This window comes from Klebsiella sp. HMSC16A12, assembly GCF_001808265.1.
Classification (GTDB): domain Bacteria; phylum Pseudomonadota; class Gammaproteobacteria; order Enterobacterales; family Enterobacteriaceae; genus Klebsiella; species Klebsiella pneumoniae.
In genome coordinates this window covers 91,938-143,561 of record NZ_KV792628.1, presented here as the reverse complement: position 1 = coordinate 143,561, position 51,624 = coordinate 91,938, and the positions used below count along the sequence as shown (strand labels likewise).

Sequence of the window (51,624 nt, the reverse complement as noted above, 5' to 3'; positions counted from 1 at the left end):
AAACAGGAAGGCCGGTTAGCATCGCTAACCGGCCTTCTTTATCCGCTTCTGCACCGCGCGTCAGTCGTGGCGCGGATACTCCGGCGTGTTGATCCAGGCGTGGTCATCTTCCCAGGTGAACAGCCATTTCCGGTCCGGCCCGGCCATCACGTTCAGATAGTAGCTGTCGTAACCGGCAATTGCTGCCACCGGATGGTAACCGCGCGGCACCATCACCACATCGTGGTTGTAGGGCGCCATACAGGCGTCCAGGCTGCGGTCGTCGGTGTAGACCCGCTGGAAGGCAAAGCCCTGCGGCGGATCGAAGCGGTGATAGTAGGTTTCTTCCAGCTGCGTCTCTTTGCCCGGCTGGGCGGTATCATGCTTATGCGACGGCCACGAGCTGGTGGCCCCCTCGTCGGTGTAGACTTCCACCACCAGCAGGCAGTCCGCCTCGGCGCTGTCCGGCAGAATATTATGCACCCGACGCTGGTTGCGCCCTTTCCCACGGTACTCTACGCCGACGTCTTCCGGCCGAATGAGGCGTGCCGGGAAGCGGCCTTTGCCCGGCGCGCTGCATACCGCCAGCTCCAGATCGGAATCGGCAGTCACCTCGACTTTATCCTGCGGCGGGACGTAGACCGACCACGGCGGGGTGCGTTCAAACGGCGACATCCGTTTACCGAGATTCGGGAAATCGGCATGTTGCGTTTTCACCGACGCCAGCCCGGCGACCAGCACCAGGCACAGCTCGCGATCGCCGCTCTCCAGCGTCACGGTCTGCCCTTTTTTCAACATCCAGACATCAAAGCCGATATAGCGCCAACCGGCGCTTTGCGGCGTAATATGCTGGATCTGTCCCTCTTTTCGCGATTTAGCCAGTAACGACATGGCGCTCTCCTTCGCCGATTAACCTAACGTCGGCATGCTGAATTCAGATACGGTCTGCTGCCCTGCCGGCCAGCGTACGGTGGCGGTCTTCATACGCGTGTAGAAGCGCACGCCGTCCGGCCCGTGGACGTTCAACGCGCCAAACACCGAGCGCTTCCAGCCGCCGAAGCTGTGGAACGCCATCGGCACCGGGACCGGCACGTTCACCCCGACCATCCCCGCCTGCACGTCGTGGACGAATTCACGCGCGGTGTGGCCGTTGCTGGTGAAAACGGCGCTGCCGTTGCCAAACTCGTGGCTGTTGACCAGCTCAAGGGCGCTGTCATAGTCCGCCGCGCGCACAATCCCCAGCACCGGGCCAAAGATCTCTTCGCGCCAGATGGTCATCTCCGGGGTGACGTGATCGAACAGGGTGCCGCCGACATAGTAGCCCGCGTCGTAACCCGGCACGCGCAGTTTGCGGCCATCGACCACCAGTTTTGCCCCTTCGCTTTCGCCTTTATCAATATAGCCGAGCACTTTTTTCTGATGGGTATCAGACACCACCGGTCCCATCTCGTTCTCTTCCTGGCCACGCATGCAGCCCGGGCCTACTTTCAGCGCTTCCACCAGCGGCTTCAGGCGGGCGATCAGTTTGTCGGCGGTTTCATCTCCCACCGCCACCACCACCGGCAGCGCCATGCAGCGCTCGCCTGCGGAGCCAAAAGCGCCGCCCATAATGGCGTTAACGGTAGCGTCGAGATCGGCATCCGGCATCACAATCGCGTGGTTTTTGGCGGCGCCGAAGGCCTGCACGCGCTTGCCGTGGGCGCTGGCGGTCTTATAGATATACTCCGCCACGCCGGAGGAGCCGACGAAGCTCACCGCCGCAATACGCGGGTCAGTGTACAGCTGCTCGGCATCTTCATTGCTGCAGTGCACGACGTTAAACACGCCGTCCGGCAGACCGGCCTCTTTCAGCAGCTCTGCCAGACGCACAGCGGCCGTCGGCGCCAGCGCGGGCGGCTTGAGGACGAAACTGTTGCCGCAGGCCAGCGCCAGCGGGAACATCCACATCGGCACCATCGCCGGGAAGTTGAACGGGGTGATCCCTGCCACCACGCCCAGGGGCTGCATCAACGAGTAGCTGTCGACGCCGGTGCCGACGTCAGAGGAGTATTCGCCTTTAATCAGGTGCGGGATCCCGCAGGCGAATTCGACCACTTCCATACCGCGGGTCAGCTCGCCCAGCGCATCCGACCACACCTTACCGTGCTCGCTGACGATGATCCCCGCCAGCTCTTCCACGTGCTGCTCCAGCAACATTTTGAAGTTGAACAGCACGCGGGCGCGGCGCAGCGGCGTGGTACGGGACCAGCTGTCAAACGCATCGCGAGCAACCTGAATCGCCTCGGAGACTTCCTGCGCGGTTGACACCGTGACTTCGCGCACCGCTTTGCCCGTCGCCGGGTCGTACACCGGCATCGTTTCGTTGCTGCTGCTAATAACGGTTTTCCCGCCAATAAAGTTTCCTGTGATCGTCATGTTCTCGCCTCATAGTGAAGGGGGCCAGCGCACACCGGCCCGTCGCTGATTCTGCTGTGCTATAACCGTAGTAAAATGAAATTTATATTTCAACATTGTTGTGAAATGAAATTTCATTTTGGTGATAACAGTCGCATTTTGCGCTAACCGGTCGCCTGTGCGCTTCCCGCATCGGCCTCGTTGCCCTCGACGCCAGGCTTCCCGCCGCTGTCGCGCCGGTAGTCGGTGCCGGTGATATTTTGCGAGACAGCTCAAACATTCATCATTTCCATTCTTGCTAATTTTGGAATAAACGTTTTGACTGTTAGCCAATTGAACGAACCTACCCCCTCTTCCGTCAGGAGTGTCCTATGGCCATCGCAATGCAACGTTTTTGTATTAACCGCAAAATCGCGCCAGCGCTCAGCATTGAAGCGTTTTTCCGTCTGGTGAACCGTCTGGGCCTGAATAAGGTCGAGCTGCGCAACGATTTACCCAGTGGAAAAGTGACCGACGATCTGAGCCATCAGCAGGTGCGCGAGCTGGCGGCGCGCTACCACATCGAGATCCTGACGATTAACGCGGTCTACCCCTTTAACCGTCGTAGCGAAGAGGTGCGGCAGTTGACCGAATCGCTGCTGAAAGAGGCCCAGGCCATCGGCGCCAAATCGCTGGTGCTCTGTCCGCTCAACGACGGCAGCGAGGTGCCGGCCAGCGAAACCCTGGGCGCCCTGCGCGACCTGGCGCCGCTGTTCGCCTTCTATGGCATCCACGGCCTGGTGGAGCCGCTGGGCTTCCCGCAAAGCTCGCTGCGTTCTGCGCACCAGGCGCAGACGCTGATCCACGACGCCCGCGTGCCGTTTAAGCTGCTGATCGATACCTTCCATCACCATCTTTACCCGCAGGCGGCGGACGAGTTCAGCCAGGTAGAGGTGGCGGATATCGGGCTGGTGCACCTTTCAGGAGTGGACGATAGCCGTCCGCGCGAGCAGCTCACCGATGCCGAGCGCATCATGCTAACCCCGAAGGATCGTCTCGGTACCTGCGAGCAGGTTAAAGCGCTGGAAGCCCGCGGCTATCAGGGGGTGTACGCTTTTGAGCCCTTCGCCCCCGAGCTGGCGCAATGGAGCGAAGCGGATATCGAGCGCGAAATTGAGCAGAGCATCGCGCTCATCCAGCGCCACTGCGCCTGAGACCCTCACGGTACAGCGTGCGCGGCGCGTGACGATTTTCCCAACGCCGGACGACGAGGTTGCCTATAATCGTCGCAGGATAAATGGAGGAATCGACCATGAGCTCACCCCTGTTGATTGCGCGCACGCTGGATAACGCGCTCTATTTACTGCCCGCGATGGCCAACCGCCATGGGCTTATCACCGGTGCGACCGGCACCGGTAAAACCGTCACCCTGCAGAAGCTGGCTGAGTCGTTCTCGGAGATTGGCGTGCCGGTATTTATGGCCGACGTCAAGGGCGACCTGACCGGCATTGCCGCCGCGGGGCAGAGCTCAGAGAAACTGCAGGCGCGGCTGGAGAAGATCGGCGTCAGCGACTGGGAGCCGCACGCCAACCCGGTGGTGCTCTGGGATATCTTTGGCGAGAAAGGCCACCCGGTGCGGGCGACGGTCTCCGATCTCGGCCCCCTGCTGCTGGCGCGCCTGCTCAATCTCAACGAGGTGCAGAGCGGCGTACTGAACATTATTTTCCGCATCGCGGACGACCGCGGCCTGCTGCTGCTCGACTTCAAAGACCTCCGCGCAATCACCCAGTTTATCGGCGATAACGCCAAGTCTTTCCAGAACCAGTACGGCAATATTAACAGCGCCTCGATCGGCGCCATCCAGCGCGGGCTGTTGACCCTGGAGCAACAGGGCGCCGAGCACTTCTTCGGCGAGCCGATGCTGGATATTGCCGACTGGATGCGCGTCGATGCCAGCGGTAAAGGGGTGATCAATATCCTTAGCGCCGAAAAGCTCTACCAGATGCCGAAGCTGTACGCCGCCAGCCTGCTGTGGATGCTCTCCGAGCTCTACGAGCGCCTGCCGGAAGCCGGCGACCTCGATAAACCGAAGCTGGTGTTCTTCTTCGATGAGGCGCATCTGCTGTTCAACGACGCGCCGCAGGTGCTGCTGGATAAAATTGAACAGGTGATCCGCCTTATCCGCTCCAAGGGCGTCGGCGTCTACTTTGTCTCGCAGAACCCGGCGGATATTCCCGACGCCGTGCTCGGCCAGCTGGGCAACCGCGTGCAGCATGCCCTGCGCGCCTTTACGCCGAAGGACCAGAAGGCGGTGAAAACCGCCGCCCAGACCATGCGCGCCAACCCGGCCTTCAGTACCGAGCAGGCGATCCAGGAGCTGGGCACCGGCGAGGCGCTGATCTCCTTCCTCGATGAGAAAGGCAGCCCGTCGGTGGTCGAGCGGGCGATGGTTATCGCCCCCTGCTCGCGAATGGGGCCGGTCAGCGATGACGAGCGCAATAGTCTGCTGAACCACTCGCCGCTGTACGGTAAGTATGAGGAGGAGGTGGACCGCGAGTCGGCTTTCGAAATGCTGCAGCAAGGGGTGCAGGTCGCCACCGGGCAGCAGTCGGCTCCGCCGGCGAAGGGCCAGCAGAACGGCGATGACGACGGGCTGCTTGGCGGCCTGAAAGATATCCTGTTCGGCAGCACCGGCCCGCGAGGCGGTAAACGCGACGGTATCGTGCAGACCGCAGCGAAAAGCGCGGTTCGCCAGGTCACCAATCAGATCGTCCGCGGCATGCTGGGCAGCCTGCTGGGCGGACGCAAGCGCTAAAAAAAAGCCCCCTCATCGCTGAGGGGGCTTACGTTTCAGGCTTACCCGCTAGGCCTTGCGCATCATCAGCCAGAGGCTTATCAGGAAGAAGCTGGCGCTCGGCAACAGCGCGCCGATGATCGGCGGTATGCCGTAGACCAGGGTCAGCGGGCCGAAAATCTGGTCGAGGACATAGAAGATAAAGCCGAAGCTAATCCCCGTCACCACCCGCACGCCCATCGGCACGCTACGCAGCGGGCCAAAGATAAACGACAGCGCCATCAGCATCATCACCGCCACCGAAAGCGGCTGGAAGATTTTGCTCCACATATTGAGCTGGTAGCGTCCCGGATCCTGGCCGCTGGACTTCAGGTATTTCACATAGTTGTGCAGCCCGCTGATCGACAGCGCATCCGGATCCAGGGCAACCACGCCCAGTTTGTCCGGCGTCAGGTTGGTTTTCCAGGTGCCGCTCACCATCTGCGACCCGGTCACCTGCTTTGGATCGGTCAGGTCGGATTCATCCACCTGCGACAGACGCCACACTTTATTTTCGCTATCGAATTTTGCCGAAGCGGCATAGCGCACCGACTGTAAACGACGCTCCGGGTTGAAGGCATAGATGCTGACGCCCCCCAGCTCATCGTTGCCTTTTACGCGTTCGATATAGACAAAGTTGTGGCCATCTTTCGCCCACAGCCCCTGCTGGGTTGAGAGCAGCGAGCCGCCGTACATCTGCTGGGCACGGTAGTTGCGCGCCATCTGTTCGCCCTGCGGCGCCACCCACTCGCCGATGGCCATGGTCAGCAGCACCAGCGGGATCGCGGTTTTCATTACCGCCAGCGCTACCTGCAGCCGGGTGAAACCGGATGCCTGCATCACCACCAGTTCGCTGCGCTGGGCCAGCATCCCCAGCCCCAGCAGCGCGCCAAGCAGCGCCGCCATTGGGAAGAAGATCTGGATGTCCTTCGGCACGCTGAGGATGGTGTAGAGACCAGCGCCCAGCGCATCGTAGCTGCCCTGCCCGGACTTTTTCAGCTGATCGACAAACTTGATAATGCCGGAGAGCGACACCAGCATGAACAGGGTCATCATGATGGTGTTGAAAATCGTCTTACCGATATAACGGTCAAGTACGCCAAACGCCTGCATCAGGCCGCTCCTTTATTAAAACGGGCGCGGAAGCGGCGCATCGGCACCGTGTCCCACAGGTTTAACAGCACCGCCAGCGCAAAATAGAGCAGGTTAATCGCCCACATCCAGATAGCCGGGTCCATTTTGCCTTTGCCGCCGTTCGATTTAATCGACGTTTGCAGCAGGAAGAACACCAGGTAAAGCAGCATCGCCGGCAGCATCGACAGCACGCGGCCCTGACGCGGGTTCACCACGCTGAGCGGCACCACCATCAGCGCCATAATGAAGACGGTCGCCACCAGCGTGAAGCGCCAGTGCAGTTCGGCGCGCGCGCGGTCGGTGTGGGTTTTCCACAAGGTGCGCATATCCATCTGTTCGGTGTCGTCCGGATCGGCGCTCACCGCCTGGTGGCCGATAATAGCCTGATAGTTATTGAAGTCGGTAATGCGGAAGTCGCGCAGCATCGCGGTGCCTTCAAAGCGGGTGCCTTTGTTGAGGGTCACCACCTGCGAGCCGTCTTTCTGCTGCGACAGCTCGCCGGAATCCGCCACCACCACCGAGGGGCGCGCATTGCCTTTCGGACGCAGCTGGGCAAGGAAGACGTCATGGAAGCGGTTGCCGTTGACGCTTTCGATAAACATCACCGCGTTACCATCGCTGGCCTGCTGGAACTGGCCCTGGGCCAGCGCCGCCATGCCGGGGTTGGCTTTAGCTTCGGCCAGCACTTCGTCCTGATGGCGCGACGACCACGGCCCCGCCCACATAACGTTGACCGCCGCCACCGCGCCGGTGAACAGCGCGAGGATCATCGCCGCCTTGATCAGCACGGCTTTGCTCAGGCCGCAGGCGTGCATCACCGTAATTTCACTTTCGGTGTACAGCTTGCCGAGGGTCATCAGCAGGCCAAGGAACAGACTTAACGGCAGGATAAGCTGCGCCATCTCCGGGATGCCGAGCCCCAACAGCGAGAGCACCAGATTGGTTGGGATATCGCCATCCACCGCGGCGCCGAGGATCCTGACTAATTTCTGACAAAAGAAAATCAGTAACAGGATGAATAGGATCGCCAACTGGCTTTTCAGCGTCTCACGAACCAGATATCTTATGATTATCACTATAAATACGCCCGTAAAAACCCGTTTTAGTGCAGGAAAATTGCTTGTTTCATGGCTTAAACGTCATTTATTCTCTTTGGTCGTCGAAAACGTCGCTAAGATTAAATGACTCATCGGTTCTGCATGTCAGGATCTTTTCTGACGAACCCAGGCCTTAATAACGTTAAGATTAACACGAAGTCACCGCAACAGCGGATATGAGTTACGAAAGCTTGCAATTATATACTCAATGGATTTCGAGTTGTAAGAAGGCAGCAGGGCTGTGGCCCCTGGCGCGCACAATGTGCCACGTCAGGGTAAGCAGGCGCAGCCGGCGCATCTGCAACTTGAAAGGCGACGAGTATAGCCGTAGCCACCACTGTTGTCTTTAAGATTCAGGAGCATAGTGCATGGAGTTCAGTGTAAAAAGCGGTAGCCCGGAGAAGCAGCGGAGCGCCTGTATCGTGGTCGGCGTCTTTGAACCACGTCGCCTCTCCCCCATCGCCGAACAACTCGATAAAATCAGCGACGGCTACATCAGCGCCCTGCTGCGTCGCGGCGAGCTGGAAGGCAAACCTGGCCAGACGTTATTGCTGCACCATGTGCCAAACATTCTGTCTGAGCGCATTCTGCTGATTGGCTGCGGCAAAGAGCGCGAGCTGGATGAGCGTCAGTATAAGCAGGTCATCCAGAAAACCATCAATACCCTGAATGATACCGGCTCAATGGAAGCCGTCTGCTTCCTGACCGAGCTGCACGTCAAAGGCCGTAACAACTACTGGAAAGTTCGCCAGGCGGTTGAAACCGCCAAAGAGACGCTGTACAGCTTCGACCAGTTGAAGACCAACAAAAGCGAGCCGCGTCGCCCGCTGCGTAAAATGGTCTTTAACGTGCCGACCCGTCGCGAGCTGACCAGCGGCGAACGCGCCATTCAGCATGGCTTGGCGATTGCCGCCGGCATCAAAGCGGCAAAAGATCTTGGCAATATGCCGCCGAACATCTGTAACGCCGCCTATCTGGCCTCTCAGGCGCGTCAGCTGGCCGATACCTACAGCAAAAACGTCATCACCCGGGTGATCGGCGAACAGCAGATGCGCGAGCTGGGGATGAACGCCTACCTCGCCGTCGGCAATGGGTCGCAGAACGAGTCGCTGATGTCGGTCATCGAATATAAAGGTAACCCGGCTGAGGACGCGCGCCCTATCGTGCTGGTCGGTAAAGGCCTGACCTTCGACTCTGGCGGTATCTCCATCAAGCCTGCCGAAGGCATGGACGAGATGAAGTACGACATGTGCGGCGCGGCGGCGGTGTACGGCGTGATGCGGATGGTTGCCGAACTGCAGCTGCCGCTGAACGTCATCGGCGTGCTGGCGGGCTGTGAAAACATGCCTGGCGGCCGCGCCTATCGTCCGGGTGACGTCCTGACCACTATGTCCGGCCAGACGGTGGAAGTGCTGAACACCGACGCCGAAGGCCGTCTGGTGCTGTGCGACGTCCTGACCTACGTTGAGCGCTTCGAGCCGGAAGCGGTTATCGACGTGGCGACGCTGACCGGGGCCTGCGTGATTGCCCTCGGCCATCACATCACCGGCCTGATGTCGAACCATAACCCGCTGGCCCATGAGCTGATCGGCGCCTCCGAACTGGCGGGCGACCGCGCATGGCGTTTGCCGCTGGCCGACGAGTTCCAGGATCAGCTGGAGTCCAATTTTGCCGATATGGCGAACATTGGCGGCCGTCCTGGCGGCGCGATCACCGCCGGCTGTTTCCTGTCGCGCTTCACCCGCAAGTACAACTGGGCGCACCTCGACATCGCCGGTACTGCCTGGCGTTCCGGTAAGGCCAAAGGCGCGACCGGTCGTCCGGTGGCACTGCTGTCGCAGTTCCTGCTCAATCGTGCGGGTTTTAACGGCGAAGAGTGATGTGACATGCCGGGTGGCGGCGATGCCTTACCCGGCCTACAAACGGCAGCACACTGTAGGCCGGGTAAGCGTAGCGCCGCCCGGCTTTGCATTTAAATCCACAACAAGAAGCCCCATATATGAAAAACGCAACGTTCTATCTTCTGGACAATGACGCCACCGTCGACGGCCTGAGCGCCGTCGAGCAGTTGGTGTGTGACATTGCCGCAGAACGTTGGCGCAACGGCAAGCGCGTCCTGATCGCCTGCGAAGATGAACAGCAGGCGATTCGCCTCGACGAGGCGCTGTGGTCGCGGCCGCCGGAAAGCTTTGTGCCGCATAATCTGGCGGGCGAAGGCCCGAGAGGCGGCGCGCCGGTAGAGATTGCCTGGCCGCAAAAGCGCAACAGCAGCCCGCGGGATATTCTTATCAGCCTGCGGCTAAACTTTGCAGATTTTGCCACCGCTTTCACAGAAGTGATAGACTTTGTCCCTTACGAAGACAATCTGAAACAACTGGCGCGCGAACGCTATAAGGCGTACCGCATGGCTGGTTTCAACCTGAACACGGCAACCTGGAAATAATGGAAAAGACATACAACCCACAAGATATCGAACAGCCGCTTTACGAGCACTGGGAAAAGCAGGGCTATTTCAAACCGAATGGTGATGAAAGCCAGGAGAGCTTCTGCATCATGATCCCGCCGCCGAACGTCACCGGCAGTTTGCATATGGGTCATGCCTTCCAGCAAACCATCATGGATACCATGATTCGCTACCAGCGCATGCAGGGCAAAAACACCCTGTGGCAGGCCGGTACCGACCACGCAGGTATCGCTACCCAGATGGTGGTTGAGCGTAAGATTGCCGCTGAAGAAGGGAAAACCCGCCACGACTACGGCCGCGATGCCTTTATCGACAAAATCTGGCAGTGGAAAGCGGAATCCGGCGGCACCATTACCCGTCAGATGCGCCGTCTCGGCAACTCCGTGGACTGGGAGCGCGAGCGCTTCACCATGGACGAGGGGCTTTCCAATGCCGTGAAAGAAGTCTTTGTTCGCCTGTACAAAGAAGACCTGATCTACCGCGGCAAACGCCTGGTTAACTGGGACCCGAAACTGCGCACCGCCATTTCCGACCTCGAAGTGGAAAACCGCGAATCGAAAGGTTCCATGTGGCACATCCGCTACCCGCTGGCCGATGGCGCGAAAACCGCTGACGGTAAAGATTACCTGGTGGTCGCCACCACCCGTCCGGAAACCCTGCTGGGCGATACCGGCGTGGCCGTTAACCCGGAAGATCCGCGCTACAAAGATCTGATTGGCAAATTCGTGGTGCTGCCGCTGGTTAACCGCCGCATCCCGATCGTGGGCGACGAGCACGCCGACATGGAAAAAGGCACCGGCTGCGTGAAGATCACCCCGGCGCACGACTTTAACGACTACGAAGTGGGTCGTCGTCACCAGCTGCCGATGATCAACATCCTCACCTTTGACGGCGACATCCGCGAAAGCGCGGAAGTCTACGACACCAAAGGCAATGAATCCGACGTCTACTCCAGCGAGATCCCGGCGGAGTTCCAGAAACTGGAACGCTTCGCGGCGCGTAAAGCCGTTGTTGCGGCAGTTGACGCCCTCGGCCTGCTGGAAGAGATCAAACCGCACGACCTGACCGTCCCTTACGGCGATCGCGGCGGCGTGGTGATCGAGCCGATGCTGACCGACAAGTGGTACGTGCGCGCGGACGTGTTGGCCAAGCCAGCAGTCGAAGCCGTTGAAAACGGCGACATTCAGTTCGTGCCGAAGCAGTACGAAAACATGTACTTCTCCTGGATGCGCGATATTCAGGACTGGTGTATCTCCCGTCAGCTGTGGTGGGGTCACCGCATCCCGGCATGGTATGACAACGACGGCAACGTCTACGTAGGCCGTAGCGAAGACGAAGTGCGTCAGGAAAACAACCTGAGCGCCGACGTTGCCCTGCGTCAGGATGAAGACGTTCTCGATACCTGGTTCTCCTCCGCGCTGTGGACCTTCTCCACCCTCGGCTGGCCGGAAAACACCGACGCCCTGCGTCAGTTCCACCCGACCAGCGTGATGGTGTCCGGCTTCGACATTATCTTCTTCTGGATCGCCCGCATGATCATGATGACCATGCACTTCATCAAAGATGAAAACGGTAAACCGCAGGTACCGTTTAAGACCGTCTACATGACCGGTCTGATCCGCGATGACGAAGGCCAGAAGATGTCCAAGTCCAAGGGTAACGTCATTGACCCGCTGGATATGGTTGACGGTATCACCCTGCCGGAACTGCTGGAAAAACGTACCGGCAACATGATGCAGCCGCAGCTGGCGGATAAAATCCGCAAGCGTACCGAGAAACAGTTCCCGAACGGCATCGAGCCGCACGGCACCGACGCCCTGCGCTTCACCCTGGCGGCGCTGGCCTCTACCGGCCGCGACATCAACTGGGATATGAAGCGTCTGGAAGGTTACCGTAACTTCTGTAATAAGCTGTGGAACGCCAGCCGCTTCGTGCTGATGAACACCGAAGATCAGGATTGCGGTTTCAACGGCGGCGAAATGGTGCTCTCCCTCGCCGACCGCTGGATCATCGCGGAATTCAACCACACCGTGAAAGCGTATCGCGAAGCGCTGGATAACTTCCGCTTCGATATCGCCGCCGGCATCCTGTATGAGTTCACCTGGAACCAGTTCTGCGACTGGTACCTGGAGCTGACCAAGCCGGTTATGAACGGTGGCAACGAAGCGGAGCTGCGCGGGACTCGCCATACTCTGGTCACCGTGCTGGAAGGTCTGCTGCGCCTGGCGCATCCGATCATTCCGTTCATTACCGAAACCATCTGGCAGCGCGTGAAAGCGATCTGCGGGATCACCGCCGACACCATCATGCTGCAACCGTTCCCGCAGTACGATGCTTCTCAGGTGGATGACGCGGCGCTGGCCGACACCGAATGGCTGAAGCAGGCGATCGTCGCCGTGCGTAACATCCGTGCGGAAATGAACATCGCTCCGGGCAAACCGCTGGAACTGCTGCTGCGCGGCTGCAGCAAAGAGGCCGAGCGTCGTGTGAACGACAACCGCAGCTTCCTGTTGAACCTGGCGCGTCTGGAAAGCATTACCGTGCTGCCTGCCGATGATAAAGGTCCGGTCTCGGTGACCAAGATTGTCGACGGCGCCGAGCTGCTGATCCCGATGGCGGGCCTCATCAATAAAGAAGATGAGCTGGCGCGTCTGGCGAAAGAAGTGGCCAAAATCGAAGGTGAAATTGGCCGCATCGAGAGCAAGCTGGCCAACGAAGGCTTTGTCGCCCGCGCGCCGGAAGCGGTGATCGCTAAAGAGCGCGAGAAGCTGGAAGGCTACGCGGAAGCGAAAGCGAAGCTGATTGAACAGCAGGCGGTGATCGCCGCGCTGTGATCCTCCCGCCCCTTGCCACCCGGCAAGGGGCGTTTTTTATGAAACATCCTCGCTTGCGCTTTCCCCTGTCGCGATGTTATTAACATCATCATTCGTCTTTTTTGGGTAATGAGTCATTGTATGAATACGAGCGTCCCCGCGGCGACGTTGCTGCGTCGCATTACGGCGGCAGACAATGCCGCCATCGCCAGGGTCATCCGCCAGGTCTCGGCTGAATATGGCCTGACCGCCGATAAAGGCTATACGGTCGCCGACCCGAATCTCGATGAGCTGTATGAGCTGTACAGCCAGCCGGGCTCCGCCTACTGGGTGGTGGAGCAAGAGGGGGAAGTGGTTGGCGGCGGCGGCGTCGCGCCGCTCGCCTGCAGCGAGCCGGATATCTGCGAGCTGCAGAAAATGTATTTTATGACCAGCGCCCGCGGCCAGGGGCTGGCGAAGAAGCTAGCGCTGCTGGCGCTGGACTACGCCCGCGAACAAGGGTTTAAGCGCTGCTATCTGGAAACCACCGCCTTCCTGACGGAGGCGATCGGCTTATATGAACATCTCGGCTTCGAGCACATTGACGGGCCGCTGGGCTGCACCGGCCACGTGGACTGCGAAGTACGGATGCTGAAAACGCTGTAGCGCCTCGATATCGCAGGCGTCCCGGGTAGCGCTACGCTTACCGGGGCTACAGTTCGGTAGCCCGGTTAAGCGTAGCGCGAGCCGGGTATGTCCCGAATGGCACCTTACCCGTGCTCGCGGTGCCGTTTTTTTGTCGGGTGGCGGCTAACCTTACCCGACCTACGGCCCGTACCATTGCGAGCTGAAGCTCTCAACGCTATCTCTTTCCCCATGGCTACTGAAACTGCCGGTGTTAGTGACTACCGGGCCCGAATATCGTGGGTTACGCCGCTACCGGCACACCGCTGTGAAAGCGGAACTCGGCCTCGGGACGGAGGATCAGCGCCGCTTCCGCCTCGCCGAGCTGGCGCACCCGCTCGCTGATATCTTCTCCGGCAATCTTCTGCGCCAGATCCAGATAGTCCTGATAGTGACGCACCTCGGAGCGCAGCAGCGACAGGTAGAACTTTTGCAGATCGTCGTCCAGCCACGGCGCCAGGGCGGCAAAGCGTTCGCAGGAGCGGGCCTCGATATAGGCGCCGCAGATCAGCTTATCGATCAGCATCACCGGCTCATGCGAGCGCACTTCGCGCCGCAGGCCGCGGGCATAGTTGCTGGCGGTGATTTTGACGTAGGGGATATCGCGCGCCAGCATCATCTCCCGCACCTGCCAGAAGTGATGCAGTTCCTCTTTAATCAACAAAATCATGCTGTCCAGCAGCTGGCGGCCCCACGGGTCGTCGGTCTGCGGCATGGCGCTTTTGTTGATCCGTTTATGCAGGGCGACAAAATCCGGCTCCGGCCCCCGGCGATAGGTGAAGTCTTCGTACGGCTTCAGGCAGGCCAACAGTTCGTCGGCGTCAGCTTTATCCGCGACGTAGCGACGCACCAGCAGCATGGCGTTCTGCGCCGCTTTCAGCTCGCACACCATATGGTCGGTCAGCAGCAGCGGCAGGTTTTCCGGCTTGCGGGCTTCGTCAATCCACGCCTGCGGCGTCGGGCAGTGCAGGAAGTTGATAATCGGGGAAAGAATCTGCGGGTAATCCATGAAAGTTCCTTGCTATACGGCGGCAGGCGCCGCCGTATCCATCTACGACATTTGCGACTTAGTGGCGAACACCATCGTCGTCTTCATCGACATACTCTTCGTCATCGTCGTCGCCGTCTTCACCGTTCGGGTCCTCATAATAGGTGCCCCAACCGTCATACTCGACGTCATATTTTTCTGCCAGCGTCATCAGCTGTTCCACCTGGGCATCGATCAGGTCTGCGTTCAGCGCGCATTCGCTCAGAATATCGCAGCAGATGACCATGTCACCCTCTTCCACTTCCAGCTCTTCGGGCTCGGTCACTTCGTAGCCCAGCTTGAACGCTTCAACCGCCACTTTCTCCAGGGTTTCGAAATCGTCTGCAGAGAGGTGATGCTCAATCGTGTACAGTGCGTCCGGATCGCTGCCATCTTCCAGCAGCTCTTCGATAATCAGACGCGTCTCTTCACGCTGTTCTTCCAGGTGTTCCGGGTTTGCCATGGCTCGTTCCTCATAATGTGCGGCAGTTATCCCTATTGTCACATACCGCCGTCATTGCCTCCACTTCTCAGTGAAAGATTTCGATCACAGACTTGCAAATGAATATTCATACATATAAATTGAATTTTAATTCAATTAGTGGCCTATGCCAGGTGAGGGAACCATGTCTGCGTTTTACCAGAAGCATTTTTTAAAGTTACTCGATTTTACGCCTGCAGAAATCACCGCCCTGCTCGAGCTGGCGGCAAAGCTGAAAGCCGATAAGAAAAACGGTATCGAAGTCCAGAAACTGGCAGGAAAAAACATCGCGCTCATCTTCGAAAAAGACTCAACCCGTACACGATGCTCTTTCGAAGTTGCCGCATACGATCAAGGCGCCCGCGTGACCTACCTGGGGCCCAGCGGCAGCCAGATTGGCCATAAAGAGTCGATCAAGGACACCGCCCGCGTGCTCGGACGGATGTACGACGGCATTCAGTACCGCGGCCACGGCCAGGAAGTGGTAGAGACCCTGGCGCAATACGCCGGCGTGCCGGTGTGGAACGGTCTCACCAACGAGTTCCACCCCACCCAGCTGCTGGCGGACCTGCTGACCATGAAAGAGCATCTGCCGGGCAAAGCCTTTAACCAGATGACGCTGGTCTACGCCGGCGACGCGCGCAACAACATGGGCAATTCGATGCTGGAAGCCGCCGCGTTGACCGGTCTGGATCTGCGCCTGGTGGCGCCATCGGCCTGCTGGCCGGAGGCCGCGCTGGTGGAGACCTGCACCGCGCTGGCCAAACAGCAGGGCGGTAACATCACCCTGACGGAAGATATCGCCGCGGGGGTGAAAGACGCCGATTTTATCTATACCGACGTCTGGGTCTCAATGGGCGAGGCGAAGGAAAAATGGGCCGAACGTATCGCCCTGCTGCGCGACTATCAGGTTAACAGCGCGATGCTGGCGCTGACCGGCAACCCGCAGGTCAAGTTCCTCCACTGCCTGCCGGCGTTCCACGACGACCAGACCACGCTGGGCAAACAGATGGCTGCCGATTACGGCCTGCACGGCGGCATGGAGGTGACTGACGAGGTGTTTGAGTCGGCGGCGAGCGTGGTCTTCGACCAGGCGGAAAACCGGATGCACACCATCAAAGCGGTGATGGTGGCGACGCTTTCACGCTGAAATCAGAAACTAAACGTGTAACGCTCGGCGACGATATACTGTTCTCCATAATGAATAGGCTGATGCTGGCTATCCAGAATTAGCGTTTTCATCAGGAATAACGGTTCGCCGGGCGGTTGCTTCAGCAGCGGTGCGCTGTCAGAATCCGCACGCACCATTTCTACTGTCGTTTCACCCGCATAGGTAGGCACGATCGCATATTTTTCACGCAATAGCTGATACAGCGACCCGCTAAGATCCTCCTGCTGTAAAAAACCTAATCGTTTCAGAGAGTAGTAATTATTCTCTAACATTAACGGCGCATCGCCAGCGATCCTAAGGCGTTGGATATAAAGCACGGAATCATCGCTCTCAAGCTCAAGAAGCTGACGCGCATTACGATAGTCCCGCAGAATCTCACGACGAGTCACTACGCTATGGGTTGGTAGATGGTTAGCATCGCATGCGGCAGTAAAGCTAAGTAAGTGAACAACTTTACGCTCAATTTTAGGCAGACAGACAAAAGTCCCCTTCCCCTGCTTTTTTACCAAATAGCCTTCGGCTACCAGCTCTTTCACTGCGTTGCGCACTGTAATACGGCTGATATTGTAGAGTTCGCTGAGCTCAATCTCGGTGGGGATTTTCTCTCCTTCAGCGAGTTTCCCGGAAGAAATATCGCTGAGGATTTTATCTTTAAGCTGCCTGTATAACGGTACGGAAGTATTCTGTTGCAGTCCAAAATTCGACATAAAAGAGGTACCAGCACGGCCATTAATGCGAAGCAGGATTATAATCGAAGCGCGCACATCAAACTACGACGGCGCGCATATCCTTCAGACCCAGGCCGAAATCGCAGCAAAAGCAGCGCTAACTATCCACAGCACCGGAAACAGCGGCGCAATGGCCTTTAACCACTGACCAAACCCAATGCGCGCAATAGACAACCCAGCCAGCAATACACCGCCGGTAGGAGAGACCAGGTTCGTCAGGCCATTGCCAAATTGATAAGCCATCACCATCGCCTCTTTATTGATACCAACCAAATCGCCTAACGGCGCCAGCACGGGCATAGTGAGCGCGGCCTCGCCCGAAGATGAGGGCACAAAAAAGGTGATGACGTTATGCCCTAATAGCATCAGAGTGGTAAACGCATACTGCGGCAACCCTTCCAGCATTTCAGACAAACCAAATAGCAACGTATCGATAATTCGTCCATTCTCCGCCACCACCAGAATACCGCGCGCAAGACCTATGACTACGGCGGCGTAGACAAACTCTTTGCACCCTTCGACAAAGCTGTCGGCCATCCCGCTAATGCCCATGCGCCCGACGATCCCGGAAAACAGCCCCAGAGCCAGGAACACAGAGCCGATCTCAACCATGTACCAGCCACGCGTGATTAACCCCCATGAGATGACGGCCAGCGCCAGCACAAAGGCGATGATAATTACCCGATCGGCGATGGAAAAATGGACCGACGTATCCTGTATCGACAAAAACTGCTCGCGGTTGCGACAATCATTTTCATATACCGGCGACTTTTGCGGAGTGCGTTTAACACGGTGCGCGTACCACATGGTGTAAGCAATCGCCAGTAGCGTGAAGACCAGCCATGCAATAGCACGTAGCCAAAGCTGCGGATTTCCCTGAATACCCGCTACGCCCTGGGCAATGAGTACAGAGAACGGATTGGTCATTGCGCCAACGTAGCCAATCTGGGTTCCCAGAAAAAGAATCAGGATCGCAGTCATTGAGTCATAACCCAGCGCGAACATCAGGGAGATAAAGATCGCATACAGGGGGATCACCTCCTCGCTCATACCAAAAGTCGCGCCTCCCAGGCTAAACAAGGTCATTGCGATAGGAATAACCAAAATTCCTTTACCTGCCAGGCGTTCAGCCAGCGCCACCAGACCCCGCTCAATTGCGCCAGTACGTAAAATAATGCCAAAAGCGCCACCAACAATGAGCACAAACGCCACTACGTCGGCGGCCTTGATAATCCCCTCCATCGGCGCGGCCAGTACGGCGGCAATACCCTGACGTAAATCGCCCTCGCTGCTGACTTTGTCCAGCAGATGATAAGACCCTGGGATCACTAATGTTTTAGTTTCACCGCCGGGTAAGGTCACTGAGTGATAATCAAAACTGCCGCTGGGAATACACCATGTCAGCAGCGCTACTAATATAATAATGAAGAAAATCAGAGCGTAGCAGTGTGGCATCGCCCACTTTATTTTTGCAATACGCATAATCCGCCTCGATAAGATGTTTATATTATGTTTGCCGTCTTTCGGCATTTTTAGAGTTACAGAAGGTCATGGGTAATACGGCCATCCACCAGGGTCAGTACAACGGTAGAAGTCCGTAACTCATCATTCGGGCAGCTCAACAAATTACGGTCAAAAACCGCGACATCCGCGCGTTTTCCCGGCTCAAGGCTACCGGTCATCTCTTCCATGCCGTGGTGTCGAGCACTATTCAGCGTCCATGCCGTTAAGAGCTGTTGTCGGGTCATTCCGCGTTCGCGGTACCAGCCATTCACGGGTGAACCATCAGGGAACTGACGACTGCAGGCGGCATACATCGAGTCAGGAACAGAAGGAATAAACAGGGGCAGATCGGTGCCAATAGTCACCGTCACGCCAGCCCCAAATAGTGCGGCATAATCGTAGAATTGCGCTTCGCGCTCTTCCCCATAGCGTTCGCGCATATAGGCTTCGGCTTCGCAGGGGTTAAGGAGCAGAATTTGTGCATAAACTTCGGCAAAAAGGCCGAGCTCAGCCATTCTGGGAATATCGTTTGGATGCGGACATTCCAGATCGCTCAGAGAATGTCTAACCACGCTCTGCGGGTGACGCTTACGGCATTCGGCAAAAATATCAATACAGCGGCGAATTGCAGCATCGCCCTCCGCATTCATACAGCAGTTGAATCCACGAGCATCAGCCAACAAAACCTGCTGGCGCAGGGCATTATAATCAACGGGTCGTTCATTGTTCGTGCCGGGACGATCGGCATAGGGGTAAATCATATCGCCGGTATGATCGGCAATAACGCCATCGACCATAAATTTAAAGCCATGAAACCGCAGCCATGGCGAATGAAAGCGGCGTCGGGCCTGTTCACCGAAATCAAGATCGACAGGCGCAGATACGGGCTGAGAAACAATGCTTACTCTCAGCAATAGCGCATCCTCTTTTTCCAGTTCATCCCAGGCATTCATCAACTGCGGCGCATCGTTGAAACAAACGTCTTTTATTGCCGTGATTCCCTGCCCGGCAAGTCGGGCCATAAATGCCCGCATTTCTTTTTTTAACTGTGCGGTATCAGACAGCATCTCATCCAATAATGCGATTCTCGCCTCCGCGCTGCACTCTTCAGCGGTAAAGCCATAAAGCTCCACGGCGGCACGGTTCATCCAGCAATAGCTTTTGTCATCGTTAATGGCGACAACCGGTCTCTGCGGGAAAGCGTCATCCAATAGTCTGGCATCAGGCACCGCTCCCCAACGGGCAGCAGACCAGCCCCAGCCATAGAGGCTTTTCCCCTCAGGGAGAAGCTTTTCTGCATCCTGTAATAGTTCAAGGGCATGATTACTATCGCGGGAGGCATGGAGATCGACGCCACGCTGCATGCTCATATAGCCGGTAAAAAACGTGTGATTATCGCAAAATCCGGGACAAATCAGGCGATCGCCAAGTTCGATAAAGCGAGTTCTTTCACCTCTCCAGGTTTGAATATCTTCCCCATTCGCTATCATCGCCGCGATAGCGCCGTTTTTAATGACTACATATCCGCTAAATAGCTCATTTCTGGCAGCAGTAAAAATAGCATCAGAACGTAAAATCAAATCAGCAGCATCACTATGCATAATTCTTTCCTCACGGAAAAAGCGCAGGAATCCCCCTTTCCGCCCGGCTAGCGGACGGAAATCAGTACGGAAAAATGAGAGATGGCGTTATAGGTTAGTAGTGAGTCCCGTAGCCAAATGCCCCTTCTTTCAGGCAAATTTGTGCCGAGAAAGCTGCTGCTTTTTGCAGGCTATTGGTAATCGCTTCGCGCTTGTTACCCGTAGGTTGGGCCAGAAAATGGCAAATGAAAGCGGTAATAAAAGCATCACCTGCACCCATTGTATCGACGGGAGTGACGTAATCGGGCGCCTGCTGATACCAATCCTGCCCGTCAAATAAAATCGCGCCTTCATCTCCACGCGTCGCGCAGACAATGCGACTTCCGCTGGCCTGCGCTTGTTGCACAATTTCACGTGTTTGCGCCAGGCTGTAGTCGGCGCATGAGAAGAAGGCGAAGTCGACGTAACGGCACAGCGGCAGCGCCTGCTCCAGTACAAAGTCATCTGAAAAATCGAAAGAGACAGGAATGTTGAGCTCGCGTAACTGAGGTAAGTGCGTCTCCATGTAGCTATAACAGCCGCTATGGATCAGATCAAACTCACGCAGGTATTGCTCATGCTGAAAAATAAAATCCATCGAAGTTGTCTTGCGAATACCCCCGGCGTTCGAACCAAGAAATATCCGTTCTCCCTCTTCGATTTTCAGCTGTGCGCAGCCGTTCTCTCCTGCCACCTGCAGACAGTGTGGCCACTTGACGCCAACTTTATCCAGCACCTGCATAACGTGTTCCGCAGCGGCATCATTACCAAAAATCCCCAAATAGGCCGCATTGTGCCCCAGCATGGCCGCATAAGCGGCAAAGTTCAGCGCATTTCCACCGGGATACATAGTCTGAGTATGAACATATTTATCGACGACGTTATCGCCAATTCCAATCACATTCATCATAATTCCCCTTAGTATTCCACCAGCCCCATATAGCGGCGGGTATCCAATGGATGCTGGCGAATGTCGGCAAGCGCAGAACGATATTCACACATGATGCTGTAAAACAGTACCGGGTTGAAAAACTCCACGACTGACGGAGGAAGAACCCCGATGCCCAGTTCTTTAGCATCAACGACTTCCACTTTTTCTGCATACTTGGTGAGGAAGGCCAAAGCTCGCTCATCCATCGCCCGCGTACGGCCTTCGTTCATCAATAAAATAAACGGCGTCTCTTTATTCGTAACTTCAAAAGGTCCGTGGAAGTACTCCCCGGAGTGAATAGGTGCGGCATGTAGCCATTGCATTTCCATTAGTGAGCAGATAGCAAAACCATAAGCATGGCCATAAGAAGCTCCGCTGGAGAGGATATAGAAGAGCTTTTCATCTTGATATTTTTGGGCAAAACGCTGGCAGCGATCCGCAACCTGCTGACGGCCATGAGCAATGACGCCATTAATTTGGGTCATTCCCTGTTGGAAATCAGCGTAATTATTGAAACCTTCCACCTGCTGCAACGTATCAACGCACAGGTTGAGGATAATCGCCATCGGGTTATCGACCACATTGGTATCGTTACCCCAGGCATAGAGAATGTTGTGACTGGCGTATTCGATCAACTGTGCCTGAGCGTTGTGAGTCAGCGTAATAGTATGCGCTTGATGCTGTTGAGCAAGCTTAGCCGCAGCGACGGATTCCGGCGTGTTGCCCCCGTGCGAACAGACGATAACCAGCGAATTCTCCCCTAACGTTTTCGGCGTCGCGTAGACAAACTCATTGGCGGTATACATGCCGACATGAAGCTTCGTCGCCTCGCTATCCAGGAAGTACTTAGCCGGATACATATCCACTAATGACCCGCCGCAGGCAACAAGGAACACTTGGCGGATTCCGCCTTTGTCTTCTATCTCTTTAGCAACGGCATTAATTATTTCTTTAGTATTCATACAGTAAGAACTCCAGATCTCATTATTGATTGTTCAAATTAGCGGAAACAACATTAATACGTTATATAACGTATTAATGAGATCGCCATCAAAATTTGCACAATGCGCTCGGTATGAGCGTTTGGCTGAAGCAGCAAATGAGAGGGAATAAGAAGTAAAAAAGCGGGAATAGCCAGGAAAAACAAAGAATAGCAATTGTCACAATATGACAATTGCTAGCTCTGGGTAAAAAAGCTCGTCAACTAAACCATCAGCATCTTCACCACCGCTTTGCGCACCTTCGCCGGGGCGCCAACGGCGCACAGCGGTTTATGCACTTCGCCGGGATAAAACACCACAAAGTCCCCTTCGTTAAGGATCACCGTTTTCTCCTGCTGGCCTTCGGCAAGAAAAGCGATGTCTTTCTCCGCCAGCCAGTCGGTCTGCGGCTCTCCTGGCGGCAAGGTGCTGAAGGTCATCCCCTCGCTGCCGCGGAGCACAATCTGGATATCGAGATAGCGAGCATGGTATTCCGCGCGGCGCGCGGCCTGCGGCTCGGTGGTGTCTTCGGAGATCAGATAAAACAGGTTGTCGCCGTCGATAGCGTGTTTACCCAGCGGCGTCGCCTCGCTGACCTGAGCGATAACCTGTTCGATAGCCTCGCGCAGCGCGGCAGGCAGCCATGGCTGCAGATGGTGGATATTGCCAATAATCATTGCTAACCTCAAATATAAAACAGCATTTCATTTCTTTGTTTTATACCCCCATCGCGGCTGCCATACCAGTACAGTTTCACGCTTCTTTGCGCTGGCGCACTTTTCGACAGGCAAACGATTACCTGTTTGTGAATGAATCGCTTGATCGTCATAACGGTCTGCGTATAATGCCAGTCGTTTTGCCGGGAGGAAGCATGGCCAATTGCGTACGACATTCTGTCTTAGCGCGTCTCAATGCAGACGCTGGCCTGCCGTTTTTCTTTCCGTTGCTCATTGGATTCCCGAAGCCCCTTATTTAAGGGGCTTTTTTTTTGCCCAGGCGTCAGGAGATAAGCATGGCTAACCCGCTATATCAAAAACATATCATTTCCATAAACGATCTCAGCCGCGAAGACCTCGAACTGGTGCTGGCGACGGCGGCAAAGCTGAAAGCCAATCCACAACCCGAGCTGCTGAAGCATAAGGTTATCGCCAGCTGTTTCTTTGAAGCCTCGACCCGCACCCGCCTCTCTTTTGAAACCTCGATGCACCGCCTGGGCGCCAGCGTGGTCGGCTTTTCCGACAGCGCCAACACCTCGCTGGGCAAAAAAGGGGAAACGCTGGCGGATACCATCTCCGTCATCAGCACCTACGTCGACGCCATCGTGATGCGTCATCCGCAGGAGGGTGCCGCGCGCCTGGCGACCGAATTCTCCGGCGGCGTGCCGGTACTGAACGCCGGCGACGGCGCTAACCAGCACCCGACCCAAACCCTGCTCGACCTGTTCACCATTCAGGAGACCCAGGGCCGCCTCGAAAACCTCAACGTGGCGATGGTCGGCGATCTGAAGTATGGCCGTACCGTCCACTCCCTGACCCAGGCGCTGGCCAAATTCAACGGCAACCGCTTCTACTTCATCGCCCCGGACGCGCTGGCCATGCCGCAGTACATCCTCGATATGCTCGATGAAAAAGGCATCGCCTGGAGCCTGCATAGCGCCATCGACGACGTGATGGCGGAAGTGGATATTCTGTACATGACCCGCGTGCAGAAAGAGCGTCTGGATCCGTCGGAATACGCCAACGTCAAAGCGCAGTTCGTCCTGCGCGCCGCCGACCTCGAAGGGGCGCGCGCCAATATGAAGGTGCTGCACCCGCTGCCGCGCATTGACGAAATCACCACCGATGTCGATAAAACACCGCACGCCTGGTACTTCCAGCAGGCCGGTAACGGCATCTTCGCCCGCCAGGCGTTACTGGCACTGGTACTGAATAGCGAGCTGGCACTGTAAGGGGGAATGAGAGATGACACACGACAATAAACTGCAGGTAGAAGCGATCAAACGCGGCACCGTGATTGACCATATCCCGGCGCAGGTCGGCTTTAAGCTGCTCACCCTGTTCAAACTGACCGAAACCGACCAGCGCATCACCATCGGCCTGAACCTGCCCTCCGGCGAGATGGGCCGCAAGGATTTGATTAAAATCGAGAACACCTTCCTGACCGACGAGCAGGTTAACCAGCTGTCGCTGTACGCCCCGCAGGCGACGGTAAACCGCATTGATGATTACGAAGTGGTGGGCAAATCCCGCCCGAGCTTGCCGGATCGTATCGATAGCGTGCTGGTCTGCCCGAACAGCAACTGTATCAGCCACGCCGAACCGGTTTCTTCCAGTTTTGCAGTGAAAAAACGCGCTGATGACATCGCACTCAAATGCAAATACTGCGAAAAAGAGTTTTCTCATTATGTGGTGCTGGCCAACTAAATGCGGTTGGTATTGGTGGTAGGCCTCCCTATAATGGCTACCACCCTACGCTTCGTCCTTCAGGCGGCGTCTGCGCCGGCGATACAGCGCTTACCGCCTGGCGGCAACCTGAATGATTTTGCGTAACATTACTCAGTTCATCTGGAGATAACATGAGCAAAACTATTGCGACGGAAAATGCACCAGCGGCGATTGGCCCCTACGTTCAGGGCGTTGACCTCGGCAGCATGATCATCACCTCTGGCCAGATCCCGGTCGACCCGAAAACCGGCAGCGTCCCGGAAGACGTGTCCGCGCAGGCGCGCCAGTCGCTGAACAACGTGAAAGCGATCGTTGAAGCCGCTGGCCTCACCGTCGGCGATATCGTCAAGACCACCGTATTCGTCAAAGATCTCAACGATTTCGCTACCGTTAACGCCACTTACGAAGCGTTCTTCACCGAGCATAACGCCACCTTCCCGGCGCGCTCCTGCGTTGAAGTCGCACGTCTGCCGAAAGACGTGAAGATCGAGATCGAAGCCATCGCCGTGCGTCGCTGATCGCTAACCTCGGCATGAAAAAAGGCAGCCAGTGGCTGCCTTTTTTACGTGGGTCATCCGAAAACGCGTCCCTCACTGCCAGCCGTAGCGGCGGCTGTAGAAGCCCTTCACGGCCTGGGTCAGCACCATATAGCCCGCCAGGATCGCCACCAGCCACGGGAAGTAGCTCAGCGGCAGGGCCTGCAGCTGCAGGTAGCTAGCCAGCGGCGAGAACGGCAGCGCGATACCCACCGCCATCACCACCAGGGTCATGGCGAACAGCGGCCAGGCGGCCCGGCTCTGAACGAACGGAATGCGCCGGGTGCGGATCATGTGCACAATCAGCGTTTGCGACAGCAGCCCTTCGATAAACCAGCCGGACTGGAACAGGGTCTGCATCTCCACGGTATTGGCGTGGAACACCCACCACATCAGGCCGAAGGTGAGGATATCGAAAATCGAGCTGATCGGCCCAAAGAAGACCATAAAGCGCCCGAGATCGGCCGGGTTCCAGCGCTGCGGCTTGCGGATCTGCTCATCATCGACGTTATCAAACGGGATCGCCACCTGGGACACATCGTACAGCAGGTTCTGAATCAACAGGTGCAGCGGCAGCATCGGCAGAAACGGCAGGAAGGCGCTGGCCACCAGCACGCTGAAGACGTTGCCGAAGTTGGAGCTGGCGGTCATTTTGATGTACTTGAGCATGTTGGCGAAGGTGCGGCGGCCTTCGATTACCCCCTCCTCCAGCACCATCAGGCTTTTTTCCAGCAGAATGATATCCGCCGCCTCGCGGGCGATATCCACCGCGCCGTCGACCGAGATGCCGATATCCGCCGCGCGCAGCGCCGGGGCGTCGTTGATGCCGTCGCCCATAAAGCCCACCACGTGACCTTCGCGTTTCAGCAGCGTCACGATACGCTCTTTATGCAGCGGCGCCAGGCGGGCGAACAGCGTGGTGCGTTTGGCCAGCGCCGCCAGTTCGTCGTCGCTCATGGCTTCGATCTGGCTGCCAATCACCACTTCGCCAGCATCCAGTCCCACTTCATGGCACACCTTCGCCGCCACCAGCTCGCTGTCGCCGGTGAGGATCTTCACCGTGATGCCGCTGGCCTTCAGCGCCTTCAGCGCCGGGGCGGTGGTCTCTTTCGGCGGATCGAGGAAGGCGATGTAACCTTCAAGGATCAGGTCCGACTCATCGGCGCGCTGGTAGTCGCCTTGGCGGGCCGGCAGGTATTTGGTCGCCACCGCCACCACCCGCAGCCCCTGCCGGTTGAGGGTATCGGTCACCCGGCGAATACGGCGCAGCATGGTGTCGTCCAGCGGTACGATATCGCCGTTGTAGCGCACCTGGGTCGAGACGTTGAGGATCTCCTGCAGCGCCCCTTTGCAGATCAGCTGATGCGCGGCGTCATCCTCCTTCACCACCACCGACATGCGGCGGCGTTCGAAGTCGAAGGGTATCTCATCTACCTTCTGCCAGCGTTCCGCCAGCCCGCGGGCGGCATCCAGCTCAACGCCCTCCAGCACCGCGGTGTCGAGCAGGTTTTTCAGGCCGGTCTGGTAGTGGCTGTTGAGCCAGGCGGCATGCAGTACCCGCTCGCAGACCTTGCCGGAGACGTCGGTATGGTTCTCCAGCACAATCTTATCCTGGGTCAGGGTGCCGGTTTTATCAGTGCAGAGGATGTCCATCGCGCCGAAATTCTGAATGGCGTCGAGGTGCTTTACGATGACCTTTTGCTTCGACAGCTTCACCGCCCCGCGCGCCAGCGTCGAAGTGACGATCATCGGCAGCATCTCCGGCGTCAAGCCGACCGCCACCGACAGCGCGAATAGCGCCGCCTCCCACCAGTCGCCTTTGGTGTAGCCATTGATCAGCAGCACCACCGGGGCCATCACCAGCATAAAGCGGATCAGCAGCATGCTGACCCGGCTGATGCCCTTCTGAAAGGCGTTCGGCTCGCTCTCCTGTTCACTGACGCGGCCGGCCAGCTGGCCAAACCAGGTGCGGCCGCCGGTGGCGAAGACGATGGCCTGCGCCGAGCCGCTCACCACGTTGGTGCCCATAAAGCACAGGGTGTCGCACTCCAGCGGGTTTTGCTGCAGCGGATCGCGGCTGCGGGCCACTTTCTCCACCGGCAGCGATTCGCCGGTCAGCGAGGCCTGGGCGACGAATAAATCCCGCGCCTGCAGGATACGCAGGTCCGCCGGGATCATATCCCCCGCCGACAGCCGGATAATGTCGCCCGGCACCAGCTGGTCGATAGGCAGCTCCAGCCAGCGGCTCTCCCCCTGCTCGTTCACCACCCGCAGCACGGTGGCGGTGTTGCTCACCATCGCCTTCAGCGCATCCGCCGCTTTGGTCGAGCGCGCCTCCTGGATGAAATTGAGCAATGTCGAGATCCCCACCATCAGGGCGATAACCCCGGCGGCGAACAGATCCTCGGTGGAATAGGAGACGATGCCGAGCACGGTCAGCAGCAGGTTGAACGGGTTGCGATAGCAGGTCCACAGATGCACCCACCACGGGGAGGGCTTCTGCGCCGGGATCTGGTTGTCACCATGTTTGAGAATTTTCGCCGCCACTTCGCCTTCATTGAGCCCTTCAGGGTGGCTGTCAAAGGCGCGCCAGATCTCCTGGTCGTCCATCGCCGCCACGTTCAGGCAATGCTGACCAAGCGATTCAGGAATGGGGCCACTCGCCAGATGGCGGGCGTCCGGCAGCGGATCGCGCTGGACTAAACGACGTGGCAGATGGCGGCTAAGCTGCGCGAACAGCTGCCGGGTATAATTTTTCAGCATAAACAGTCCCTCCGCGCTCGCCAAAGCGAACGCAGCGTTGCCGACGGGCGTAGCAAAACCTACCTGTCAGGCATGTTATTTTTATGGCAGGGACATCAAGGACGTCACTGCTTTACGCTTTCCGGTAAAGCAGTGTTAAACAGGCTTACCGGAAAGAAAGGTTGCTCCATCGAGGATGAGGAGTGGGATCGGGGTCCATAACTATCTCCGGTAAGTGAATATAAACGGCGCGAATTATAGCGCCCTCGCTGAGGATTGTGTGGCAATAATGGCGATGATAAACCCGCGCAACTAAACCGAACGTAAACCAGACTTTGCTCATTGCGGTTTGGTTGAGTAGCATTAGGCTCACTTCTACCATCCCTGACGAGAATTCCGCATGCAGAACCGGCTGACCATCAAAGATATCGCGCGCTTAAGCGGCGTAGGGAAATCGACGGTATCCCGCGTCCTTAACAACGAGAGCGGGGTCAGCGAACGGACCCGCGAGCGCGTCGAAGCGGTGATGCAGCAGCACGGTTTCTCGCCCTCCCGTTCCGCCCGCGCCATGCGCGGCCAGAGCGATAAAGTGGTGGCGATTATCGTCACCCGTCTCGATTCGCTGTCGGAAAACCTTGCCGTGCAGACCATGCTGCCCGCCTTTTATGAGCAGGGTTACGATCCGATTATGATGGAGAGCCAGTTCTCCCCGGCGTTGGTGGAGGAGCATCTCGGCATGCTCGCCCGGCGCAATATTGACGGCGTGGTGCTGTTCGGTTTTACCGGCATCGACGAAGCGATGCTCGCCCCCTGGCGCGACACCCTGGTGCTGATGGCCCGCGACGCTCCCGGCTTCGCCTCGGTGTGCTATGACGACGAGGGGGCCATCACGCTGCTGATGCAGCGGCTCTACGATCGCGGACACCGCCACATCAGTTTTCTTGGCGTACCGCACAGCGACGTCACCACCGGCGAACGCCGCCATCTGGCCTACCTCGCCTTCTGTAAAAAGCATCGTCTGACGCCCACCGCCGCCCTGCCGGGGCTGGGCATGAAGCAGGGATATGACACCGTCGCCAGCGTGCTGACGGCCGAAACCAGCGCCCTGGTCTGCGCGACGGATACCCTCGCTCTCGGCGCCAGCAAGTACCTCCAGCAGCAGGGTCGCGATGCGCTGCAGCTCGCCAGCGTCGGCAGCACGCCGCTGATGAAGTTTCTCCACCCGGAAATCTTGACCGTCGATCCGGGCTATGCCGAGTCCGGACGCCGGGCCGCCCGGCAGTTGATCGAGCAGATCGCCGGCAGCGTCGATCCCCGCCAGATCGTGATTCCCGCCGCCCTCAATTAATCTCGCTCGGGCGATTTATGTGATCGTCGCCGGGTTTCGGGAACGTTCCCATTTTGCAAATTAAGCGGAACGGTTAGGATGCCCTCAAGGTAAAAACGGCATCTCTCCCCTCTGTTTTTGAGGCTTCATCATGAGCAAAGTAAACCAGCAGGACATCGATAAACTGATCGAACTGGTGGGCGGGCGCGGTAACATCGCCACCGTCAGCCACTGTATTACCCGTTTGCGCTTTGTGCTGAACGACCCGGCCATCGCCAGACCAAAAGAAATTGAGCAGCTGCGCATGGTGAAGGGATGCTTCACTAACGCCGGCCAGTTCCAGGTGGTCATCGGCACCGAGGTGGGCGATTACTACAAGGCCCTGCTGGCGACCACCGGCCAGACCTCCGCCGACAAAGAGCAGGTCAAGCAGGCCGCGCGGCAAAATATGAAGTGGCATGAACAGTTAATCTCGCACTTCGCCGAGATCTTCTTTCCCCTGCTGCCGGCCCTGATCAGCGGCGGTCTGATCCTCGGTTTCCGCAACGTTATCGGCGACCTGCCCATGAGCAATGGCCAGACGCTGGCCCAGATGCACCCGTCGCTGAAAACCATCTATGACTTCCTGTGGCTGATTGGCGAGGCGATCTTCTTCTATCTGCCGGTGGGGATCTGCTGGTCAGCGGTGAAGAAGATGGGCGGCACGCCGATCCTCGGGATCGTCCTTGGCGTCACCCTCGTCTCCCCGCAGCTGATGAACGCCTATCTCCTCGGCCAGCAGGTGCCGGAGGTGTGGAACTTCGGCCTGTTTACCATTGCCAAAGTCGGCTACCAGGCGCAGGTGATCCCGGCCCTGCTGGCTGGCCTGGCCTTAGGCTTTATCGAGACGCGCCTCAAGCGCATTGTGCCTGACTACCTCTACCTGGTGATTGTCCCGGTCTGCTCGCTGATCCTCGCGGTGTTCCTCGCGCACGCCATTATCGGTCCGTTCGGCCGCCTGATCGGCGACGGCGTGGCCTTCGCGGTACGCCATCTGTTAACCGGCAGCTTCGCGCCGATCGGCGCCGCGCTGTTCGGCTTCCTCTACGCGCCGCTGGTGATTACCGGTGTCCACCAGACCACCCTCGCTATCGATATGCAGATGATCCAGAGCATGGGCGGCACCCCGGTGTGGCCGCTGATTGCGCTGTCGAATATTGCCCAGGCGTCGGCGGTGGTCGGCATCATCATCGCCAGCCGCAAGCAGAATGAACGTGAAATCTCGGTACCGGCGGCGATCTCCGCCTATCTCGGGGTCACCGAGCCAGCGATGTACGGTATCAACCTGAAATACCGCTTCCCGATGCTGTGCGCAATGATTGGCTCTGGCCTCGCCGGCCTGCTGTGCGGCCTGAACGGCGTGCTGGCGAACGGCATCGGCGTCGGCGGCCTGCCGGGGATCCTCTCCATCCAGCCTACCTACTGGCAGGTGTACGCCATGGCGATGGCTATCGCGGTGGTGGTGCCGATTATCCTCACCAGCGTGGTGTATCAGCGCAAGTACCGTCAGGGCACCTTGCAGATTGTCTAACTTCTTCTTTCGGGGCGCCTTTGGCGCCCCTCGTTGCAGCAGGAAAGTACTATGAATCATCTCCCCCACTGGTGGCAAAACGGCGTTATTTATCAAATCTATCCGAAGAGTTTTCAGGATACCACCGGCAGCGGTACCGGCGACCTGCGCGGCGTCACCTCCCGCCTCGACTATCTGCAAAAGCTTGGGGTCGACGCCATCTGGCTGACGCCGTTCTACGTCTCACCGCAGGTGGATAACGGCTACGATGTGGCGAACTACACCGCCATCGATCCCTCCTACGGCACGATGGCCGACTTTGACGCCCTGGTGACGGAGGCAAAGGCCCGCGGCATCCGCATCGTGCTGGATATGGTGCTGAACCACACGTCGACCGAACATGAATGGTTCCGTCAGTCGCTGAATAAGGAGAGTCCCTACCGCCAGTTCTATATCTGGCGCGATGGCGAACCGGACGCCCTGCCGAACAACTGGCGCTCTAAATTTGGCGGTAACGCCTGGCAGTGGCACGCCGACAGCGGGCAGTATTATCTGCACCTGTTCGCCATTGAGCAGGCGGATCTCAACTGGGAGAATCCGGCGGTGCGCGCCGAGCTGAAAAAGGTCTGCGAATTCTGGGCTGACCGCGGCGTCGACGGTCTGCGCCTCGACGTGGTCAACCTGATCTCAAAAGACCAGACCTTTCCCTGCGATCTGGACGGGGATGGCCGCCGCTTCTATACCGACGGCCCGCGGGTGCATGAGTTCCTGCAGGAGATGAGCCGCGATGTCTTCACCCCGCGTAACCTGATGACCGTCGGCGAGATGTCCTCCACCTCGCTGGAGCACTGCCAGCAGTACGCCGCGCTGGACGGCCGCGAGCTGTCGATGACCTTTAACTTCCACCATTTAAAGGTCGATTATCCCGGCGGAGAGAAATGGACCCTCGCCCGCCCGGACTATGTGGCGCTGAAGGCGCTGTTCCGCCACTGGCAGCAGGGAATGCACAATCGGGCGTGGAACGCGCTGTTCTGGTGTAACCACGATCAGCCGCGCATCGTGTCGCGCTTTGGCGACGAAGGCGAGTACCGGGTGACGGCGGCGAAGATGCTGGCGATGGTGCTGCACGGCATGCAGGGCACGCCCTATATCTACCAGGGCGAAGAGATCGGCATGACCAATCCGCACTTCAGCAGCATCAGCGATTACCGTGACGTCGAAAGCCACAATATGTTTATCGAACGTGCGGCGCAGGGGCAAAGCCCGGACGAACTGCTGGCGATCCTCGCCAGCAAGTCGCGCGACAACAGCCGCACGCCGATGCCGTGGCACGCCGGCGAGAACGGTGGCTTCAGCGACGGTGAGCCGTGGATCGGCCTTGGCGATAATTACCAGGAGATCAACGTCGAGGCGGCGCTGGCGGACCCCGATTCGGTGTTTTATACCTATCAGCAGCTGATTACGCTGCGTAAAACCCTGCCGCTACTGACCTGGGGTGATTACGAGGATCTGCTGCCGGAGCATCCGTCGCTGTGGTGCTATCGTCGTCAGTGGCAGGGGCAAACGCTGGTAGTCGCCGCTAACCTGAGCCGCGAGCTGCAGGCCTGGCAGCCCGCTGAGGCCCCGGGCGAGTGGAAGATGATCATCAGCAACTATGCCGAGACCACCCCGCGCCCGACCGGGCTGACGCTGCGGCCGTTCGAAGCGATATGGTGGCTGCAGGGATAACGCTTTTCCCCGGTGGCGCAACGCTCACCGGGGCTACGATTCGTCAGGCTGGAGGTTATGCGCGGTCGGCATCAGCAATCGCAGCGCTCGCTTGGGGTTGCGCCGAGGCGTGCTCTTCTTTTGCCTTTAGCCGATCCCAGGCGCGGAAGAACGGATAGTAGACCACCAGCGAAATCGCTAAATTCACCACCTGCAGCACCGTGCCGGAGATATGCCCTCCGGTCGCCAGATAGCCGCTGATGAAGATCGGCGTGGTGAACGGCAGTGCGATTCCGGCGGGCGGCGCCACCAGCCCGGTCGCCATCGCGGTATAGGACACGATCACCAGCAGCACCGGCGTTAAAATAAACGGCAGGAAGAAGTACGGGTTCATCACCAGCGGGATGCCGAACACCATCGGCTCGCTGATGTTAAACAACGCTCCCGGCGCGGCAATTTTCCCCAGCTGTTTCATCTGCTGACTACGGCTGCGCAGCAACATAAATATCACCAGCCCCAGCAGCGCGCCGGTGCCGCCGGGCGCAATCCACAGGTCGTAAAATTGCTGGGTAATGATATGCGGGATCGGCTGGCCGTTCTGAAAGGCCGTCAGGTTCTCGGACATATTCGACAGCCACACCGGCTGGATAAACACCAGTACGATCGCGTCGCCGTGCAGGCCCAGGGTCCACAAAATACCAATCAAAATGACTGAAATAATCATGCCCGGCAGCGTACCGCCGACGTGGTGCATCGGAATACCAATCAGGGTGGCGATCATACTGTTGATATCGCCGAACGGCGAGGCCTCAACCGCCAGGCGCAGCGCCAGCACCACCGCCAGAACACAGAAGCCGGGGATCAGAGCGAGGAAAGATTTCGCCACTGCCGGCGGCACGCCGTCCGGCATGCGGATAACGAGATTGCGGCTGGCGACCAAACGATAAATCTCCGTCGACAGCAGCGAAATGACAATGGCGACAAACAGCCCCTGGCTGCCGACCATGCTCACCGGGATCACCCCTTTAATCACCTCCGCCGCGCCGTGTACCGGCGTAAACAGCGTGTTCTGCGGGATCGTCATCATGAAGGCCACCAGCGACATCGCTCCAGCGCTCAGCGGATCGAGAGTGCGATACTTCTCCGCCAGCCGGTAGGCGATGCCGAAGCTGGAAATCAGCGCCATGATGTCGTAGGTCGCTTTCACCGGGTACAACATTTTATCGCGCCAGACCTCGCCAAACAGGCTGCTCATCATATCGGCATAGCCGGGGATCGGCAGGTAGGCGAAAATCAGGAAGAATGAGCCAATCAACATAAACGGCATATTGAGAATGATGCCGTCGCGCACCGACAGGACGTGCTTTTGCCCGGCGATTCTCAGCGCCGCCGGCATGACGTAACGTTCAATCCAGCTTGTATTCGACATGGTGTGCTCCCGAGGGGAAATAGCGGTCAGTTAAATTGCGTCAGCCATTGACGGTTGATGGTTAATACTTCATCCAGCAGCGCCTGGGCATCGGTGACGTTACCGACCAGCGGGTTGGTCACCAGCGCCAGCAGTGCGCTTTCGCGACAGCCGTGTACCGCGGCTTCAATCGTCAACCGCTCGAAGGCTTTCACCTGCTGGGTCAGGCCGTTCATCGCCGGCGGCAGCGGGCCGAACGCCAGCGGCCGCGCCCCTTGCGCATCAATAATGCTGTTGGTTTCCACCACCGCATCATCATCCAGGCCATGAATCGCGCCGTTGTTGCGGGTATTCACCACCATCTCCGCGCCCAGGTTGTTGTAGATCGCGTTGATAAGCTCGACGGCCACCTCCGAGTAGTAGGCGCCGCCGCGAAAGCTCAGTTGCTCCGGTTTTTCTTCCAGCTGCGGGTCGGCGTACAGCGCAAACAGCTCCTGCTCGACTTTCATCACCTGTTCGGCGCGGGTGCCCTTGGTTTTCGCCGCGGCGATCTCTTCCGCCAGCATCGCCGGCGTCAGCCAAAAATAGCGATGATAGGGGCACGGAATCGCCTTCAGCGCGCGCAGGAATTCCGCCGGCCACGGCAGCTCTTTAATGTTGTTCATCGACAGCGCCTTACCGTCGCACAGCATGTCGATCACCTTGCCGGTGACATCCTCACGCCCCTGTAGCACCTTATGCACCCAGACCATATGGTTGAGCCCGGCAAAGCGCAATTTCACTTCGGACTCCTGGGCGCCCAGCATCCCGACGATCATGTGCTGCATGTTGATCGGCACATTGCACAGGCCGATGATCTTCGCCGTGCTGTAGCGGCTGACCGCCTCGGTGACGATCCCCGCCGGATTAGTAAAGTTGAGAATGAACGCTTCCGGCGCCAGCTGTTCCACTTTGCGCGCCACCTCAAGGATCACCGGGATCGTCCGCAGCGCCTTGGCAAAACCGCCGACGCCGGTGGTCTCCTGGCCCAGCAGGTGGTACTTGAGACCCAGCCGCTCATCGGCGGCGCGCGCCGCCAGCTGTCCGACACGCAGTTGGGTCAGCACAAAGCTGGCGCCGCGGATGGCCTCATCGAGCGTAAAGTGGACGCTGACCGCCACCTGCTCCAGCCCTTTATGTTTCAGCATCCGCCGGGTCAGCGCGGCGATGATCTCCACCTTTTCCCGGCCGGATTCGACATCTACCAGCGCCAGCTCTGTGACCGGAAGCTGCTCGTAACGAACGATAATCCCTTCAATAAGCTCCGGCGTGTAGCTGCTGCCGCCGCCGATAACGGCAATTTTCAGTGCTTGCATAGTGTCCTCTTTTCGGATTTTCGGCATACAGAGCGCCGCGCGCGATCGCCAGAACCGCACGTGATGATGATGAAAAACGGGATGAGAAAATTAGTGTTCGAGCAGGGCTAGCGCTTTATCCAACACCGCAGCGCCGCGCATCATGCCGTAGTCAGCCATATCGATCACCGCCACCGCCTTGCCCTGCGGCGCGGCCAGCGCGGCCAGCCGTCCGGCTTCATATTTAACCTGCGGCCCGAGCAGGATGACGTCGGCGTTTGGCAATTCGCGTTCAAATTCCGCCACCGCCACCGCATAGATTTCCAGCGCCAGCGCACGCTGCTGGGCTTCTGCTTTCATTTTGTTCACCAGCATGCTGGTCGACATGCCTGCGGCACAACAGAGTACGATTCGTGGCATTGCGCTTCCCCTTTACGTGTTATCGCTTCAGCCCTCAGGGCCTGGACGACTATATTGTTAATATTGTGTGATAGTGAAGGCTATATGAAAATAATTTTCATCGATGTGATCGAGGCTCAATTTTTACGCATTTTTATCGCCAGGGTGTCACCCTTTACTGCTCTGACCATAGGAAATATGCGGCGTGGGTGCTATAAAGAGAGACAGTCGATAATTGAAAAATATTTTCAAATGCGGGTTTTGCCAAAGGGAACATGAGGATGGATATCGTAGGTCAGCTGCAGGAAGGAATGCGCCGCTTTAGTGCCCAGGAGTCGCGCGTCGCCACCTTTATTCTACAAAATCTAAGCTTTACCGCCAGCGCCTCTATTGACGAGCTGGCAGCCAGCGCGGGGGTCAGCCCTGCCACCATTACCCGCTTCGCCCGCTCAGTGGGCTGCGATGATATTCGTGATCTGCGTAAACAGCTGGCGCAGGCCAGCGAACGGCGCGCCAGCTGGCTTACGCCGGACAGCGCCGCCCTGCCCGTCGCCTGGCGCGACAAACTTAGCAGCCTTGGCGTTACCCTAACTCGTCAGCTCGGCCATACCGCGGAAGCGGCGGTGGAAAAGTGTAAATCGCGCCTGCTGAGCGCCCGTGCGGTACACTGCTTCGCCCTTGGCGCCCAGGACGTGACGCTGGCCGCGCTGCTCCAGCATCAGCTACTGCCCTCCGGAATCGCGATTAATCTCTGTCAGGATGCGGCGCTGATGCGGCTGACCGCCAGCACCCTCAATGACGATCATCTGCTGCTGGTGCTGGCCACTGCCGAGGCCAACCCTGTGTTGCAAAGCGCCACTTTGCAGGCGCGTACGCAGGGAGTGACCATTATTGCTCTGACGCCGGAACAGCACGCCCTTGGCGATATGGCCAGCGCCATCCTGCCGCTGCCCGCTGACCCGCAGCAGGCTCGCTATGCCCTGCTACTGCTGGTCGATCTGCTTAACGATACGTTGATTGCCTGAATATTTGCCCGTTTCATGCCTGAACGGGCTCGATTTTTGCTTATATTTTAAGCGCCTAAATTTACATTTATCGCCAGCGCCCATCATCCGTACTCTCACCTTTTTACCTTGTTCTGGGTCAATAAAATCGCAAACATCTTTGATGCAAATCACTACATATAGAACTTAAAATGCGCCTCGGCCCAACATGTTGTATTAATCGTCTATTATGTCACCATATCTTGTCGATGTCTGGCGGTGATGAGATGTGGATAAAACGGGCCGGATCCGAAGGTAAACAGCACGAGCCGTAGCGTGCAGCGCCTTCGGGATAACCTCCGCCTCTGTGGATAACCTGTTCTATATATGGAGTGATCATGACACCGCATGTGATGAAACGTGATGGCTGTAAAGTGCCGTTCAACTCAGAGCGCATTCAGGAAGCAATTCTGCGTGCAGCTAAAGCAGCGGGAGTCGATGACGCAGACTATTGCGCCACCGTCGCAGAAGTCGTTAGCCAACAAATGCAGGGCCGCGCCCAGGTCGACATCAACGAGATCCAGACCGCGGTGGAAAACCAGCTGATGTCCGGCCCCTATAAGCAGCTGGCGCGCGCCTACATTGAGTATCGCCATGACCGCGATAGCCAGCGTGAGAAGCGCGGCCGTCTCAATCAGGAGATCCGCGGCCTCGTCGAGCAGACCAACTCCGCGCTGCTCAACGAAAACGCCAACAAGGACAGTAAAGTCATCCCGACCCAGCGCGACCTGCTGGCCGGGATCGTCGCCAAGCACTACGCCCGGCAGCACCTGCTGCCCCACGATGTGGTGATGGCCCACGAGCGCGGCATGATCCACTATCATGACCTCGATTACTCGCCCTTCTTCCCGATGTTCAACTGCATGCTGATCGACCTGAAAGGCATGCTGACCCAGGGCTTTAAGATGGGCAACGCGGAGATCGAGCCGCCGAAGTCTATCTCTACCGCCACCGCGGTGACAGCGCAGATCATCGCCCAGGTCGCCAGCCATATTTACGGCGGCACCACCATCAACCGCATCGACGAAGTACTGGCGCCGTTCGTCAGTGAAAGCTTCAAAAAGCATCGCAAAATCGCCGAAGAGTGGCAGATCCCGGATGCCGAAGGCTATGCCCGCGCCCGTACCGAAAAAGAGTGCTACGACGCCTTCCAGTCGCTGGAGTATGAGGTTAACACACTGCATACCGCCAACGGCCAGACGCCGTTCGTCACCTTCGGGTTCGGCCTTGGCACCAGCTGGGAATCGCGGCTGATCCAGCAGTCGATTCTGCGCAACCGCATTGCCGGCCTCGGTAAAAATCGCAAAACCGCGGTATTCCCGAAACTGGTGTTCGCGATCCGCGACGGCCTGAACCATAAGTTCGGCGACCCGAACTACGACATCAAACAGCTGGCGCTGGAGTGCGCCAGCAAGCGCATGTACCCGGATATCCTCAACTACGATCAGGTGGTGAAAGTCACCGGGTCGTTTAAAACGCCGATGGGCTGTCGCAGCTTCCTCGGGGTATGGGAAAACGAGAACGGCGAGCAGGTGCATGATGGACGCAATAACCTCGGCGTGATCAGTCTCAACCTGCCGCGCATCGCCCTGGAAGCGAAAGGCGATGAAGCCGCCTTCTGGACGCTGCTGGACGAGCGCCTGCAGCTGGCGCGCAAAGCGCTGATGACCCGTATCGCCCGCCTGGAAGGAGTGAAGGCTCGCGTGGCGCCGATCCTGTATATGGAAGGCGCCTGCGGCGTGCGGCTGAAAGCCGACGACGACGTCTCCGAGATCTTCAAAAACGGCCGCGCGTCCATTTCTCTGGGCTATATCGGTATCCATGAAACCATCAATGCGCTGTACGGCAACCAGCATATGTACGACAGCGAGGCGCTGCGTGAGAAAGGCGTGGCCATCGTCCAGCGCCTGCGCGACGCCGTCGATTTGTGGAAGGAAGAAACCGGCTACGGCTTTAGCCTGTACAGCACGCCGAGCGAAAACCTGTGCGATCGCTTCTGCCGTCTCGACACCGCCGAGTTTGGCGTGGTGGAAGGGGTAACCGACAAAGGTTACTACACCAACAGCTTCCACCTCGACGTGGAGAAGAAGGTCAACCCGTACGACAAGATCGATTTCGAAGCGCCGTACCCGCCGCTGGCCAACGGGGGGTTCATTTGCTACGGCGAGTATCCGAATATCCAGCATAACCTCAAGGCGCTGGAAGACGTGTGGGATTACAGCTATCAGCACGTGCCGTACTACGGGACCAATACGCCGATCGATGAGTGCTACGAGTGCGGTTTTACCGGCGAGTTCGAGTGCACCAGCAAGGGCTTTACCTGCCCGAAATGCGGTAACCACGACGCCGCCCGCGTTTCCGTTACCCGCCGGGTGTGCGGTTATCTCGGCAGCCCGGACGCGCGGCCGTTCAACGCCGGCAAGCAGGAAGAAGTGAAGCGCCGCGTGAAGCACCTGGGCAATGGGCAGATTGGTTAATTCCAGCTGGTTTAGCCCCTCCCCCTCTCCCCAACGGGGAGAAGGGACCGGCCCCGTAGCCGTTTGGCCACTAAGGAGCCGTTCCCGGATCGCGGCGCATAGCGCCTTATCCGGGCTACAACCGCGTATGCGGCTTTTCGTAGCCTGGGCGAGCGCAGCGACGCCAGGAGCCGTTCCCTTTACAAATGCACAGCACCTCCGTTTTCGCAAAGCAATTAACGTCAGAGCAAGGCGGCAAACGAAGGAATCCCCAGGAGCGTACATTCAGTACGTGACTGGGGTGAGTGAGCGCAGCCAAAGCGGCTATGGCGTTAATTGAGAAGCGAAAATGAATTATCACCAGTACTACCCCGTCGACATCGTCAACGGCCCCGGCACCCGCTGCACCCTGTTTGTCTCCGGCTGCGTCCACGAGTGCCCCGGCTGCTACAACAAAAGCACCTGGCGGGTGAACTCCGGTATGCCGTTTACCGCTGAGATGGCCGACCGTATCATCGCCGACCTCAACGACACCCGCATCAAACGCCAGGGGCTTTCGCTCTCCGGCGGCGATCCGCTGCATCCGCAGAACATCGCGGATATTTTAAAGCTGGTTCAGCGCGTACGCGCCGAATGCCCCGGCAAAGATATCTGGGTCTGGACGGGCTATAAGATTGACGAACTGAACGCCGAGCAGATGGAAGTCGTGAACCTGATTAACGTGCTGGTTGACGGTAAGTTTGTGCAGGATTTGAAAGATCCGGCGCTTATCTGGCGCGGCAGCAGCAACCAGGTCGTACATCATTTGCGATAGCGTTTAGAGCCGTTTATTCGCCTGATGATAAACGGCCGCTTTCTCTCTTTTGCCAATGGCAATAACGTAAACCACCACCACACTATCTCGTACTTGATACACCAACCGATAACCTGACGCCTTAAGCTTGATTTTGTAGCAATCCGGTAAATCGCTCAGCCTGGTCGACTCAATTCGCGGATTCTGCACAATCTGCTGGAGCTTATTTTTGAACTGTTTTTTGACCGTCTCGCCAGGCTTCTGCCATTCGCGCCAGGCTCGTGGATCAAACTCCAGTTCATAGGTCATCCAGACTCACCTTAACCCCCGGCCGTGGGTTTTCCAGCCGTTCGCGAACGGTGCGTAATAACGCCGCTTCGCCATCACTGATGGTCATACTTTTCACCGGCATGCGGCCATTTTCCGCAATGTATTGAAACAGCAGGCGTACCGCCTCCGTTGGTGTCATATCGAGTTTCTCCAGCACGGCATAAGCCTCTTTTTTGAGTTTATCGTCCAGTCGAACATTGAGCGTGGCCATTATGCCTCCGGAAAGGGGAATTTTGTAATGCAGTATAGCATTACATTTGAATTACACTCGAATCTGGAAAACGCCTCTCAAAACCGGCTGACGCACTCCATCGCCACCGTTTTAAACTCATCGAAGCTGCGGGTCGCGGCGAGGCGACTCATGGCGCGCTCGCGCAGGAAAGTCACGAAAATATCGTAGATCGCCATCGCCTCTTCATACTCGCGCTTGCTGATAGCGAGCAGGAAAATGAGATGAGCGGTTTCGTCGCCCCAGGCGATGCCCTGCGGGGCGATCACGGTATAAACCACCGTCTTTTTCGCCAGCAGCCCCAGGGAGTGCGGCAGCGCAATGCCATCCCCCAGCATGGTGCTGACGATCGCTTCACGTTCCACCACCGAAGCATGAAACTCCGCATCGACAAAGCCTTCCTCCAGCAACTGCTGGCACAGCTCGGCGAACAGCGTTTGCTGATCCATCGGCTTATCGACCACCCGGAAGTGGGTGGCATCGAAGTACTTATTCAGCATCCACGGACGGGTACGGTCCACCAGCACCAGCTTGCCGATTTGATCCAGCTGATAGTCGGTGGGGAACGGCGCGATGGTCACCACAGGCTTGTCTTTTTCGCCGATCCGCACCGTTGAGATAACGAAATCCGCCTCGATCGCGTCCCGCTGTTCGTACTCGCGCTGGGAGATGGTAGCGGCGATCTCCAGCTGCGGATATTTGCGCTGCAGGATCGCCTCGATCATCCGTACCATCGCATTGCTGGTATCGCACACCAGCAGCACCTGCGGCTGACGCTGGTAGCCGATGTTGTAGTGGCGCTCCAGCCCAACGCCGATATGCAGCACCAGAAAGCCGATTTCGTTTTCGCTGATGGTGTACGGAGTATATTTCCCCCAGCTGGAGACCGCGGCCAGGGTCATGTCCCAGGCCATCGGGTAGTGCTGTTTGATGTTATCCAGCAGCGGATTGGGGATCATGATCTGGTAGCGCACCCGGGTGATCATGGTTTTAATGTGGGTCAGCAGATCGGCATGCAGCTGGGCGTCGTCCAGCAGGTTGTAGTTATACTGGCTGTTAATGTAGCGCAGGATGTAATTGACCAGCGCTTCATCATCGTCGGCGCTGATAGTTTCCGGATCGACATCCTGCACCTGACGGGCCGCGATATGCACGCATAGCCACTCTTCTTCGGCGGGCGATAAAGGTTTCCCGGCCAGCCGCTGCAGCTCGCCCGTCAGCTCGCGCGCGGCGTCGCGGACGTTCTGCGCCACATCTTCAGCGCTGAAATCGGCCAGCGGGTAGCCTTCGCTGACGCGGCGCACCACCACCGCGCCATACAGGCAGACAAAGCGCTCGCCGGCGTCGGTGAGGCGAATATGATGCCGCGTGAGCGTCTCCTGCAGCACCGGCTCCAGCAGCGCTGGCACCTCCGCCGCAAAGGCCTCGGCGCCGATCGGCGGCGCGATATCGCCTTGCTGGGTCAGCTCCCACAGCAGGTCGGTCAGGCAGGCGCGAATTGACACCTCGCTGCCGAACAGCTTCATGCCGTGGCGCGGGCGGGTTTCAAGAGTCAGCTGATAGCGCTGGAAGCGCTCGCGCACCTCAACCATGTCATTTTGCAACGTGGCGCGGCTGACGAACCACTCATCCGCCAGATCTTCCAGCTTGATAGAGAACGCCGACGTCAGGAAACGCACCAGCAGAAACGTGATGCGATCCTGGGCGGTACGCGGCACGTGCTGCGCCTTCGGCGCGGTCTCCTCCAGCGCCTGGAAACTCGTCGGATTATCTATCTTCAGCTGATAACCGCTACCGCGGTTAAGGATAAACTGCGCGCCATATTGCGCCAGCAGCGTATTCAGGGCGGTAATATCAGCGCGCACGGTACGGGTGGAAACCGACAGGCGTTGCGCCAGCTCATCCTGCGGCAGCGTTTCATTTCGCAGCAGGGTGAAGAGTTGCGCTAAGCGTTGGTTGGGAAATCGCATGTCAGTTCCTTGTAATTACGGCTCAGGGTTGGGCGGATATCACCATCTGCGATGGGCTACCGACCGGCGTATAGTCGGAGGCAAAGGTTAATTTGCCATCCTTCGGCGCCACGCTGAAGCGGGTAATATTATCGCTACGCTGGTTCATGACGTACAGCCACTGCCCCTGATTATCCAGCGTCAGGGTGCGGGGATAATCGCCACGCGTCCAGATATCTTCCTGGTGACTCAGGCTGCCGTCGGCCAGCACCGTGAAGTGGGCAATGCTGTTATGCAGGCGGTTGGCGACATATAGCTGTTTGCCATCGTTGCTCAACACAAGTCCGGCGGCAAAGCTGGTGCCTTTATAACCTTCCGGCAGCGCGGAGACAGTTTTGCCTTCACGCAGCAGGCCGCTTTGCTTATCCAGATGATAGAAGGTCAGCGTCGACGCTTCCTCGTTAATCAGCCACAGGCCGTCGCCCTGTGGCGTAAAGACGAAGTGGCGCGGGCCGGCTCCCGGCGACGAGGCGGCGATAAACGGCGGATCGTTCGGCGTTAGCTTGCCGCTGGCGCTATCCAGCCGATACTGATAGATCCGATCCAGCCCCAGATCGGTAGAGTAAACGTATTTCCCGCTGGGATCGGCGGCGATCATATGGGCATGCGGGCCGTTGTGATCGCTGATGGCGAAGCTGCCCTCGACGGCCGCCGCCGGGCGTTCGGCGCCTGCCGGGCCTTCATCCTGATGCCTGTCCACCGCCTCAGCCAGGCTACCATCTTCTTGCACCGGTAGCACGGCGATACTGCCGCTGACATAGTTAGCCACCAGCAGATGCTTACCGTCCGGCGTCAGGGAGAGATACACCGGCCCGGCGCCGCCGGAGGCGACCTGGCTGAGCGCGGTCAGCTCGCCGTTCTTTTCAATGCGCCACGCCTGCACCACGCCTTTTTCGACCTCACTGGCGGCATACAGCGTTTTGCCATCGCGCGACACGGTTAATTGCGCGACGTTCGGCAACGAGCTCACCAGCGTCTTATCGCGCAGGGCGCCGGTTTTGGCATCGACGGTAAAGCGATACAGACCTTCGCCATTGGGGTTATAGGTGCCTACCCAGGCATAGTGGGTTTGCGCGGCGCCCGCGGCGGCGGCAAACAGGGACAGTGAAGCGACAAGCAGATGACGAGCGACAGGCATAGCAACTCCTTGATGGTTCAGTGGGATAAGCTGCTCCTCACCCTTTGAGGGTGAGGGACAAGGGCACTACTTAACTAACTGTTTGGTCATCTCCAGCAGCTGGCGAACATCGGCCGGGCGGGTGTTGCCGCTGGCTTTATCGATAATCGAGCTGTAAATATGCGGGATGATTTTGCTTACCCCGGCATCGAGGGCGATTTTCAGGATCTCGCTGTAGTTTTCCAGATCGATACCGCCGGTCGGCTCGAGCCAGAAATCGTGCGCGGCGCAGGCTTTGGCGACGGCTTCAAACTCGGCGCGGTGCTTCAGGCCGCCCATCGGGAAGTATTTGATGGAGCTGCCGCCCATGTCTTTCAGCAGCGCGATGGCGGTTTCCAGCGGCACAATGCCATCCGCCGCGCCGCTGCTCAGCGGGCCGGTGGAGATCTTAACCATTCCCGGCGTACCGGTGGGAGAGACCAGGCCGTTGACCACCGTCTCGTTCTGCCCGAGCAGCGCGCGGCTGGTAGCCACGCCGGTGAAGACCTGGTTGACGTGCTGCGGCTGCACCTGGCGAGAAATCTCGCTCACCATCGCCGACTGGTTTGGATCGCCTGCCCCCAGCCCGACGGAGAGCGCGTTATCAATCAGCTTCGCGTAGTCGCGCATATCGGCCACCGCGCTGGCGACGTCCGGATAGTTTTTGGAGAGCACGCCGACCAGGACGTGACCTTCCGCCGCGTCGTAAATTTCACGGGCGTTGTCTTTGCTGCCCGCCAGGACGTTCAGGCACACGCGGTCACGGTAAAAGTTTGGGGTCAGTTTCATGCTTGTTTCTCCTTATTCAGAACTTCTGCGATGCGGCGAGCGACCACCTCCAGCTGCTGGGCGTTTACGCTGCGGACATCGGCTTCGATAATGCCTTCATTCGCTTTATAGCCGCGGAAGTAGATGGCGTATTCACCCTGCTTCAGCGCGTTAACCAGATCGCCGGTCTTCACGCCGGTCGTGACTTCATCAAATTTAATTTCGGCGCGGGCGATATCGCGACCCGCGCTGTCCCACACCACGCGGGCGGTCACGCCGTTAAGCGCGTTGAGCTGTTCGATAAACGGCGTCATCTTCACCACCATCTGCTCGCCGCTCTCTTTGCTCGCCGTCAGGTAGTGTTCAATGGCGCAGGTCAGGCCGAGAATGCCCTCTTTACCCACTTTCATCGCCCGGCCAATCCCCATCGACTGGCGCTTAACCCACTCGACGTACTGCGTTTTGCCGATCACCAGCCCGCTGGTCGGCCCTTCAATCGCTTTCGCGCCGCTGTAGATAACCAGGTCGGCGCCCATGCGGTAGTAGCACTGCAGATCTTCTTCCGCCGCCGCATCGACGATCAGCGGCAAGTTATGCTGGCGCGCCACTTCCGCGGCCTGCGCCACGTTGAGCATGCTTTTCTGCACGCAGTGGTGGGATTTGATATACAGAATTGCCGCGGTGCGCGGAGTGATCGCCGCCGCCAGCTGTTGAGCAGAACATTCGTTGGCGTAGCCCGCTTCCACCAGCTTACCGCCGCCCAACGCCACCATGGTGCCAACCGGCGCGCCGAAGTTGACGTTGTGGCCCTTCGGCAACACGATTTCGTTATTCTCAATCGGCGTAACGTGCAGGTTCTCCAGCAGCCAGTCGCTGTCTTTCACCAGCACCGCCGCTACCGACTGGGCAATCCCCGCCGACGCGCAGGAGACAACGGTCGCCCCTTCCACATCCAACAGTTTGGCGATGTACTCGCCGGTTTTATTCACCAGGTCTTTCATTTCAAAGTACTGGTTCATACCGGCCATCGCGGCTTCCACCACTTCCGGGCGCGGCGTGGAAACGCCCAGCGCCGTCATGCGGCCAGAAGTATTAATCACCTGTTTTAAATGGTATTTCTCAAAAATCGAAGGCATGTTCCGCGCTCCCTTGTTCGGTCAGATAGCCTTTGCCCGCGCGGATCGCGGCCAGCGGCACCAGAATGTTGTCAGCCTGCAGGCTCTCTTTTTCGGCATCCACCAGCAGCGTGGGCCGGCGCTCCAGGCGAAATAGCGTTAAATCGGCGTCGAAGCCCACTTCCAGCCGCCCTTTACGCGACAGGCGCAGCCCTTCGGCGGCGCTGACGGTCACGCAGTCAATCACCTGCGGCAGCGTCATGCCGATGGCGAGGAATTTCGACATCACCAGCGCCAGCGAGCGCACCGGGCCGTCGATCCGGTTGCGGCAGTAAATATCAGAGCTAATGGTGTGCGGCAGAATGCCCAGCGCAATCGCCCGCCGCGCCACCTCAAAGCTGAAGCTGGCGGTGCCATGGCCGACATCGAGACGCACGCCGCGCTGCAGAGCGCGAGTAATAGAGCTGCGCAGCTCGCCGGCAGGATTCAGAATGCGGTTCGGCTTGCCGTTATAGCAGTGGGTAATGATGTCGCCCCTGCTCAGCAGATCGGCGATTTCATCGAGGTTCGGCGGGTTATTGCCGATGTGCACCATCAGCGGCAGATCGTCGTTTTCCTGCTGAATGGCCTTGGCGCGCGCCAGCGGCGTAATGCCGTTTTCGCCGACGACGCTGCTGCTCATCCGCGCCTTCAGGCCGACGATAAAGTCGGGATGACGCTGCACCGCCTGCTTCACCGCGGCGGCGTCGATATTGGCCATATTGGCCAGCTCATTCTGCGCAATCAGCCCGACGCGGGAGATGTTGAGCAGCGCATAAACTTCCGTCGCCGCTTTACGGGTCAGTTGATAGAAGTCATCGACGTCGTCGGCGCCGGTGCTGCCGGCATCGATCACGGTGGTGACGCCGGTGGCGATGCCGACGCTATCCGGCTCATCGTGATAAATCGGTGAATTCGGGTAGCAGTGAACGTGAGAGTCAATCCAGCCAGCGCTGACGTAAACCTTGCCGTTCAGCTCAATGGTTTTACGGGAGGGCGCGCTAATCTCGCCCAGCGCCGCGATTTTCCCGTCCTGAATGGCGATATCAGTCAGGGTATCGTCGACGAGGCGCGCGCGGCGCAGGAGTAAATCAAACATAGCTATCTCCTGATGAAAAGAGTGTACGGATGGCGGCGTACCGCCTTATCCGGCCTACAAACCGCGCTGGCTTGTAGGCCCGATAAGCGCAGCGCCATCGGGCGCTTAGCTAATCGCCACCGGGAAGATGGAACCGAGGATCATCGCCCCGAGGATGGCGCCGCCGGTGATCGGTTTCTGCCAGATGTAGAACAGCAGTGCGCCAACCAGCGAGCCAATCCCGATAGGAATCGAGGCGGTCATTGCGCTGAGGATGATCAAGGGACCAAGGAAGCGGCCGGAGGCGTTACCGGCCCCCATCATCACGTCGGCGCCGTAGGTGGAATCGCTCTGGTTGATGGTGAACTTACGCGCCAGAATGATGATGTAGCCCACCGCCAGGCCGAGGACCAGACCGGTGACCAGCGACGCGGCGAAGTTCGCCACCGGGAAGACAAAGCCCGCGCCGAGCAGCAGCGCCGGCACGCCAAGACCGATACCGGTCTGTATCGCGCCGCCGATATCGAGGATCCCTACCAGCGACCCTTCGATGATGCGGGCGAAAAGGAAGCTAGCGCCAAACGCCGCCACCGCGCCGTAAACGCCGGTATCAATCCCCGACTTCAGCATCGCCACGAAGGCCACTTCGTTAAAGGCGCCGATGCCGTACAGGTAGTACATGTGGGTCCCGGCGAAGACGCCGGAGGAGAGCAGGCCAACAAAGATCGGGAACGACCAGTCGGCATACCAAAAACCTTTATTCTGTTCCATTATCCGGCTCCCGTTACTTGCCGCTGAGTGAGTTGTGGATCATGTCCAGCCAGTTCGGCACGGTCAGATGGAAGGATTCGATCATCTTCATGTCGAAGCCACGGAAGAAGCCGCTGAGGACAAACAGCGCGACGATGGCCACCATCATCACTTTAGTCACCCGGTTCCAGCCGCTCTCTTCGACGCCTTTACCGATCAGGATCCCCAGCACCAGACCCGGTACGGCGTTACCCATAATCAGCTGCGCGGCGCCGCCGAAAATCGTCGCCCAGAAGCCTGATTTTTTACCGGCATCGATCGCCGCCAGCCAGAAGATCACCGGCATCACGGTGTTCACCAGCAGGTTTGCCGCCGGCACCAGTACCTTAACGGCGGTCACCTGCAGCGCTTCCGGTACGGACGAGGCGGTCAGGTTGAGGAAGGCGACGACAATCATGCCGATGATGCCGCAGGAGATGGCCATTTTTTTCGGATCGTGCAGCGTTTCGCCGACGTTACGATTTTTCAGCATCAGCGCCGCCGCGCCCCAGTTGGGTATAATGCGGTGGTCAACATCCTGGGTGAAGGAGCCTGCTGCAACGGAAGAGGCCCAGGCGTTAAAGAAGAAGCCAAGGCCAAAGGAGAAGTGGGAGGCCGGATCGCCCTCACAGGAATTCAGCTCGCCCAGGGTTCGAAACGCCCCCATCCCCTGCGTGGTGGGGGCATGAAACATGCGTGCCGCTCCGGCGCCCACGCCGACGCCGACCAGGCCGCCGATGATAAGCGATTTTATTAAAATTATCAGTAACATAGTCAGACCTTTTGCTAACAATCAGGTTTGCGTGACGAAATCCACTTTATCGAGATCGATGGCGGTCACGTTGACGGTGACGTCCAGCTCCACGCTGTAGGTCCGTCGTTCACGGCGCAAAAAGAAGAACAGAAACGCCTCTTTTCGTACCGCTTCGCGCGCATGAACAACCGTCACGTCCTGTGGCTCAATACGCAGTAGGATGCGCGAGGATGATTTCATCACCGCAGCCTGCACATGGTTCAGGGCATCGGCGAAGGCCCGTGATTTGCTTTCGCCTTTGCCGGCAACCCTCACCGTGGTGGTGAATTGCTCTTTCATACTTATGCGCCGTATTTCTTTTTCCAGGCTTCTACCAGCCGCTCGCCCAGCTCTTCTTTATCCATAAAGCCGAAGCCCAGCACGTTGCAGCCTTCGTTGATAGCGGTGACGCCCTCATCAATAGAGCGCATGCCATATTTTGCTTTGTAGCCGTATTTGGTCTGGGCGGTGATGGCGCCAGCGCCGCCGCTGCCGCAGAAGGAGATGCCGAAGGTGGCGTTTTCCGCTTTCATTATGTCGCCAAGCTTCATGTCGGCCGCAACGCCAGGGACGACCACAGCACGTGCGCCCGCTTTTTCAGCGCCTGCGGCGACTTTTTGGCCTTTACCCAGACGGTCGCCAATGACTACAGTGATTTGTTCCATGTTTTGCTCCTTACAGGTTATCTTTCGCGACTTCGAAGTGGACGGAGAGCAGCCAGGCCTCTTCATCAGGCAGGTTGCCGAACTGTGCGACCACTTCGCGGGCCAGCATCATTGAATCTTCAGAAATTTCTTCGAACAGACTGGCATCCACTTCCGGTAGCGGTTCGCCGCTGATTGACCGGTGGGCCATGGCCCGCACGTGGGAAGTCAGCATTTGCTCCTGAACGTCGTTAGGGACGATGTTGTGACGGCTTAACAGGGCGAAAACCTGCTGTAACATCTTGTCAGCCAGGCGTTCGGTCTGCGCCGCCTGCTCCCCTACGTCGTTTATTACCGCTCCGTTATTCACTTGTGTTACCCCGCTGATGTCTCTGGAAATCAAGGTAGCGCCGGGGGACAGGAGTTTGTAGCGAGTTGTTTTCCACTTCGAAGTGGAAAGGGAGGCGGCAGGGGTGATCGACCCCACATATTCACAGGGAAAAGGTAAAAACGACGGCTATGGCGTGAGATGTATCACAACAATGAGCGTGGACAAGGCGCCCGCGGCAGCGGAAAGGCCGGAAAAAGAGAGTGGAAAAATGTGATATCGGTAGGCTTTCAGGTGGGAGGCATCGGCTGATGCCTCCCGAAAAGAACGGTTAGCGGTACTTCTTATGATAGGTGTTGCGGGTGGTTTTAAACTCCTCCGCGGCGGCCTGCGCCTCTTTCACCTTGCCTTCGTTCGCCAGCTTCAGCGCACCGTCGATCTGGCCGATCAGAATATCCAGACCGTGACGGTAATCTTTCATCTCAGCGCTGTCGGCCGCTTTGCCTTCCAGCTTCGGCGGGGTCTCTTTCTGAGCATCGACCGCGGCGGTACGCATCTTATTCAGCGCCGCTTTCAGCTCGCCGGCGTCGGAGGTCTTCTGTACCACTTGCAGGTTTTCTGCCAGAGTGTCCATGTCTTCGCCCAGGTCGGCGAAGGCCGACGCTGAACCGAGCGCAAAAGCAGAGACAGCCAGCATCGCTAACAGTTTTTTACGCATTGCTCACTTCCTTTTTATTATTTAAGCAAACAGGTGTTATTGCCCGGCGATTTTCATCTCCGGCAGCAGCACAGAGCCGCACTGAATGTTGCTGCGCGTTTCAATATCATCGCCAATGGTCACGATATTACGCCACATTTCTTTCAGATTTCCTGCAATGGTGATCTCACTGACAGGATATTGAATTTCGCCGTTTTCTACCCAGAAGCCGGATGCGCCGCGTGAGTAGTCGCCGGTGACGCCACTGACACCCTGCCCCATCAGTTCGGTAACCACAAGACCGGTGCCCATCTCTTTAAGCATCTTTGCAAAACTCAGGCCGCGGCCGTTAATGCGCCAGTTGTGGATGCCCCCGGCGTGGCCGGTGCTTTTCATCCCCAGCTTGCGCGCTGAGTAATTGGTCAGCAGCCACTGGGTCAGCACGCCGTCTTTGACGATATCGCGACGTTCGGTGCGCACGCCTTCGCTGTCGAACGGCGTGGAGGCCAGCCCTTTCAGCAGGTGCGGATGCTCTTCAATGGTTAGCCACTCCGGCAAAATTTGTTTGCCCAGCGAATCGAGCAGGAAGGTCGATTTACGGTAGACCGCGCCGCCGGCAATCGCTCCGACCAGGTGGCCAAACAACCCGGTCGCCACTTCGTTGGCGAAAATGACCGGCGCCTTCATGGTCGACAGCTTACGCGGCGCCAGGCGCGACAGGGTGCGGCGGGCGCACTCTTCCCCGACCCATTCCGGGGACTGCAGATCCTCGATCGCCCGGCCAATGGTGTAGGCGTAGTCGCGCTCCATATCGCCGTCATCTTCCGCAATGACGCAGCTGGAGAGGGAATGGCGAGTCGAGCAGTAGCTCTGCAGCATGCCATGGCTGTTGCCGAACACTTTAATGCCGTAGTGGCTGTTAAAGCTGCCGCCTTCGGTGTTGGTGATGCGTTTATCGGCCTTCAGGGCCGCTTGCTCCGCGCGGGCGGCCAGTTCGATAGCGTCGTCCGGGGAGACCTCCGCCGGGTGGAACAGGTCCAGATCCGGGGCGTCAAAGGCCAGCAGATCTTTATCGGCTACGCCGGCAAACGGGTCCGGGGAGGTATAGCGGGCGATATCCAGCGCCGCCTGCACGGTGCGGGCGATGGCGTCCGGGCTAAGATCGGTGGAGGAGGCGCTGCCCTTGCGGTTCTGATGGTAAACCGTGATGCCTAATGCCCCATCGCTGTTGAATTCTACATTCTCCACTTCGCCATAGCGGGTGCTGACGCCGATGCCCGTGGTTTTGCTGACGGAAACTTCCGCACCATCAGATTTACCTGCCGCCAGTTCCAGTGCCGTGGTAACGGCTTCTTCCAGCGTCTTACGCTGCTGTGCAACTTGAGAGATGACTTTCATTGCTAATGCCATAATGTAAGAAGGAGTTAACTGAAGTCTAACAGAGAACCGTTTTTCAGTGCGCGCCTTAACTGGTAACATTAGCCTCTTTTTTTAAGGAGCCTGAGATGACAAAGCAGCCCGAAGACTGGCTCGACGACGTGCCCGGTGATGACGTTGAAGATGAAGATGATGAAATCATCTGGGTCAGTAAGAGTGAAATTAAGCGCGACGCGGAAGAACTGAAGCGTCTTGGCGCGGAACTCGTTGACCTGGGGAAAAACGCGCTGGATAAAATTCCGCTGGATACCGACCTGCGCGACGCCATCGAACTCGCCCAGCGAATCAAAAAAGAGGGTCGCCGCCGCCAGCTGCAGCTTATCGGCAAGATGCTGCGCAACCGCGATGTCGATCCGATTCGTCAGGCGCTGGACAAGCTGAAAAACCGTCACAACCAGCAGGTTGCGCTGTTCCACAAGCTGGAGCAGATCCGCGACCGACTGATTGACGACGGGGATGACGCCGTCGCTGAAGTGCTGAACCTGTGGCCAGATGCTGACCGTCAGCAGCTGCGTTCGCTGATCCGCAATGCGAAGAAAGAGAAAGAAGGCAACAAGCCGCCGAAATCGGCGCGCCTGATCTTCCAGTATCTGCGTGAACTGGCGGAAAACGAAGGCTAAGTCCCCCTGTTTTTGCCCGCAATAGTCTCCCGGATGGCGGCGCGCTGCGCCTTATCCG

Annotated in this window: 53 protein-coding genes; 22 read left to right on the top strand and 31 right to left on the bottom strand. The window is 58.1% G+C overall.

All coding sequences use genetic code 11. From position 1 onward, the window contains the following. Positions 1–60 precede the first annotated feature (60 nt). Positions 61–870, bottom strand: coding sequence for a 5-deoxy-glucuronate isomerase (iolB, locus tag HMPREF3140_RS18715; RefSeq protein WP_032412878.1), 810 nt, complete (start codon positions 868–870; stop codon positions 61–63). An 18-nt stretch (positions 871–888) separates the two neighbouring features. Further along, positions 889–2,394 carry a CoA-acylating methylmalonate-semialdehyde dehydrogenase gene (locus HMPREF3140_RS18710; RefSeq protein ID WP_004146794.1) on the bottom strand — a complete coding sequence of 502 codons (1,506 nt, stop codon included), beginning with the start codon at positions 2,392–2,394 and terminating at the stop codon, positions 889–891. A gap of 350 nt (positions 2,395–2,744) precedes the next feature. Between HMPREF3140_RS18710 and HMPREF3140_RS18705 the strand changes: the two genes are divergently transcribed. Continuing rightward, the gene (locus tag HMPREF3140_RS18705) at positions 2,745–3,566 is read left to right on the top strand and encodes a TIM barrel protein (RefSeq protein WP_009309296.1); all 822 of its coding nucleotides are present in this window, start codon (positions 2,745–2,747) and stop codon (positions 3,564–3,566) included. Positions 3,567–3,664: 98 nt separating this feature from the next. Further along, a complete protein-coding gene (locus tag HMPREF3140_RS18700; RefSeq protein ID WP_032412875.1) occupies positions 3,665–5,167 on the top strand; it encodes a helicase HerA-like C-terminal domain-containing protein in 1,503 nt (500 codons plus the stop codon). A 48-nt stretch (positions 5,168–5,215) separates the two neighbouring features. Here HMPREF3140_RS18700 and lptG read toward each other — a convergent pair whose 3' ends face one another. Continuing rightward, a complete protein-coding gene (lptG, locus tag HMPREF3140_RS18695) occupies positions 5,216–6,298 on the bottom strand; it encodes an LPS export ABC transporter permease LptG (RefSeq protein ID WP_002886956.1) in 1,083 nt (360 codons plus the stop codon). Beyond that, complete coding sequence (gene lptF / locus HMPREF3140_RS18690; RefSeq protein ID WP_002886955.1) at positions 6,298–7,395, bottom strand: LPS export ABC transporter permease LptF; 1,098 nt, start codon at positions 7,393–7,395, stop codon at positions 6,298–6,300. Before lptF ends, lptG begins: the two co-directional genes overlap by 1 nt. Before the next feature lie 389 nt (positions 7,396–7,784). Here lptF and pepA point away from each other — a divergent pair, with 389 nt between their 5' ends. From pepA to HMPREF3140_RS18670, 4 genes are all read left to right on the top strand, one after another. Then, on the top strand, positions 7,785–9,296 hold the full coding sequence (gene pepA / locus HMPREF3140_RS18685; RefSeq protein ID WP_002886954.1) for a leucyl aminopeptidase: 1,512 nt from the start codon (positions 7,785–7,787) through the stop codon (positions 9,294–9,296). A gap of 119 nt (positions 9,297–9,415) precedes the next feature. Next, positions 9,416–9,859 carry a DNA polymerase III subunit chi gene (gene holC / locus HMPREF3140_RS18680; RefSeq protein ID WP_002886953.1) on the top strand — a complete coding sequence of 148 codons (444 nt, stop codon included), beginning with the start codon at positions 9,416–9,418 and terminating at the stop codon, positions 9,857–9,859. Beyond that, positions 9,859–12,714 (top strand): valine--tRNA ligase, encoded by a 2,856-nt coding sequence (locus HMPREF3140_RS18675; protein WP_070553060.1) that lies wholly within the window; start codon positions 9,859–9,861, stop codon positions 12,712–12,714. The genes holC and HMPREF3140_RS18675 overlap by 1 nt, the downstream gene beginning before the upstream one ends. A gap of 120 nt (positions 12,715–12,834) precedes the next feature. Beyond that, a complete protein-coding gene (locus tag HMPREF3140_RS18670; RefSeq protein WP_004152275.1) occupies positions 12,835–13,338 on the top strand; it encodes a GNAT family N-acetyltransferase in 504 nt (167 codons plus the stop codon). A 262-nt stretch (positions 13,339–13,600) separates the two neighbouring features. On the opposite strand, the gene miaE is transcribed toward HMPREF3140_RS18670, so the two are convergent. Then, positions 13,601–14,365 (bottom strand): tRNA isopentenyl-2-thiomethyl-A-37 hydroxylase MiaE, encoded by a 765-nt coding sequence (gene miaE / locus HMPREF3140_RS18665; protein ID WP_032412870.1) that lies wholly within the window; start codon positions 14,363–14,365, stop codon positions 13,601–13,603. A gap of 58 nt (positions 14,366–14,423) precedes the next feature. Further along, positions 14,424–14,846 carry a ribonuclease E inhibitor RraB gene (rraB, locus tag HMPREF3140_RS18660; RefSeq protein ID WP_002886947.1) on the bottom strand — a complete coding sequence of 141 codons (423 nt, stop codon included), beginning with the start codon at positions 14,844–14,846 and terminating at the stop codon, positions 14,424–14,426. 98 nt (positions 14,847–14,944) lie between these two features. Here rraB and argL point away from each other — a divergent pair, with 98 nt between their 5' ends. Both argL and argF read left to right on the top strand, forming a co-directional pair. Then, positions 14,945–15,040 (top strand): putative translational regulatory protein ArgL, encoded by a 96-nt coding sequence (gene argL / locus HMPREF3140_RS29665; RefSeq protein WP_370736902.1) that lies wholly within the window; start codon positions 14,945–14,947, stop codon positions 15,038–15,040. Further along, positions 15,010–16,014, top strand: coding sequence for an ornithine carbamoyltransferase (argF, locus tag HMPREF3140_RS18655; RefSeq protein WP_032412867.1), 1,005 nt, complete (start codon positions 15,010–15,012; stop codon positions 16,012–16,014). Before argL ends, argF begins: the two co-directional genes overlap by 31 nt. Positions 16,015–16,016: 2 nt before the next feature. On the opposite strand, the gene HMPREF3140_RS18650 is transcribed toward argF, so the two are convergent. The 6 genes from HMPREF3140_RS18650 to HMPREF3140_RS18620 all read right to left on the bottom strand — a co-directional run bounded on the left by HMPREF3140_RS18650 (position 16,017) and on the right by HMPREF3140_RS18620 (position 22,473). Further along, positions 16,017–16,742, bottom strand: a complete 726-nt coding sequence (locus HMPREF3140_RS18650) for a GntR family transcriptional regulator (RefSeq protein ID WP_002886945.1) — start codon at positions 16,740–16,742, stop codon at positions 16,017–16,019. A gap of 84 nt (positions 16,743–16,826) precedes the next feature. Beyond that, positions 16,827–18,245, bottom strand: a complete 1,419-nt coding sequence (locus HMPREF3140_RS18645) for a YfcC family protein (protein WP_004152274.1) — start codon at positions 18,243–18,245, stop codon at positions 16,827–16,829. Between the two features lie 56 nt (positions 18,246–18,301). Further along, on the bottom strand, positions 18,302–19,867 hold the full coding sequence (locus HMPREF3140_RS18640) for an amidohydrolase (RefSeq protein WP_032412864.1): 1,566 nt from the start codon (positions 19,865–19,867) through the stop codon (positions 18,302–18,304). Between the two features lie 94 nt (positions 19,868–19,961). After that, entirely contained in the window at positions 19,962–20,792 is an 831-nt protein-coding gene (locus HMPREF3140_RS18635; protein WP_002886941.1) for a PfkB family carbohydrate kinase, read from the bottom strand. Positions 20,793–20,803: 11 nt separating this feature from the next. Continuing rightward, positions 20,804–21,778 carry an SIS domain-containing protein gene (locus HMPREF3140_RS18630; protein ID WP_002886940.1) on the bottom strand — a complete coding sequence of 325 codons (975 nt, stop codon included), beginning with the start codon at positions 21,776–21,778 and terminating at the stop codon, positions 20,804–20,806. Positions 21,779–22,020: 242 nt separating this feature from the next. Continuing rightward, the gene (locus tag HMPREF3140_RS18620) at positions 22,021–22,473 is read right to left on the bottom strand and encodes a YhcH/YjgK/YiaL family protein (RefSeq protein WP_004186717.1); all 453 of its coding nucleotides are present in this window, start codon (positions 22,471–22,473) and stop codon (positions 22,021–22,023) included. A gap of 194 nt (positions 22,474–22,667) precedes the next feature. On the opposite strand from HMPREF3140_RS18620, the gene HMPREF3140_RS27610 reads away from it, so the two are divergent. The 5 genes from HMPREF3140_RS27610 to ridA all read left to right on the top strand — a co-directional run bounded on the left by HMPREF3140_RS27610 (position 22,668) and on the right by ridA (position 24,758). Beyond that, positions 22,668–22,772: a pyrBI operon leader peptide gene (locus tag HMPREF3140_RS27610; RefSeq protein ID WP_002886930.1), complete on the top strand. Its 105-nt coding sequence runs from the start codon at positions 22,668–22,670 to the stop codon at positions 22,770–22,772. Then, positions 22,747–22,806: a pyrBI operon leader peptide gene (locus HMPREF3140_RS29660; protein WP_227650304.1), complete on the top strand. Its 60-nt coding sequence runs from the start codon at positions 22,747–22,749 to the stop codon at positions 22,804–22,806. Before HMPREF3140_RS27610 ends, HMPREF3140_RS29660 begins: the two co-directional genes overlap by 26 nt. Positions 22,807–22,808: 2 nt before the next feature. Beyond that, a complete protein-coding gene (gene pyrB, locus HMPREF3140_RS18615; RefSeq protein ID WP_002886928.1) occupies positions 22,809–23,744 on the top strand; it encodes an aspartate carbamoyltransferase in 936 nt (311 codons plus the stop codon). A 13-nt stretch (positions 23,745–23,757) separates the two neighbouring features. Then, on the top strand, positions 23,758–24,219 hold the full coding sequence (gene pyrI / locus HMPREF3140_RS18610) for an aspartate carbamoyltransferase regulatory subunit (protein ID WP_002886927.1): 462 nt from the start codon (positions 23,758–23,760) through the stop codon (positions 24,217–24,219). Positions 24,220–24,371: 152 nt separating this feature from the next. Continuing rightward, positions 24,372–24,758 carry a 2-iminobutanoate/2-iminopropanoate deaminase gene (gene ridA / locus HMPREF3140_RS18605; RefSeq protein ID WP_002886926.1) on the top strand — a complete coding sequence of 129 codons (387 nt, stop codon included), beginning with the start codon at positions 24,372–24,374 and terminating at the stop codon, positions 24,756–24,758. Between the two features lie 72 nt (positions 24,759–24,830). Here the strand turns inward: ridA and mgtA are convergent, their stop codons facing one another. Both mgtA and mgtL read right to left on the bottom strand, forming a co-directional pair. Continuing rightward, complete coding sequence (mgtA, locus tag HMPREF3140_RS18600) at positions 24,831–27,539, bottom strand: magnesium-translocating P-type ATPase (protein ID WP_070553059.1); 2,709 nt, start codon at positions 27,537–27,539, stop codon at positions 24,831–24,833. A gap of 145 nt (positions 27,540–27,684) precedes the next feature. After that, positions 27,685–27,738 carry a mgtA regulatory leader peptide MgtL gene (gene mgtL / locus HMPREF3140_RS29655; protein WP_219340445.1) on the bottom strand — a complete coding sequence of 18 codons (54 nt, stop codon included), beginning with the start codon at positions 27,736–27,738 and terminating at the stop codon, positions 27,685–27,687. Positions 27,739–27,918: 180 nt separating this feature from the next. On the opposite strand from mgtL, the gene treR reads away from it, so the two are divergent. The 3 genes from treR to treC all read left to right on the top strand — a co-directional run bounded on the left by treR (position 27,919) and on the right by treC (position 32,122). After that, positions 27,919–28,866, top strand: coding sequence for a trehalose operon repressor TreR (treR, locus tag HMPREF3140_RS18595; RefSeq protein WP_004192384.1), 948 nt, complete (start codon positions 27,919–27,921; stop codon positions 28,864–28,866). A 130-nt stretch (positions 28,867–28,996) separates the two neighbouring features. After that, complete coding sequence (treB, locus tag HMPREF3140_RS18590) at positions 28,997–30,415, top strand: PTS trehalose transporter subunit IIBC (RefSeq protein ID WP_004186710.1); 1,419 nt, start codon at positions 28,997–28,999, stop codon at positions 30,413–30,415. Between the two features lie 51 nt (positions 30,416–30,466). Next, positions 30,467–32,122, top strand: a complete 1,656-nt coding sequence (treC, locus tag HMPREF3140_RS18585; RefSeq protein ID WP_021463204.1) for an alpha,alpha-phosphotrehalase — start codon at positions 30,467–30,469, stop codon at positions 32,120–32,122. Between the two features lie 55 nt (positions 32,123–32,177). Here treC and celB read toward each other — a convergent pair whose 3' ends face one another. From celB to HMPREF3140_RS18570, 3 genes are all read right to left on the bottom strand, one after another. After that, a complete protein-coding gene (celB, locus tag HMPREF3140_RS18580) occupies positions 32,178–33,530 on the bottom strand; it encodes a PTS cellobiose transporter subunit IIC (protein ID WP_004146783.1) in 1,353 nt (450 codons plus the stop codon). Between the two features lie 26 nt (positions 33,531–33,556). After that, positions 33,557–34,864, bottom strand: a complete 1,308-nt coding sequence (locus HMPREF3140_RS18575; protein WP_004177662.1) for a 6-phospho-beta-glucosidase — start codon at positions 34,862–34,864, stop codon at positions 33,557–33,559. Positions 34,865–34,954: 90 nt separating this feature from the next. Continuing rightward, complete coding sequence (locus HMPREF3140_RS18570; protein WP_016947038.1) at positions 34,955–35,263, bottom strand: PTS sugar transporter subunit IIB; 309 nt, start codon at positions 35,261–35,263, stop codon at positions 34,955–34,957. An 84-nt stretch (positions 35,264–35,347) separates the two neighbouring features. Between HMPREF3140_RS18570 and HMPREF3140_RS28880 the strand changes: the two genes are divergently transcribed. The 4 genes from HMPREF3140_RS28880 (at position 35,348) to nrdG (ending at position 39,555) form a co-directional block, all read left to right on the top strand. Beyond that, entirely contained in the window at positions 35,348–35,521 is a 174-nt protein-coding gene (locus HMPREF3140_RS28880; RefSeq protein WP_032412860.1) for a hypothetical protein, read from the top strand. A 2-nt stretch (positions 35,522–35,523) separates the two neighbouring features. Beyond that, positions 35,524–36,267 (top strand): MurR/RpiR family transcriptional regulator, encoded by a 744-nt coding sequence (locus HMPREF3140_RS18560; RefSeq protein WP_002886905.1) that lies wholly within the window; start codon positions 35,524–35,526, stop codon positions 36,265–36,267. Between the two features lie 356 nt (positions 36,268–36,623). Next, positions 36,624–38,762 (top strand): anaerobic ribonucleoside-triphosphate reductase, encoded by a 2,139-nt coding sequence (gene nrdD / locus HMPREF3140_RS18550; RefSeq protein WP_004222153.1) that lies wholly within the window; start codon positions 36,624–36,626, stop codon positions 38,760–38,762. A 328-nt stretch (positions 38,763–39,090) separates the two neighbouring features. Then, on the top strand, positions 39,091–39,555 hold the full coding sequence (nrdG, locus tag HMPREF3140_RS18545) for an anaerobic ribonucleoside-triphosphate reductase-activating protein (protein WP_004222151.1): 465 nt from the start codon (positions 39,091–39,093) through the stop codon (positions 39,553–39,555). 3 nt (positions 39,556–39,558) lie between these two features. Here the strand turns inward: nrdG and HMPREF3140_RS18540 are convergent, their stop codons facing one another. From HMPREF3140_RS18540 to HMPREF3140_RS18485, 12 genes are all read right to left on the bottom strand, one after another. Beyond that, on the bottom strand, positions 39,559–39,843 hold the full coding sequence (locus HMPREF3140_RS18540; RefSeq protein WP_004178374.1) for a type II toxin-antitoxin system RelE family toxin: 285 nt from the start codon (positions 39,841–39,843) through the stop codon (positions 39,559–39,561). Further along, positions 39,833–40,075 carry a type II toxin-antitoxin system RelB/DinJ family antitoxin gene (locus HMPREF3140_RS18535; protein WP_002886901.1) on the bottom strand — a complete coding sequence of 81 codons (243 nt, stop codon included), beginning with the start codon at positions 40,073–40,075 and terminating at the stop codon, positions 39,833–39,835. The genes HMPREF3140_RS18540 and HMPREF3140_RS18535 overlap by 11 nt, the downstream gene beginning before the upstream one ends. Before the next feature lie 77 nt (positions 40,076–40,152). Next, on the bottom strand, positions 40,153–42,063 hold the full coding sequence (locus HMPREF3140_RS18530; RefSeq protein ID WP_032412857.1) for a BglG family transcription antiterminator: 1,911 nt from the start codon (positions 42,061–42,063) through the stop codon (positions 40,153–40,155). 22 nt (positions 42,064–42,085) lie between these two features. Beyond that, positions 42,086–43,240 carry a lactonase family protein gene (locus HMPREF3140_RS18525; protein WP_002886900.1) on the bottom strand — a complete coding sequence of 385 codons (1,155 nt, stop codon included), beginning with the start codon at positions 43,238–43,240 and terminating at the stop codon, positions 42,086–42,088. A 66-nt stretch (positions 43,241–43,306) separates the two neighbouring features. Then, positions 43,307–44,047 carry a 2-dehydro-3-deoxy-phosphogluconate aldolase gene (gene dagF, locus HMPREF3140_RS18520; RefSeq protein WP_002886899.1) on the bottom strand — a complete coding sequence of 247 codons (741 nt, stop codon included), beginning with the start codon at positions 44,045–44,047 and terminating at the stop codon, positions 43,307–43,309. Beyond that, positions 44,044–45,162 carry a DgaE family pyridoxal phosphate-dependent ammonia lyase gene (locus HMPREF3140_RS18515; protein WP_021441075.1) on the bottom strand — a complete coding sequence of 373 codons (1,119 nt, stop codon included), beginning with the start codon at positions 45,160–45,162 and terminating at the stop codon, positions 44,044–44,046. The genes dagF and HMPREF3140_RS18515 overlap by 4 nt, the downstream gene beginning before the upstream one ends. Further along, positions 45,146–46,279 (bottom strand): amidohydrolase/deacetylase family metallohydrolase, encoded by a 1,134-nt coding sequence (locus HMPREF3140_RS18510; protein ID WP_032412854.1) that lies wholly within the window; start codon positions 46,277–46,279, stop codon positions 45,146–45,148. The genes HMPREF3140_RS18515 and HMPREF3140_RS18510 overlap by 17 nt, the downstream gene beginning before the upstream one ends. Before the next feature lie 105 nt (positions 46,280–46,384). Then, a complete protein-coding gene (locus tag HMPREF3140_RS18505; protein WP_004152267.1) occupies positions 46,385–47,029 on the bottom strand; it encodes a DUF4310 family protein in 645 nt (214 codons plus the stop codon). Between the two features lie 13 nt (positions 47,030–47,042). Beyond that, the gene (locus tag HMPREF3140_RS18500; protein WP_032738375.1) at positions 47,043–47,819 is read right to left on the bottom strand and encodes a DUF4311 domain-containing protein; all 777 of its coding nucleotides are present in this window, start codon (positions 47,817–47,819) and stop codon (positions 47,043–47,045) included. A gap of 21 nt (positions 47,820–47,840) precedes the next feature. Beyond that, positions 47,841–48,140 (bottom strand): DUF4312 family protein, encoded by a 300-nt coding sequence (locus HMPREF3140_RS18495; RefSeq protein ID WP_002886896.1) that lies wholly within the window; start codon positions 48,138–48,140, stop codon positions 47,841–47,843. Positions 48,141–48,142: 2 nt separating this feature from the next. Further along, positions 48,143–48,505 carry an SFCGS family glycine-rich protein gene (locus HMPREF3140_RS18490; protein WP_002886895.1) on the bottom strand — a complete coding sequence of 121 codons (363 nt, stop codon included), beginning with the start codon at positions 48,503–48,505 and terminating at the stop codon, positions 48,143–48,145. Positions 48,506–48,515: 10 nt separating this feature from the next. Next, a complete protein-coding gene (locus HMPREF3140_RS18485; protein ID WP_019704273.1) occupies positions 48,516–48,854 on the bottom strand; it encodes a PRD domain-containing protein in 339 nt (112 codons plus the stop codon). Positions 48,855–48,957: 103 nt separating this feature from the next. Between HMPREF3140_RS18485 and HMPREF3140_RS28875 the strand changes: the two genes are divergently transcribed. After that, positions 48,958–49,089 (top strand): hypothetical protein, encoded by a 132-nt coding sequence (locus HMPREF3140_RS28875; protein ID WP_014908079.1) that lies wholly within the window; start codon positions 48,958–48,960, stop codon positions 49,087–49,089. A 54-nt stretch (positions 49,090–49,143) separates the two neighbouring features. Here HMPREF3140_RS28875 and cybC read toward each other — a convergent pair whose 3' ends face one another. After that, on the bottom strand, positions 49,144–49,530 hold the full coding sequence (gene cybC / locus HMPREF3140_RS18475) for a cytochrome b562 (RefSeq protein WP_002886893.1): 387 nt from the start codon (positions 49,528–49,530) through the stop codon (positions 49,144–49,146). Positions 49,531–49,566: 36 nt separating this feature from the next. Then, positions 49,567–50,919 (bottom strand): metalloprotease PmbA, encoded by a 1,353-nt coding sequence (gene pmbA, locus HMPREF3140_RS18470; RefSeq protein ID WP_004152265.1) that lies wholly within the window; start codon positions 50,917–50,919, stop codon positions 49,567–49,569. Between the two features lie 95 nt (positions 50,920–51,014). Here pmbA and yjgA point away from each other — a divergent pair, with 95 nt between their 5' ends. Beyond that, entirely contained in the window at positions 51,015–51,566 is a 552-nt protein-coding gene (gene yjgA, locus HMPREF3140_RS18465; protein WP_004177664.1) for a ribosome biogenesis factor YjgA, read from the top strand. Positions 51,567–51,624: the final 58 nt, after the last annotated feature.

Bases quoted from the DNA above. Each gene is read 5' to 3' on its own strand.
- iolB (WP_032412878.1), bottom strand. From the start codon at position 870: ATGTCGTTACTGGCTAAATCGCGAAAAGAGGGACAGATCCAGCATATT.
- HMPREF3140_RS18710 (WP_004146794.1), bottom strand. From the start codon at position 2,394: ATGACGATCACAGGAAACTTTATTGGCGGGAAAACCGTTATTAGCAGC.
- HMPREF3140_RS18705 (WP_009309296.1), top strand. From the start codon at position 2,745: ATGGCCATCGCAATGCAACGTTTTTGTATTAACCGCAAAATCGCGCCA.
- HMPREF3140_RS18700 (WP_032412875.1), top strand. From the start codon at position 3,665: ATGAGCTCACCCCTGTTGATTGCGCGCACGCTGGATAACGCGCTCTAT.
- lptG (WP_002886956.1), bottom strand. From the start codon at position 6,298: ATGCAGGCGTTTGGCGTACTTGACCGTTATATCGGTAAGACGATTTTC.
- pepA (WP_002886954.1), top strand. From the start codon at position 7,785: ATGGAGTTCAGTGTAAAAAGCGGTAGCCCGGAGAAGCAGCGGAGCGCC.
- holC (WP_002886953.1), top strand. From the start codon at position 9,416: ATGAAAAACGCAACGTTCTATCTTCTGGACAATGACGCCACCGTCGAC.
- HMPREF3140_RS18675 (WP_070553060.1), top strand. From the start codon at position 9,859: ATGGAAAAGACATACAACCCACAAGATATCGAACAGCCGCTTTACGAG.
- HMPREF3140_RS18670 (WP_004152275.1), top strand. From the start codon at position 12,835: ATGAATACGAGCGTCCCCGCGGCGACGTTGCTGCGTCGCATTACGGCG.
- miaE (WP_032412870.1), bottom strand. From the start codon at position 14,365: ATGGATTACCCGCAGATTCTTTCCCCGATTATCAACTTCCTGCACTGC.
- rraB (WP_002886947.1), bottom strand. From the start codon at position 14,846: ATGGCAAACCCGGAACACCTGGAAGAACAGCGTGAAGAGACGCGTCTG.
- argL (WP_370736902.1), top strand. From the start codon at position 14,945: ATGAATATTCATACATATAAATTGAATTTTAATTCAATTAGTGGCCTA.
- argF (WP_032412867.1), top strand. From the start codon at position 15,010: ATGTCTGCGTTTTACCAGAAGCATTTTTTAAAGTTACTCGATTTTACG.
- HMPREF3140_RS18650 (WP_002886945.1), bottom strand. From the start codon at position 16,742: ATGTCGAATTTTGGACTGCAACAGAATACTTCCGTACCGTTATACAGG.
- HMPREF3140_RS18645 (WP_004152274.1), bottom strand. From the start codon at position 18,245: ATGCGTATTGCAAAAATAAAGTGGGCGATGCCACACTGCTACGCTCTG.
- HMPREF3140_RS18640 (WP_032412864.1), bottom strand. From the start codon at position 19,867: ATGCATAGTGATGCTGCTGATTTGATTTTACGTTCTGATGCTATTTTT.
- HMPREF3140_RS18635 (WP_002886941.1), bottom strand. From the start codon at position 20,792: ATGAATGTGATTGGAATTGGCGATAACGTCGTCGATAAATATGTTCAT.
- HMPREF3140_RS18630 (WP_002886940.1), bottom strand. From the start codon at position 21,778: ATGAATACTAAAGAAATAATTAATGCCGTTGCTAAAGAGATAGAAGAC.
- HMPREF3140_RS18620 (WP_004186717.1), bottom strand. From the start codon at position 22,473: ATGATTATTGGCAATATCCACCATCTGCAGCCATGGCTGCCTGCCGCG.
- HMPREF3140_RS27610 (WP_002886930.1), top strand. From the start codon at position 22,668: ATGGCCAATTGCGTACGACATTCTGTCTTAGCGCGTCTCAATGCAGAC.
- pyrB (WP_002886928.1), top strand. From the start codon at position 22,809: ATGGCTAACCCGCTATATCAAAAACATATCATTTCCATAAACGATCTC.
- pyrI (WP_002886927.1), top strand. From the start codon at position 23,758: ATGACACACGACAATAAACTGCAGGTAGAAGCGATCAAACGCGGCACC.
- ridA (WP_002886926.1), top strand. From the start codon at position 24,372: ATGAGCAAAACTATTGCGACGGAAAATGCACCAGCGGCGATTGGCCCC.
- mgtA (WP_070553059.1), bottom strand. From the start codon at position 27,539: ATGCTGAAAAATTATACCCGGCAGCTGTTCGCGCAGCTTAGCCGCCAT.
- treR (WP_004192384.1), top strand. From the start codon at position 27,919: ATGCAGAACCGGCTGACCATCAAAGATATCGCGCGCTTAAGCGGCGTA.
- treB (WP_004186710.1), top strand. From the start codon at position 28,997: ATGAGCAAAGTAAACCAGCAGGACATCGATAAACTGATCGAACTGGTG.
- treC (WP_021463204.1), top strand. From the start codon at position 30,467: ATGAATCATCTCCCCCACTGGTGGCAAAACGGCGTTATTTATCAAATC.
- celB (WP_004146783.1), bottom strand. From the start codon at position 33,530: ATGTCGAATACAAGCTGGATTGAACGTTACGTCATGCCGGCGGCGCTG.
- HMPREF3140_RS18575 (WP_004177662.1), bottom strand. From the start codon at position 34,864: ATGCAAGCACTGAAAATTGCCGTTATCGGCGGCGGCAGCAGCTACACG.
- HMPREF3140_RS18570 (WP_016947038.1), bottom strand. From the start codon at position 35,263: ATGCCACGAATCGTACTCTGTTGTGCCGCAGGCATGTCGACCAGCATG.
- HMPREF3140_RS28880 (WP_032412860.1), top strand. From the start codon at position 35,348: ATGAAAATAATTTTCATCGATGTGATCGAGGCTCAATTTTTACGCATT.
- HMPREF3140_RS18560 (WP_002886905.1), top strand. From the start codon at position 35,524: ATGGATATCGTAGGTCAGCTGCAGGAAGGAATGCGCCGCTTTAGTGCC.
- nrdD (WP_004222153.1), top strand. From the start codon at position 36,624: ATGACACCGCATGTGATGAAACGTGATGGCTGTAAAGTGCCGTTCAAC.
- nrdG (WP_004222151.1), top strand. From the start codon at position 39,091: ATGAATTATCACCAGTACTACCCCGTCGACATCGTCAACGGCCCCGGC.
- HMPREF3140_RS18540 (WP_004178374.1), bottom strand. From the start codon at position 39,843: ATGACCTATGAACTGGAGTTTGATCCACGAGCCTGGCGCGAATGGCAG.
- HMPREF3140_RS18535 (WP_002886901.1), bottom strand. From the start codon at position 40,075: ATGGCCACGCTCAATGTTCGACTGGACGATAAACTCAAAAAAGAGGCT.
- HMPREF3140_RS18530 (WP_032412857.1), bottom strand. From the start codon at position 42,063: ATGCGATTTCCCAACCAACGCTTAGCGCAACTCTTCACCCTGCTGCGA.
- HMPREF3140_RS18525 (WP_002886900.1), bottom strand. From the start codon at position 43,240: ATGCCTGTCGCTCGTCATCTGCTTGTCGCTTCACTGTCCCTGTTTGCC.
- dagF (WP_002886899.1), bottom strand. From the start codon at position 44,047: ATGAAACTGACCCCAAACTTTTACCGTGACCGCGTGTGCCTGAACGTC.
- HMPREF3140_RS18515 (WP_021441075.1), bottom strand. From the start codon at position 45,162: ATGCCTTCGATTTTTGAGAAATACCATTTAAAACAGGTGATTAATACT.
- HMPREF3140_RS18510 (WP_032412854.1), bottom strand. From the start codon at position 46,279: ATGTTTGATTTACTCCTGCGCCGCGCGCGCCTCGTCGACGATACCCTG.
- HMPREF3140_RS18505 (WP_004152267.1), bottom strand. From the start codon at position 47,029: ATGGAACAGAATAAAGGTTTTTGGTATGCCGACTGGTCGTTCCCGATC.
- HMPREF3140_RS18500 (WP_032738375.1), bottom strand. From the start codon at position 47,819: ATGTTACTGATAATTTTAATAAAATCGCTTATCATCGGCGGCCTGGTC.
- HMPREF3140_RS18495 (WP_002886896.1), bottom strand. From the start codon at position 48,140: ATGAAAGAGCAATTCACCACCACGGTGAGGGTTGCCGGCAAAGGCGAA.
- HMPREF3140_RS18490 (WP_002886895.1), bottom strand. From the start codon at position 48,505: ATGGAACAAATCACTGTAGTCATTGGCGACCGTCTGGGTAAAGGCCAA.
- cybC (WP_002886893.1), bottom strand. From the start codon at position 49,530: ATGCGTAAAAAACTGTTAGCGATGCTGGCTGTCTCTGCTTTTGCGCTC.
- pmbA (WP_004152265.1), bottom strand. From the start codon at position 50,919: ATGGCATTAGCAATGAAAGTCATCTCTCAAGTTGCACAGCAGCGTAAG.
- yjgA (WP_004177664.1), top strand. From the start codon at position 51,015: ATGACAAAGCAGCCCGAAGACTGGCTCGACGACGTGCCCGGTGATGAC.